Below are 56,469 nucleotides of genomic sequence, written 5' to 3'. Positions count from 1 at the left end.
TGATCTCCACGCTCATGGCCGCCGTACCGGTGGTGGTGATGCTTGCGGCGCTGGCGTTCTTCCACGTCAAGGCGCATCTCGCGGCGCTGCTGGCGCTGGCGTCCGCCCTGCTGATTTCGATTTTTGCCTTCGGCATGCCGGCGAGCATGGCCGGTTCTGCGGCGTTGTTCGGTGCGGCGAATGGCTTGCTGCCAATCGGCTGGATCGTCCTCAACATCATCTTTCTGCACCGTCTGACCACCGAGAACGGCTCGTTCAAAGTGCTGCAGGATTCCCTTGCGCGGATCACCGATGACCGCCGTTTGCAGTTGCTGCTGATCGCCTTCTGCTTCGGTGCATTTTTCGAAGGCGCGGCGGGGTTCGGCACGCCGGTGGCGGTGACCGGGGCGATCCTGATCGGGCTGGGGTTTTCGCCGTTGGCCGCGTCGGGTCTGGCGCTGATCGCCAACACCGCGCCGGTGGCATTCGGCGCACTCGGTACGCCGATCATCACGCTGGCCAAAGTCACCGGCCTGGATGAAATGGAGCTGTCGATGATGGTCGGTCGGCAGTTGCCGTTTTTCTCGGTGCTGGTGCCGTTCTGGTTGATCTGGGCCTTCGCCGGGTGGCGCAAGATGCTGGAGATCTGGCCGGCGATTCTGGTGGCCGGCGTCAGCTTCGCGATCCCGCAATTTCTGGTGTCGAACTACCACGGCCCAATGTTGGTGGACGTGATCGCCGCGCTGATTTCCATGGCCTGTCTGACGCTGTTTTTGAAGGTGTGGAAACCGGCGACCATTCACACCTCGGCAGCGCTGTCAGGGCGCGTCGACAACTCCAAAGTCGAGGAAGAAAAAGTCACTGCCAGCGCCGCGTTCAGCGATCAGGCGCGCCCGGCGGTGATGCGCGCGTGGATGCCGTGGATCATCCTCACCGTGTTCGTGTTTGCCTGGGGCACTCAGGGCTTCAAGAATATGTTCGACACCCGCCCCGCCATTGATCCGGTAACCCACTCGGCCAAGCTCGACCCGCAGGGCAAGCCGCTGCGCGAGGCCAACCCGGTCTTCGCCCCAGCCGTGACTTTTACCACTTTGCACCTGCAAATCGAAAAAGTGCCGCCGGTGGTCGCGGCACCGAAAGCGGAAGAAGCGGTGTACAAATTCACCTGGTTCACCGCCACCGGCAGCGGGATTCTGCTGGCGGCGATTGTCGGTGGTTTGCTGATGGGCTATTCGATCCCGCAACTGATCAAGCAATACCTGCGCACGTTGTGGGTGGTGCGGTTTTCGTTGATCACCATTGCGGCGATGCTGGCGCTCGGGTTTCTCACGCGCTACTCGGGACTCGACGCGACCATGGGCCTGGCGTTTGCCGCGACGGGGATTTTCTATCCGATGTTCGGCACGTTGCTCGGTTGGCTGGGCGTCGCGCTGACCGGTTCCGATACCGCATCGAACGTACTGTTTGGCGGCTTGCAGCGGGTGACGTCGGAACAGCTCGGGATCAGTCCGATCCTGATGGCGGCGGCGAACAGCTCCGGCGGGGTGATGGGCAAAATGGTCGATGCGCAATCGATCGTGGTCGCCTCCACCGCGACCCGCTGGTACGGGCATGAAGGCGAGATTCTGCGCTATGTGTTCTTCCACTCGATTGTGTTGGCAATTCTTGTCGGCGGACTGGTGACGTTGCAGGCGTATGTGGCGCCGTTTACGCATATGGTGGTTGGCTCGCATTAGCCAGGTAGACCCCATTCCCCTGTGGGAGCGAGCTTGCTCGCGAAGGCGTCCGTTCAGTCGATGAAGAGGTTGAATGTGCCGGCCTCTTCGCGAGCAAGCTCGCTCCCACAGGGATTTGTGCCAAGTCAGGCGATTGATGAACCACACGCATAACTCTATAGCGCAAATCCGCAAAAACCTTTTCCTCTCTTCGGCAGTCACTCCTTTACGAGACCGGCGATGACGCTGGCTGCCCGCTTGGGCCATCCACGACCCTGCTGCCCTGATGAAGAGAGAAAAGGAATCGAACCATGACGATTTCCCGACGCGGATTTCTGATCCTCGGCGCCGTGACCGCCACCGCGTTCGCGATGCCGCCGTTTATCAGCCTCAAGGCCTACGCGGCCAATCTGGAGCAACCGGCTATGAGCAAAGTGACGATCAACGTCAACGGCAAGCCGCGTGCGCTTGACGTCGACACCCGTACCACCCTGCTCGATGCCTTGCGCGAGCACTTGCACCTGAGCGGCACCAAAAAAGGCTGCGACCACGGCCAGTGCGGGGCATGCACGGTGATCGCCGATGGTCGACGCATCAACTCTTGCCTGACCCTGGCGGTGATGCACGAAGGCAGCGAGATCACCACCATCGAAGGCCTCGGCATGCCCGACAATCTGCACCCGATGCAGGCCGCATTCATCAAGCACGACGGCTATCAGTGCGGCTATTGCACACCGGGGCAGATCTGCTCGGCGGTGTCAGTGATCAAGGAAATCCGCGACGGCATCCCCAGCCACGTCAGTGAGAGCCTCACCGAGGCGCCGCAGTTGATCGCCAGAGAGTTTCAGGAACGCATGAGCGGCAATATCTGCCGCTGCGGTGCGTACTCGAACATCATCGAAGCCATCACCGAAGTCGCGGAGGTACCGGCATGAGACCGTTCAATTACAGCCGCGCCGACTCCCCCGCCGCTGCCGCTGCGCAAGCCGCACAGGTCGAGGGCGCACGCTTCATCGCTGGCGGCACCAACCTGCTGGATTTGATGAAGCTCGACATCGAAACCCCGCTGCACCTGATCGACGTCAACCACCTCGGCCTGGATCAGATCGAAGCCACGCCCGAGGGCGGCTTGCGCATCGGCGCGCTGGTGCGCAACACCGATCTGGCGGCCGATATGCGCGTGCGGCAAGACTACGCCCTGCTCTCGCGCGCCTTGCTCGCCGGGGCTTCCGGACAGTTGCGCAACATGGCGAGCACCGCCGGCAACCTGCTGCAACGCACGCGCTGCCCGTACTTCTACGACACCCATCAGGCCTGCAACAAACGCAATCCCGGTAGCGGTTGCGCGGCGATTGGCGGGGTCAGTCGGCAACTGGGCATCATCGGCGTCAGCGACGCGTGCATCGCCACGCACCCGAGTGACATGGCAATTGCCATGCGTGCCCTCGATGCGCAGATTGACACGGTGAAACCCGACGGCAGCACCCGCAGCATCGCCATGGCCGACTTTCACCAGTTGCCCGGTACCACGCCGAACATCGAAACCAGCCTGACGCCCGGCGAGTTCATCACCTCGGTGACACTGCCCGCGCCCGTCGGCGGCACCCACATTTATCACAAGGTGCGTGATCGTTCGTCCTACGCGTTTGCGCTGGTCTCGGTTGGTCTGATCCTGCAAAAGGACGGCAGTGGCCGCGTTGCCGTTGGCGGTATCGCGCCGAAACCGTGGCGGGTTGAAGCGGCCGAAGCGCTGCTGCCAAAAGGCGCCAAAGCCGTCAGCGAACGCCTGCTCGACGGCGCCACGCCGACCCACGACAACCAGTTCAAACTGACCCTGGTCGAGCGCACGCTCGGCTCGGTGTTGGCGCAAGCGAGGGATCAAGCATGAAATTCGACACGCCCGCCACCACCAACCCGATCGACCACTTGAAGGTCATCGGCCAACCCACCGAGCGCATCGAAGGCCCGTTGAAAACCAGCGGCCAGGCCACGTATGCCTACGAGCAACATGAAGCGGCCGCCAATCAGGCTTACGGTGTCATGGTCGATGCGGCCATCGCCAAAGGGCGGATCAAAGCCATTCATCTGGACGCGGCGAAAGCCGCGCCGGGCGTGCTGGCGATTGTCACTGCCGCGAATGCCGGCAAGCTCGACAAGGGTCAATACAACGCCGCCCACCTGCTCGCTGGTCCCGAAGTGCAGCATTATCAGCAGGCCGTCGCGCTGGTCGTCGCTGAGACCTTCGAACAGGCCCGCGCCGCCGCGCAACGGGTCAAGGTCGATTACGAAGCCGTCGAAGGCAAGTTCGATCTGGCCAGCGTGAAAGACTTGGGCGTCGAGCCGAAAGACGAGTTGCCCGACGTCAATCATGGTGACTTCGACAAGGCCTTTGCCGCCGCGCCGGTGCAGTTTGATCAGACTTACACCACTCCGGACCAGTCCCACGCGATGATGGAACCCCACGCGACATTGGCAGCGTGGAAAGGCGATCAACTGACCTTGTGGACCTCCAACCAGATGGTCGCGTGGAGTGTCGGCGACATTGCGAAAACCCTCGGCCTACCGAAGGAAAAAGTTCGTTTGGTCTCGCCGTATATCGGTGGCGGTTTCGGCGGCAAGCTGTTCATCCGCGCCGACGCGATTCTTGCCGCCCTCGGTGCGCGCATGGCTGGCCGACCGGTGAAGGTGGCCCTCGCCCGCCCGCAGATGGCCAACAACACCACGCACCGTCCGGCGACAATTCAGCGCATCCGCATGGGCGCCACGGCGGACGGCAAGCTCACCGCCATCGCTCACGAAGGCTGGTCGGGCAACCTCGCCGACGGCAAGGTCGAGCTCGCCGCACAACCGAGCCAGTTGCTGTACGCCGCCGAAAACCGTCGCGTGAGCATGCGCCTCGCGCCGCTCGATTTGCCCGAAGGCAACGCCATGCGTGCGCCGGGTGAAGCACCGGGGTTGATGGTGCTGGAAATCGCCATGGACGAGATGGCCGAGCAACTGAAGATGGACCCGGTGCAATTCCGCATTCTCAACGATACGCAGGTCGATCCGGTGAAGACCGAACGGCCGTTTTCCCAGCGGCAATTGATAAAGTGCCTGCAGACGGGCGCCGAGAAATTCGGCTGGAACCAGCGCAAGGCTCAACCGGGTAGCCGTCGAGAAGGTCGCTGGCTGATCGGCATGGGCGCGGCGGCGGCGTTTCGCAACAACCTGCTGGTCAAGTCCGGCGCCCGCGTGCATTTGGAGCGTGACGGCAAGATTGTTGTGGAAACCGACATGACCGATATCGGCACCGGCAGCTATACGATCATCGCGCAGACTGCCGCCGAGATGATGGGCGTAAGCCTCGACGCGGTGGTGGTGCGGCTGGGTGACTCGAACTTCCCCGTGTCGGCCGGCTCCGGCGGCCAGTTCGGCGGTAACTGCTCGACCTCCGGCGTCTATGCCGCGTGCGTAAAACTGCGTGAAGCGGTGGCGAGCAAACTGGGGCTGGCGGCGGACCAGGCCGAATTCATCGACGGTCAGGTGCGCGTCGGCAGCAAGAGCGTGCCATTGCGCAACGCGGCTGAAGGCGGCGCGCTGGTCGGCGAGGACAGCATCGAGTTCGGTGATCTGGCCGAGAAGTATCAGCAGTCGACCTTCGGGGCACATTTCGTCGAAGTCGCCGTCGACGCGGCCACCGGTGAAGTACGCGTGCGGCGCATGTTGGCGGTATGCGCGGCGGGACGGATTCTCAATCCGACTTCGGCACGCAGTCAGGTGATCGGCGCAATGACCATGGGCGTCGGTGCGGCGTTGATGGAAGAGTTGGCGGTGGACAAGAAACTTGGGTTTTTCGTCAACCATGATCTGGCCGGGTACGAGGTGCCGGTGCATGCCGACATACCGCACCAGGAGGTGATTTTTCTTGATGAGACTGATCCAGTGTCTTCGCCGATGAAGGCCAAGGGTGTCGGTGAGTTGGGGATTTGCGGGGTCAGTGCGGCGGTGGCGAATGCGATCTACAACGCCACCGGAGCGCGGGTGCGGGAGTATCCGATTACCCTCGATAAAATCCTTTCTTCACTGCCGGAGATGATCTAAACGCCTGAAAAGAGCCCCTCACCCTAGCCCTCTCCCAAAGGGAGAGGGGACCGATCCGGGGATATTCGGGAGCTGCGCCGACTTGAACGTCCTGTTGTGAATCCATAATTGACACAGCACTTTCAGATCGATGGATAGCGTTTTCCTGTAAATCCATAATCGACTCGGTCTCTCAGGTCGATGTATGACACAAGACACCTCGGTCGGCCCCCTCTCCCTCCGGGAGAGGGCTGGGGTGAGGGAMAAGCCTCACTCGGTTGACGGATACTGCTCATCACTCACCTGTTCCATCCACTCAACCACCTTGCCGTCCAGCACCTCAGCAATAGCAATATGAGTCATCGCCGTGCCAGGCGCCGCCCCGTGCCAATGCTTGGCCCCCGGTGCAATCCACACCGTATCCCCTGGACGAATCTGACGAACCGGCTGCCCCCACTCCTGCACAAAACCGGAACCGGCCGTGACGATCAAGGTCTGCCCCAACGGATGCGTATGCCAAGCGGTACGCGCGCCCGGCTCAAACGTCACTGTCGCGCCACTGATCCGCGCCGCGTCGGAGCCTTTGAACGGCGCATCCACCCGCACAGTGCCAGTGAACCAATCTGCCGGGCCCTTGGCCGAAGGTTGCGAACCATTCGGTGTGACAGTCACTCGTGGGATTTCATTGGCTTGCACCTCACCCGCCAACAGGGAAAGGGTCAACGCAGAAGCGGCGATCGGGTTCATGGCAATGTCTCCAAATAAACAGTGCCACTACTCTAACGGCACCAACTCTTCAGATAATCGACTAGAATTCGAAAAAACTTATGCAGGACCCTCATCAATGCTGCGTGAAAATGCCACCGACCTGCTCGCCTTCCTCGCCGTCGCCCGCGAGCGCAGTTTCACCAAAGCGGCGGCCAAACTCGGCGTTTCGCAATCGGCGCTCAGTCACACGATTCGCGCGCTTGAAGCGCGTTTAGGCCTGCGCTTGCTGACCCGCACGACTCGCAGCGTCTCGCCCACCGAAGCCGGCGAACACCTCCTGCAAACCATCGGCCCGCGCTTCGAAGAAATCGAACTGGAACTGGCGGCGCTGAGCAACCTGCGCGACACCCCGGCGGGGAAGATCCGCATCAGCGCCACCGATCACTCGCTGAACTGGTTGCTGCGCCCGGTGCTCAAGGATTTTCTGCCGCAGTACCCGGACATATCCATCGAGGTCTGCTGCGATTATGGTTTCGTCGACATCGCCGGCCAGGGTTTCGACGCTGGCGTGCGCCTGGGTGAAGACGTCGCGCAAGGCATGATCGCCACCCGCATCGGCCCCGACATGCGCATGGCGGTGGTCGGTTCACCCGCCTATTTCGCCAAACGGCCCCCGCCGCAAACACCCCGCGACCTGACCGACCACGCCTGCAACAACCTGCGCCTGCCGACCAATGGCGGGCTGTACAGTTGGGAATTCGAGAAGGATGGCGAAAGCCTGAAAGTGCGGGTCTCCGGGCAGATCACCCTGAACGGCGTCTACCCGTTGCTCGACGCTGCGCTGGACGGTTTTGGCCTGAGCTACATCCCGGAGAACATCGTCGCGCCGTATCTGGCCGACGGCCGTTTACTGCAAGTGCTGGACGAGTGGTGCCCGACGTTTGCCGGTTATCACCTCTACTACCCGAGCCGACGTCAGGCGGCGCCGGCGTTTGCATTGTTGCTGGAGGCGTTGCGCTATCGCGGTTAAGCGCCGTCTACGAGATCGATTATCCCGCTGCTAACGCAATCAACTGATGCCGTTGCGCATCGGTGAGCATCGGCCCGAACCCGGCCTTGGCGTTATCGGCCATATAGCGCGGATTGCCCGTGCCCGGGATCACGCAAGTCACCGCCGAATGCGAGAGCAGAAACTTCAACGCCAATTGTGCCCAGCTGTTGACCTGCACATCCGACACCCAGCCCGGCAACGGTTTGCCTTTGAGCCGCGCGAGCAGACCGCCGCCGCCGAACGGTCGATTACAGATCACCGCGACGCCGCGCTCGCGGCACAAAGGCAAAATACGTTTCTCCACGCCTCGGTCATCGAGGGCGTAATTGATTTGCAGAAAGTCCAGTTGTTCGGCCTTCAACACCGATTCGACTTCCTCATAGGCCGAGGGCGTGTAATGGGTGATGCCGATGTAACGGATGCGCCCCTGGGCTTTCCATTCACGCAGGGTCGGCAGGTGGGTTTGCCAGTCGAGCAGGTTGTGGATCTGCATCAGATCGATGCGCTCGGTGCGTAGCAGGCTGAACGACTGTTCCATCTGCGCGATGCCTTCCTTGCGCCCGCGCGTCCACACCTTGGTCGCCAGAAACGCTGGCGAACGCGGTTCGTGGATCGACAGCAGCTCACCGGCAGTCTGTTCGGCGCGGCCATACATCGGTGAACTGTCGATTAGCGTGCCGCCCTTTTTGAACAGCTCATCGAGCACCGCCGGCAATTGCCGATAGGCCGGGTCACCGGGCGCGACGTCAAAGCCGCGATAGGTGCCCAGGCCCACGATGGGCAGCGACTCGGCACTGGACGGGATGGCACGGGTCTGCATGGTTTGGCCTCCGGTGGTCGTGGACGTGGTGGTTGTGGCCAGCGCCCGATCAAAGGTGAAGACCGCCGAAACCCCGGCAGCCAGCGTGAGCAATCGGCGACGGGAGTAACCCTCAGTGTGGCTCATGCTGGTTCCCCTGCTGCGTGGATCTGTTGCCTGTTGTGTGTGCGAGCGGCCCGGTGGCAGGGCTGAACTACACTGCGACAGCGATCCTTCACACACCGTTAAAAGTAGCCGAATGTCCCGAACCCTGATGCCACTCGTCGCATTGATCGTTGCCGTGTACCTGGTGCTGTGCGCGGCGCTGTTCTTTTTTCAGCGCTCGCTGATCTATTTTCCGCAGCCCAATGCCGTCAGCGGCAGCGACTCACAACTGATCCTGTCGATGCCGGACGCGCGGGTTTCAGTGATCACCCGCGAGCGTGTCGGGCCACGGGCGCTGATCTATTTCGGCGGCAATGCCGAGGACGTGTCGCGCAATCTGCCGGAGTTTACCGAGGCGTTTCCCGAATACGCGGTGTATCTGCTGAACTACCGCGGTTTCGGTGGCAGCGGCGGTTCACCGTCGGAGGCGGCGATTGCTGAGGATGCGCTGGCGCTGTTCGATCAGGTCTACGCCAGTCATCCGCAGGTGGCCGTGGTCGGGCGCAGCCTCGGTTCCGGCGTCGCCGTGCGTCTGGCCAGTCAACGGCCGGTGCAACAGCTGATTCTGGTGACGCCTTACAACAGCCTCGAAGAAATCGCGGCGCGCCAGTATCCGTGGGTGCCGGTGCAGTGGTTGCTCAAGGACCGATTTGAATCCGGCAAGTACGCCGCGCATATCCGCGTGCCGACGTTGTTGCTCGCGGCCAGTGATGACGAGGTGATTCCGCGCGCCAGCACCCAGCGTTTGCTGGAGAATTTCCCGCAAGGCGTGGCGGTGCTCCGGGTGGTGCCGGATTCGGGGCATAACTCGATCTCGGATCGTGCGCAGTATTTGCAGTGGATGGGGGACGTTTTGAATCGGTGAACCAAGTCCCGATTCTCCAGTCCTACTCGCGCCGCTTTCTGCGGCTCACTCAACTTTTGCGCTGTCCCTCTTCAGAGCTGCCCGTCTCATGCGCCACGCCGTTCGTTCGTCTCGCTTCGTTTCGCTGTGCCTGCTGATCCTTTCGCCGCTGTTCGCGGAAACCGCCCATGCCGGTGCCGAGCGGCAACTGGTGGCCGCCATCAACGACTATCGCGCCCATCCACAACGTTGTGATCGACGCCCGGCACAACGCCTGGCGCCGTTGGCGCTGAAGTCGAACCTGGCTTTGCCGATCGGGTATCGCTACGCCGGCGGCATGCGTGAAGCGCTGAAGTCGTCCGGTTATTCCGCCATCGCGGTGCGCAGTATTCGCGTGATTGGGGCCGAGGACGCCGAAGAGGCCTTCGACTTGCTGCAAGACGAACACTGCGCCGCGCTGCTGGATGCGAGCTACGCCGACATCGGCATCAGTCGTTCGCGTAATGAATGGCAAGTGGTGTTGGCGCAACCGGTGCTCGACAGCCGCGTTGGCGATAACCGCAGCGTCGGCAAGGCTTTGCTCGCTGAGGTCAATGCCGCGCGCGCCCGGCCACGGATGTGCGGACGCCAGCGCTTCGCCGCCGCCCGGCCGTTGAGCTGGAACGCAGCACTGGGCGCAGCCGCGCAGGGGCACAGCAAAGCCATGGCTTACGGCAACTACTTCGCCCACCGCGATCCGGACGGCGACCTGCCTGCCGATCGCGCCCGTGCAGCCGGCTATCGCGGTCGGCAAATCGGTGAAAACATCGCCGCCGGACAGAGTTCACCGGGCAAAGCCATGGCCGGATGGCTGGCCAGCCCCGGGCACTGCGCCAACCTGATGAACCCGATGTTTACCCAGGTCGGTGCCGGGTTTGCCAGTGAAGCGCGCAGTGATGAAGGGGTTTACTGGACGATGGTGTTTGGTGCGCAGTGACTGCCAGCGTCCAGTGCCAATTTCAACAGTTCCTTGCGCAGCATTGAGGGTGCGCGCACGGCCAATCCGCCATGCCAGTCGAGTGGCAACAAGCGACTGAGCTTTTGCTGGCTGACCTCGGCTGGCGCCAGAAAGCAGCTTTCGCGGTCGCGGATACTGATCACATTCAGCAGCCAGTCATCGCCCTGCTCTGCCATCCAGCAATTGATCATCGGCCGGTGCTTTTGCAGCAAGGTGTCGGCATCCCAAACAGTCATTTGCGCGAAAAAGCATGGCAGGTTGCTCTCGGGTTTCATCCGTTTCGAGTCGGCTGCCAATGCAGCGGCAAGGTTCGACTCGATGTTGGCCTGGCACTCGAGAAAATATTGCCGAGGCCAGTCTGCCGGCAGTTTTGCCCGTGAAGCGAGGTCGGCGTAAGCCTCGATGTCCGCTGGCGTGGTCATCTGCCCGGTGAAATTCTGCGTGTTGTCGAGAATCGCGGTGGCCAGCAAAGCGGCACTTTGCACGCTGATCTGCGGCAGCACACCGGCCGCCTGCCAGCGCTGAAAAACCTGAGTCGCTGCGGCGCCGATCGGGCGGATATCGGCAGCAGATCCAAGCTTCTGCTGCCAATAGTTTTCGTAGCCTGGATGATGGTCGATGACCTCCACCACCCGTTCAAGCACCACCAACGGGTCGAAATGGTGATAGTCCGAGACATCGACCAAGACAAACTCATCGTCCGATGTCGGCTGGTAGTCGTGAAACGCCGCGCCCCAGCCGAGCACGCTTGGCGAAACGCTGGCGTTGGCAGGCGCGCTGCTGACGGCGCGGGCGGGAATGCCTTGCAGGTTGAGCAATTCGGCATAGGCAATGCAGCAGGCGTAGGCGTCAATGTCCAGATAGGACGCGCCGGAGGTGATGATTTTCATGGGCCGGCAACATCGCACAGGTTTGTGACGTTTGGGTGACAGGAAAAGATCGCAGCCTCGTTACACTCGACAGCTGCTGCAAGGCTGCGATCTTTTCATCTTCAAGCCGCCCGCTGCCCTCCCGCGACCATCGCCGAAGCCGCCAGCATCGCCCGCAATAACACCGCACACCCCGCCGCCAGATCATCCGGCGCGGCGTTCTCGATTTCGTTGTGGCTGATGCCGCCTTCGCACGGCACGAAGATCATTCCGGCCGGGCCGAGTTCGGCGAGGAAAATCGCGTCATGTCCGGCGCCACTGACGATGTCCATATTCGACAAACCCAGCCCTTTCGCTGCGCCGCGCACCGCTTCCACGCAGCCCTTTTCGAAGTACAGCGGCGGGAAATCGGCAGTCGGGGTCAGTTCGTAAGTCAGGCCATGTTCTTCGCAAGTGGCGTCGATGACGTGCTTCACTTCGGCAATCATCGAGTCGAGGCGCGCCGGTTCCAGGTGACGGAAATCGAGAGTCATGCGCACTTCGCCGGGAATGACGTTGCGCGAGCCGGGATAGGCTTGCAGGCAACCGACGGTGCCACAGGCATGGGGTTGATGGCCGAGGGCGGCGCGGTTGACCGCACCGACGATCACCGAGGCGCCGACCAGCGCGTCTTTACGCAAGTGCATCGGCGTTGGACCAGCATGGGCTTCGACGCCGCGCAGCTTGAGGTCGAACCACTTCTGCCCCAACGCGCCCAGCACGACGCCGATGGTTTTCTGTTCGTCTTCGAGGATCGGGCCTTGTTCGATGTGCGCCTCGAAATAGGCGCCGACCTTATGCCCGCTGACTTTACGCGCACCGGCATAGCCAATGGCGTTCAGCGCTTCACCGACGGTGACGCCATCGGCATCGACTTTGGCGAGGGTTTCTTCGAGGGTGAATTTCTCGGCGAACACCCCGGAGCCCATCATGCACGGGGCGAAGCGCGAGCCTTCTTCGTTGGTCCAGACCACCACTTCCAGCGGCGCTTCAGTTTCGACGCCGAGGTCGTTGAGCGTGCGCAGGACTTCGACGCCGGCGAGTACGCCGAAGCAGCCGTCGAACTTGCCGCCAGTCGGTTGGGTGTCGATGTGGCTGCCGGTCATCACTGGCGGCAGGTCGGGATTGCGTCCTGGGCGACGGGCGAAAATGTTGCCGACGGCATCGACCGTGACGCTGCATCCGGCGTCCTTGCACCATTGCACAAACAGGTCGCGGGCCTGGCGGTCGAGATCGGTCAGGGCCAGGCGACAGACCCCGCCCTTGACCGTCGCGCCGAGTTTGGCCAGTTCCATGAGCGAGGCCCACAGGCGGTCGCGGTTGATGTGCTGATGGCTCGATTGCAGAACGTCTACGGCTGCGTTCATGGGGATCTCCTCAGGCTGCTTTTCTTATGAGTTTCTTCAGATAAATCTCTGCCGTAAGTCAGGCCGCCTTCGCGAGCAAGCTCGCTCCCACATTTGKAATGCGTTCACATGTGGGAGCGAGCTTGCTCGCGAAGAGGGCTGCATTCACACCGCAGATTTCACTACTGACGGACTAGCACGCATCACGCACAACCCGTAATAAATAATCCCGCCCAGCGCCGAACCGGTGAACCAGCCATAGCTGTAAAACCAGCTGAACGCATCGCTGCCCAGCGACATCACGGTCAACACCACCGGTACGCCAAAGGCAACAAAACCGGCCCAGTTCCACGCTGGATAGACGTCGTCGCGGTACAACCCGGCGAGGTCCAATTGCTGTTTCTTGATCAGGAAATAGTCCACCACCATGATCCCGGCGATCGGTCCGAGCAGGCTCGAATAACCGAGCAGCCAATTGGAATAGACACTTTCCAGACTGACCTCGGAAACGATCCAGCCGAGTTTTTTCAGCAGTTCATGCCCCATCAGCAACAGCCCGACCAACCCGGTCAGCAACACCGCTTTGGTGCGGTTGATCACCTTGGGCGCGATGTTCTGAAAGTCGTTGGTTGGCGAAACGATGTTCGCGGCAGTGTTGGTCGATAGCGTGGCGATGATGATCAGTGCCATCGCCACCGCGACCCATACCGGACTTTGGATATGGCCGATCAGCGTCACCGGATCGGACACCGTCACACCGACCAGTTTCACCGACGCGGCAGTCATCACCACACCCAGCGCAGCGAACAGGAACATGGTCAGCGGCAGGCCGATGATCTGCCCGAGAATCTGATCCTTTTGGCTCTTGGCGTAACGGCTGAAGTCGGGAATGTTCAGCGATAATGTCGCCCAGAAGCCGACCATCGCCGTCAGTCCGGCGGCGAAGTAGCCGTAGACGCTGGCACCTTCGGGGCGTTTGGCCGGGATCGCCATCAACTCTGTCATCGACACATTGGGCATCGCCCACACCAGCAGACCGATGCCGACCGCCACCAGCAACGGCGCCGACAAGGTTTCCAGCCACTTGATCGACTCAGCGCCGCGAATCACCACCCACAGGTTCAGCGCCCAGAACACCATGAAGCCAATCACCTCCCCCGTGCCGCCGAGGGATTTCCAGCCCTCGAACACCGAGCCGAGAAACAGGTGAATCGCCAACCCGCCAAACATCGTTTGAATACCGAACCAGCCACACGCCACCAACGCACGAATCAGACACGGCACGTTGGAACCGAGAATGCCGAACGACGAGCGCAGCAACACCGGAAACGGAATGCCGTATTTGGTGCCGGGGAAAGCGTTAAGTGTCAGCGGAATCAGCACGATGATGTTGGCGAACAGAATCGCCAGCAGCGCTTCACCGACGCTCAAGCCGAAGTACGCCGTGAGCACGCCACCGAGGGTATAAGTCGGCACGCAGATCGACATGCCGACCCACAGCGCGGTGATGTGCCATTTGTTCCAGGTTCGTTCATGCACCTTGGTCGGTGCCATATCGTGGTTGTAACGGGGACTGTCGAGGACGTCGCTGCCGGCTTCGAGCTCAAACAAGCCGTCGCGCTCGGTCACTTGCGATCTGATCTGTTGCATGGCCGCTCCACTGTTCTTCTGATTATTTTTTGCTCATCAGGCGGCTGGCACACGCGGGTGCGAGCCGGACGATGGCCGGAGGAACTGACAACTTTCGTGCACCGGCCAAGGTGTCAGCGGCGGCATCAATAAACGTGCCGGGTGCCCCGCTTACGCATCGGGCCGAGGGTCAAACGCTTTGCAACTTTCTGATATTCATCAGTTTTAATTATTCACCGGGTGAGTTCACGGAAACTTGTCTGGGCGCTCAGGCTAAACACTTGGCAAGTTGTCCGAACAGACAGGACTCAAACTGGTGCACTGCATTTATTTTCATCGTGAGCGAGCAGCCGCAGCTCAACTTCAAGCGGCTGATTTCACATAGGAAATCTTGCTCATATTTCCATCCTGTCAAGTGCGTCAAAATGGTGAACAGCCTCACCATTTTGGTGATTTACGTTTTTTATCGTTATTTTTCATACACTTAAAACAGTCATAAGCTTATAAAAAATAATCTTGCTCTATTGCAAATCTGCGACTAGTTTCTATTCCTGACAGCGCTGACAGGAATACGCCCTGCATCGCCGTACATCAATAAAACATCTAGAACCGGCACAAGTCGGTCAATGCCTGCGAGGAACTCGGAATGTCTCTGTTGATCCGTGGCGCCACCGTTGTTACCCATGATGAAAGTTATCGCGCCGACGTCTATTGCGCCGACGGCGTGATCAAAGCCATCGGTGAAAACCTTGATATTCCCGCCGGCGCCGAAGTGCTCGACGGCAGTGGTCAATACCTGATGCCTGGCGGCATCGATCCGCACACGCACATGCAACTACCGTTCATGGGCACCGTGGCCAGCGAAGATTTCTATAGCGGCACGGCGGCCGGTCTGGCCGGCGGCACCACGTCGATCATCGACTTTGTAATTCCCAATCCGCAGCAGTCGCTGATGGAGGCCTTTCATCAGTGGCGCGGCTGGGCGGAAAAGTCGGCTTCCGACTATGGCTTCCACGTCGCGATCACCTGGTGGAGCGAGCAGGTGCGTGAGGAAATGGCCGAGCTGGTCAGCCATCACGGGATCAACAGTTTCAAGCACTTCATGGCTTACAAGAACGCAATCATGGCCGCCGACGACACGCTGGTGGCGAGTTTCGAGCGCTGCCTGGAACTCGGCGCGGTGCCGACCGTGCACGCGGAAAACGGCGAGCTGGTTTATCACTTGCAACGCAAGTTGATGGCGCAGGGCATCACCGGGCCGGAGGCGCATCCGCTGTCGCGGCCGTCGCAGGTTGAAGGTGAAGCGGCGAGCCGGGCGATTCGTATTGCTGAAACCATCGGCACGCCGTTGTATCTGGTGCACGTTTCGACCAAGGAAGCCCTCGACGAAATCACTTATGCGCGCAGCAAGGGCCAACCGGTGTACGGCGAAGTGCTGGCCGGGCATTTGTTGCTCGACGACAGCGTCTATCAACACCCGGACTGGCAGACCGCTGCGGGTTACGTGATGAGCCCGCCGTTCCGTCCGCGCGGCCATCAAGAGGCGCTGTGGCACGGACTACAAAACGGCAATCTGCACACCACCGCGACTGACCACTGCTGCTTCTGCGCCGAGCAAAAAGCCGCCGGCCGTGATGACTTCAGCAAGATCCCCAACGGTACGGCGGGTATCGAAGATCGCATGGCGGTGCTGTGGGACGAAGGCGTCAACAGTGGTCGTTTGTCGATGCAGGATTTCGTCGCTCTCACCTCCACCAACACCGCAAAGATCTTCAATCTCTATCCGCGCAAAGGTGCGATTCGCGTCGGCGCCGATGCCGATCTGGTGCTGTGGGATCCGCAAGGCAGCCGGACCATTTCCGCCAAGACCCACCATCAGCAGGTGGACTTCAACATCTTCGAAGGCAAGACCGTGCGCGGCGTGCCGAGCCATACCGTCAGCCAGGGCCGGGTGGTCTGGGCCGATGGCGACCTGCGTGCGGAGCGTGGGGCCGGGCGGTATATCGAACGGCCGGCGTATCCGGCGGTGTTTGATTTGCTGAGCAAGCGGGCTGAGCTGCACCGGCCCACTGCTGTGAAACGCTGAAATCCAGGCCTTCGGCCTTCGCGAGCAAGCTCGCTCCCACAGGGGAATGCATTCCAAATGTGGGAGCGAGCTTGCTCGCGAAGAGGCCATCCCGAACGCCACAAAAACCACTGCCCGACAGAGGCAGAGAACCTCAAATAACCGTGAGGCACAAAACCGTGATCGAGACCCTGCACCATCTCCCCCACCCGCACGAAAGCGCGGCCGCCCTCGCCGGGCATTTCACCGATCTGGCGCCGCCGCTCAATGACCGGCAGGCGCATCTGGAAGCCTCGCGCTGTCTGTATTGCTACGACGCGCCGTGCGTCAATGCGTGCCCCAGCGAGATCGACATCCCGTCGTTCATCCGCAACATTCATCAGGACAACGTCCCCGGCGCAGCGCAGAAAATCCTCTCGGCGAACATCCTCGGTGGCAGTTGCGCGCGGGTCTGTCCAACCGAGATCCTTTGCCAACAAGCCTGTGTGCGCAACAACGCTCAGGAATGCGCGCCGGTACTGATCGGCCTGCTGCAACGCTACGCCGTGGACAACGCGCACTTCAGCGAACATCCGTTCCAGCGCGCCGCAGCGACCGGCAAACGCATCGCCGTGGTCGGTGCCGGGCCGGCCGGTTTGTCCTGTGCGCATCGCAGCGCCATGCACGGTCATGACGTGGTGATTTTCGAAGCGCGGGAGAAGGCTGGCGGCCTCAATGAATACGGAATCGCCAAGTACAAACTGGTCGACGACTACGCGCAGAAGGAACTGGATTTCCTTCTGCAGATCGGCGGCATCGAGATTCGTCACGGGCAGAAACTCGGCGAGAATCTGACCCTCAGCGAACTGCATCAGCAGTTCGACGCGGTGTTCCTCGGCCTCGGCCTCAATGCCAGCAAACAACTCGGCCTGCCCCACGAAGATGCGCCGGGCCTGCTCGCTGCCACCGACTACATTCGCGAATTGCGCCAGGCCGATGACCTCACGCAATTGCCATTGGCCGAACGCTGCATCGTCCTTGGCGCCGGTAACACCGCGATCGACATGGCCGTGCAAATGGCTCGCCTCGGGGCTCGCGACGTCAATCTGGTGTATCGCCGGGGCGCTGCCGACATGGGCGCCACCGGCCATGAGCAAGACATCGCCAAAGCCAATCAGGTGCGCCTGCTGACCTGGGCACAACCGGAAGAGGTGCTGCTCGACGCTCAGGGCCAGGTGAGCGGCATGCGTTTCGCCCGCACCGATCTGGTCGACGGTCGATTGCAAACCACCGGCGAGACCTTCGAACTGGCCGCCGACGCGATCTTCAAAGCCATCGGTCAGGCCTTCGACGGCAGCGCCCTCGCCGACCCGTTGGCCCGCGAACTCAAGCGTCAGGGCGAACGCATCTACGTTGATGAAAACCTGCGCACCAGCATCCCCGGCGTGTATGCCGGCGGCGACTGCACCAGCCTCGATCAGGACCTCACCGTGCAAGCCGTGCAGCACGGCAAACGCGCCGCCGAGGCGATCAATGCTCAACTGATGCTTAACGTGGAGGCTGCGTAAATGGCCGATCTGTCGATTGTCTTCGCTGGCATCAAAGCGCCGAATCCGTTCTGGCTGGCCTCTGCGCCACCGACCGACAAAGCTTACAACGTGGTCCGCGCCTTCGAAGCGGGCTGGGGTGGCGTGGTCTGGAAAACCCTCGGAGAGGATCCGGCGGCGGTCAACGTGTCGTCGCGTTACTCGGCGCACTACGGCAATAACCGTGAAGTGCTGGGCATCAACAATATCGAGCTGATCACCGACCGTTCGCTGGAAATCAACCTGCGCGAAATCACTCAGGTGAAGAAGGACTGGCCGGACCGCGCGCTGATCGTTTCGCTGATGGTGCCGTGCGTCGAAGAGTCGTGGAAACACATCCTGCCGCTGGTGGAAGCCACCGGCGCTGACGGTATCGAGCTGAATTTCGGCTGCCCGCACGGCATGCCTGAACGCGGTATGGGTGCGGCGGTCGGTCAGGTGCCGGAATATGTCGAGCAAGTCACGCGCTGGTGCAAAACCTATTGCTCGCTGCCGGTGATCGTCAAACTGACGCCGAACATCACCGACATCCGCGTCGCCGCCCGCGCCGCCCATCGCGGCGGTGCCGATGCAGTGTCGCTGATCAATACGATCAACTCGATCACCAGCGTCGACCTGGAACACATGGTCGCCCTGCCCACCGTCGGCAGCAAAAGCACCCACGGCGGTTATTGCGGCTCGGCGGTGAAGCCGATTGCGCTGAACATGGTCGCCGAAATCGCCCGCGACCCGCAGACCCAGGGCTTGCCGATCTGCGGGATTGGCGGCATCGGCAGTTGGCGCGATGCGGCAGAATTCATGGCGCTGGGCAGCGGCGCGGTGCAGGTGTGCACGGCGGCGATGCTGCATGGGTTCCGCATTGTCGAGGAGATGAAGGATGGGTTGTCGCGGTGGATGGACAGTCAGGGTTACGCCAGCATCGCCGAGTTTTCCGGGCGCGCGGTGGGCAACACCACGGACTGGAAGTACCTCGACATCAACTATCAGGTGATCGCGAAGATTGATCAGGATGCGTGCATTGGGTGCGGGCGTTGCCACATTGCTTGCGAGGACACTTCACACCAGGCGATCAGCAGTCTGAAGCAGGCGGACGGTACGCATAAATATGAAGTGATTGATGAGGAGTGTGTGGGCTGCAATCTGTGTCAGATCACGTGTCCGGTGGCGGACTGTATCGAGATGGTGCCGATGGAGACTGGGAAGCCGTTTCTGGACTGGAATCATGATCCGCGCAATCCGTATCACGTTGCGGTCTAGATCGCCGACTGATCCAACAGCCCCCTCACCCTAACCCTCTCCCAAAGGGAGAGGGGACTGATTGGGGGATGCTTCAGAAATCCACCGACCTGAACGATTTGCTTTGAATCCATAGTCGAAACAGCCACAGGCTCGGACGGCTTTGAATCCACAATCGACGCGGTTTTTCAGGTCGATGTACTTCGAGAGACACCTCGGTCAGCCCCCTCTCCCTCCGGGAGAGGGCTGGGGTGAGGGTTGGCTTTTGCTTTTAGGGTTCCAACCCGATCCCACGCAATATCACACTCGTCACCGTCTGCACCGCCCGTTCAAACTGCATGTCCGACAACGGCTGATGCTCATTCAGAATATTCACCTGATGATCAAAGTCAGCATAGTGCTGCGTCGACGCCCAGATCATGTACAGCAAACTCGACGGCTCCACCGGCAGAATCCGCTTGTCCTCGACCCACTGACGAATCTTCGCTTCCTTCATCTTCGCCCAGTCATACAGGCTGACATCCAGCGCCTCGCCCAACGTTGGCGCGCCGTGGATGATTTCGTTGGCCCAGACTTTCGAGCCGTACGGTCGGCTGCGCGAGTGGTTCATCTTGGCGCGGATGTAGCTGCTCAGCACCACGCGCGGATCGTCGAACATCTCAAAGCACAGCGCATCCTGTTTCCATACTTCCAGCAGATCGAACAGCACCGCGCTGTACAGCTCGCTCTTGGTGCTGAAGTAATAATGCAGATTGGAACGCGGCAGCTGCACCTCAGCCGCGATGTCGGCCATGGCCGTGCCGCCGAAGCCTTTTTCGGCGAAGACTTTTTCCGCCGCGAGGAGAATTTTCTCGACGTTGTTGCGACGAATCTCGATCTTGTGATTGCCCATAAGGGCTCCCTGACAACAGCGTTGCCCAAGACTAGCATCCGCTCTGGTCTGCGGGCGACCGCTGCAAACAAAACTTCGTACTGGTGTGAGCGGATGGCTAAACTGACGCTTCTTCGATCCTGCCTCAGAGGTATCCGCGATGCTGTTCAAGAACGTCCTGACCACCACTGCCCTGCTCGCTTCGCTGTTCGCGGCATCTGCCGTATTTGCCCACGCCCACTTGAAAAGCCAGACCCCGGCGGCCGACAGCACCGTCGCTGCTCCCGCCGATTTGCGCTTGACCTTTTCCGAAGGTGTCGAGGCCAGTTTCACCAAAGTCACCTTGACTCGCGATGGCGCACCGGTCGCGGTCAAACCGCTGAACACCGAGGGCGACAAGAAAACCCTGATCGTTACCCCTGCAGCTCCTTTGAGCGCCGGCGAGTACAAAGTCGAATGGCACGCAGTGTCGGTCGACACGCACAAAAGCGAAGGCGCCTACCAGTTCAAGGTGAGTCAGTAATTCATGGGTGAAGCGCTGGTGCTGTGCCGCTTTGTGCATTTCATCGTGGTGTTGATGCTGTTTGGGGCTTGGTTGTTCAGGCCGTTGCTGCTCAAGGATGAAGCGCCGCAAGTGGATCGGCACCTGGCGCGACTGGCGCGTTGGCTGGCGACTGTGGCACTGCTCAGCGGGATTGCCTGGGCGCTGTTGATCACCGCGAGCATGGCCGGTTCGGCAGCGGCGGCGTTTGACCCGGACACGGTTGCGCTGGTGCTGGGCAATACGTTTTTTGGTCAGGTATGGCGCTGGCATTTGCTGATCAATGCCGCGCTGTTGGCGCTGTTGTTCACGCCTTGGCATTCAAGCATGCCGTTGCGACTGGGCTTGAGCGCCTTGCTGCTGGCGACTCTCGCTCCGGTCGGACACGGCGCCATGCTCGACGGGTTGAGTGGGCAATTGCTGATTCTCAACCAGATCGTGCATCTGACCTGCGTGGCGGCGTGGCTGGGTGGTTTGTTGTTGCTGGTGATGATTCTGCGTCAGCCGACGGAACCGATGCGTGAAGTGTTGCGGCGTTTCAGCGGTGTCGGTTATGCGCTGGTCGCGGGGCTGCTGCTGACGGGATTGATCAATGTGCGCGTGCTGACCGGCCAGTGGTGGCCGACGCCGTTGTTCAGCGGGTTTGCGTTGATTCTGTTGATCAAGGCGCTGATCGTGCTGGGCATGCTTGGCTTGGCGCTGTTCAATCGTTTGCGGATTGATGATTGCGAGCAGCGGATGGGCACGCTCAAGCGCAGTGTGCTGCTGGAGTGGTTGCTCGGCATTGGCGCGGTTGCGGCGGTCTCGCTGCTCGGCACCCTACCCCCGATGATCACAGGATAAACACCGTTCAACTGTGGGAGCGAGCTTGCTCGCGAAAGCGGTGTGTCAGATAAAAAAATGTGACTGATACATCGCTTTCGCGAGCAAGCTCGCTCCCACAGGGTTATGCATTGTGTCAGTGGGGCTGGGTGTCGCCCGCTGCGGTGTCGATGCTGACCACCACCGACATCCCCGGCCGCAACCGCTCCTCTTCCTGCTGATCCGGATCGATGGTGATCCGCACCGGCACCCGCTGAGCAATTTTGACGAAGTTGCCGGTGGCGTTGTCCGCCTGCAACAGGGCAAATTCCGAGCCCGTCCCCGGCGAAATATGCTGCACATGCCCGGTGAATCGGCGGTGATTCAGCGCATCGACGGTGAAGCGCACCGGTTGCCCGACGCGCACGTTATCCATCTGGGTTTCTTTCATGTTGGCGATCACCCATTTCTGGTTTGGCACCAACGCCATCAACTGCGCTCCGGAGTTGACGTAAGCACCGAGGCGCACGCCGATCTGCCCGAGCTGGCCATCACGCGGGGCGACGATGCGCGTATTCGACAGATCGATCCGCGCCAATTGCACCGCCGCTTCGGCGCTGGCCACGGCCGCCTCCAGCGAGCCACGATTGACGATCACTGTTTGCAGATCCTGACGGGCGATTTCCAGATTGGCCTTGGCTTGCGCGACCGCCGCAATGCTTTGCGCATTCGCCGCCAGCGCGACGTCCATCTCGCGCTTGGACACCGAACCGTCGCGTACCAATTCCTGATTCCGCCGCAGATCCGCTTCACTCTTGCGCAACTGCGCTTCGCTGTCGGCCTGCGCCGCCTGACGCAATTTGATCGTCGCCTCGGCGCTGTTGCGTTGCTGCACCACATTGGCCAACGCGGCTTTCTGCACCGCCAGTTGCGCCAGTGACTGGTCGAGTCGCTGCTGATAGATGCGGTCGTCCAGACGCACCAGCAAATCCCCGGCCTTCACGTACTGGAAATCCTGCACCGGCACCWCGTAAACATAACCGGCGAGTTGCGGGCCGATGATCGTCACCTGCCCACGAATCAGGGCGTTTTCGGTGGTTTCGACCGCACTGCTGAACGGCGGCAATTGCCAGGCATACAAAACGATCAACACGCCGACGATGGCAACCGCGGCAAAGCCCAGCGAAGAAATGATCCGCACCCGCAGCGAGCGCGGCTCGGTGTTCGGCGATGACGGCGGCGCCACACCCTCAGGCGTGGCGGCAATGGCGTTGGTGGTTGTGGTGGTCGGTTCGGTCATGAAGAAGTGGCACCGCTCGAAGGTGTGGATGGCGCTGGGGCGACGGCTTTGGTGGTGCTCATCAGCCACAGCGCACGAATGGACAGCCAGATCATGGTCAGCACCGCAATCACGGCGATCAACATGAACACATCGTTGTAGGCCAGCACATTGGCCTCACGGGTGGCGGCGTTGGCCAGGCTGCGAATCCCCGCCAGGTTGCGCAGACTCGGGTCGGCCAGCAACGAGCCATACGCCGAACCGCCGCTCTGCACGCGCGCGGCCACCAAGGGGTCAGACAGCGTCAGGTGTTCAACGATGTGACTGGAATGAAATTTTTCCCGGACGATCTGAAAAGTGCCCAGCAGCGCCGCACCGAGCAGGCCGCCGAGGTTGTTGCAGATCCCGAACAACACGGAAAAACTCACCAGATTGCGCGGATTGGTCAGCACGTTGCGCGTACCGAAAACCATGGTCGGGCCGAGGAAAAACGTACTGCCGAACGCCAGCAGAAACTGGCTGAAGTAGAGGTTTTCCGGACGGGTCAGGTTGTTGGAAAAACTGTCCATCACCGACCCGGTGGCCATCAGTGCCAGCGAGATAATCAGCGGCATCAGCAGGTGTTTGGGGTCGATGGTCAACGCGCTGGTCAACAGCCCCGCGACACTGCCGATCAGCATCACCACGTAGAGGCTGTGCAACTGCTCGTAGCCCATGTTCAGGTTCTGCATGAAACCGACCGCACCGGTGGACTGCTCCGAGGTGACCATGCGAATCAGGGTCACCGCCAGCGCCAGGCGGATCATCGTCCCGCTGCCAAGCCAGCGGGTCATCAGCAGCGGGTTGCTACGGTTATGTTCGATGGCCAGACCGGCGAGGATCAAAGCAATCGAGGCAGCCAGCGCGTAGCCGATCCAGTTGGCCTCCAGCCACCAGTCAATCCGCCCCAGCGACAACACCGCACACAGTAGCGCCACACCAGTGGCGAGAATGGCGAAGGTGAGAAAGTCGAGTTTTTCGAAGGTTTTGAAGCGGTCGCCCGGCGGCAACTTGAGCATCAATACGCAGCCCAGCGACAGCAGTGCCATGCCCAGTTCGAACAAATACAAGCCGCGCCATTCGGCGATCTGCAGCAAGTCTTCGGAAAATAAACGCGCCAATGGCAAGGCCAGTTGCGAGGTGCCGAGACCGAGCACCAGTGCCTTCAACCGCCACTTCGCCGGGAACGCCTGGACCATGTAATACAGGCCCAGCGAACTCAGCGCCGCGCCCACCATGCCGTGGGCCGCGCGCACCGCCACCGCCGAATTCAGATCGTTGACAAACAGATGGCCGAAAGTCACCAGCGCATACAGCACCAGAAACACTTCGGTGAATGCACGCAAACCGAACTGCTGACGAAACTTCACCAGCAACAGGTTCATCGACACGTTGGTCATCACATACGCCGCCGGCAGCCAGGCCATTTCGGCGGTGGTCGCGCCGAGTGCGCCTTGCAGATAAGGCAGGTTAGCCACCACCAGCGAGTTGCCCAAGCCACCGGTCACCGCCACCAGTACGCCGACCAGCGCATAGGCCAGGCGCTTGGGGTTGGAGTGCAACGGCGTCGAGGGGGAACCGGGCAGACTGGGCTTTTCGTGGGGCTGCCAGTTGCGCGGGGCGTAGTGATCCATGGAAAGGCCTTGTGCGGAAGGTGGGTGAAGTTTGCCGCAAATTCATTGCTAAAACACTTTTCCCCCTGTGGGAGCGAGCTTGCTCGCGAAAGCGGTGTGTCAGTCGACAACATCGGCGGATGAAAGTCCGCATTCGCGAGCAGGCTCGCTCCCACAAGGGTTCTGTGTGAGGGCCGGGAGTCATCGTATAACTTGCTGTTGACATTCCCGTAAAACCTAGGAAATATCCGCAACCATGTTGTACGACGACGTATGACAAATAATAAAAACAACAAACGCAACAGGGAGCGTCACAGTGAGCACACTCGCCCGTAATTTCGTCCGCCCTTCCCGCTTTGCCACGCTGCGCCCGCACACCACCCTTGGCCTGATCGGTTGCAGCAGCCTGGCCTTGGCCTTGCCGATGAGCGCCAATGCCGAAGGCTTTCTTGAAGACAGCAAAGCCACGCTGAATCTGCGCAACGCCTACTTCAACCGCAACTTCGTCAACCCTGCCTACCCACAAGGCAAGGCTGAGGAATGGACGCAGAACTTCATCCTCGACGCCAAATCCGGCTTCACTCAGGGCACCGTCGGCTTCGGCCTCGATGTGCTGGGGATGTATTCGCAGAAGCTCGATGGCGGCAAAGGTACGGGCGGTACGCAACTGTTGCCGATCCACGATGACGGGCGTCCGGCCGACAATTTCGGACGGCTCGGCGTGGCGTTGAAGGCCAAAGTCTCGAAGACTGAATTGAAGGTCGGCGAATGGATGCCGGTGCTGCCGATCCTGCGCTCTGACGATGGCCGCTCGCTGCCGCAAACCTTTCGCGGCGGGCAGATCACGTCCACCGAGATCAACGGCCTGACCGTTTACGGTGGCCAGTTCCGTGGCAACAGCCCGCGCAACGATGCGAGCATGGAAGACATGTCAATGAACGGCCGTGGCGCGTTCACTTCCGACCGCTTCAACTTCGGCGGCGGCGAATATACCTTCAACGACAAGCGCACCCTGGTCGGCGTGTGGTACGCCGAACTCAGCGACATCTACCAGCAGCAGTATTTCAACCTCAGCCACAGCCAGCCGTTGGGCGACTGGACCCTGGGCGCCAACCTCGGTTTCTTCACCGGCAAGGAGGACGGCAGCGCCCAGGCCGGCGACCTCGACAACAAAACCGCGTTCGCCCTGCTTTCGGCCAAATACGGTGGCAACACCTTCTACGTCGGCCTGCAAAAACTCAGCGGCGACGACGCGTGGATGCGGGTCAACGGCACCAGCGGCGGCACCCTCGCCAACGATAGTTACAACGCCAGTTATGACAACGCCAAGGAACGTTCCTGGCAGTTGCGCCACGACTACAACTTCGTCGCCCTCGGCATCCCCGGCCTGACCCTGATGAACCGCTACATCAGCGGCGACAACGTGCACACCGCCAGCACCAATGACGGCAAGGAATGGGGGCGCGAGTCGGAACTGGCCTACACGGTGTCAGCCGCCTCTTCCTCAACCGACACACCGCTRTCGCGAGCAGGCTCACTCCTACAGGGGATTGCATTGCAAGGAGGGAATTGTGCTGAAGGGAAAGGAACCGGGCCTTCCGTCATTTACACCAAAAGTCGCGTTGACAAGTTCCGGAAACCCTACCGATACTTCAGCGCAGTCATACGACAACCTACAACAAACCTAATAACAACGTGTAAGGGCTTGCCATGACGTCTACCTCTACTCCCCACGCCCCGTTCAACCGTTTGCTGCTGACCGGCGCTGCCGGGGGCCTGGGCAAAGTTCTGCGCGAACGTATGCGCCCTTATGCCAATGTCCTGCGCCTGTCGGACATTGCCGCCATTGCCCCGGCCGTCGATGATCGCGAAGAAATCGTCCCTTGCGATCTGGCCGACAAACACGCCGTGCATCAACTGGTCGAAGGCGTCGATGCGATCCTGCATTTCGGCGGCGTCTCCGTCGAGCGGCCCTTCGAAGAAATCCTCGGCGCCAACATCTGCGGCGTGTTTCACATCTACGAAGCAGCGCGCCGGCATGGCGTGAAGCGGGTGATCTTCGCCAGCTCCAACCACGTCATCGGCTTCTACAAACAGGACGAGCCGCTCGACGCCAGCTCCGCGCGCCGTCCCGATGGCTACTACGGACTGTCCAAGTCCTACGGCGAAGACATGGCCAGTTTCTACTTCGATCGCTACGGCATCGAGACCGTCAGCATCCGCATCGGCTCCTCGTTCCCCGAGCCGCAGAACCGCCGAATGATGCACACCTGGCTGAGTTTCGACGACCTCACGCAATTGCTCGAACGCGCGCTGTACACGCCGAACGTTGGCCACACCGTGGTCTACGGCATGTCCGCCAACAAGGACGTCTGGTGGGACAACAAATTCGCCAGTCACCTCGGTTTTGAAGCAAGGGACAGCTCCGAAGTGTTCCGCGAAAAAGTCGAGGCGCAGCCCATGCCGGCTGCCGATGACCCGGCACGGATCTATCAGGGCGGCGCGTTTGTTGCCGCAGGTCCGTTCGGCGACTGATCACCCTGACAACGACGCGAAGGAATGAGTATGCAAGCCGAATTGATCGTCGATGCCCGCAACGCCGTGGGCGAAAGCCCGGTCTGGGTGCCGCAGGAAAACGCGCTGTATTGGGTGGATATTGCCAACGGCGGGCTGCAGCGCTGGAGCGCCGATACCGGCCACGTGCATGCCTGGAAAACCCCGGAAATGCTCGCCTGCATCGCCCGTCACAGCAATGGCGGCTGGGTTGCCGGTATGGAGAGCGGCTTTTTTCATCTGCACCCGCACAGCGACGGCAGCCTCGACAGCGAACGGCTGGCCAGCGTCGAGCACCGCCGCGAAGACATGCGCCTCAACGATGGTCGCTGCGACCGACAGGGCCGTTTCTGGGCCGGCAGCATGGTGCTGGACATGAGCCTGAGTGCGCCTGAAGGCCGGCTCTATCGTTACAGCGCCGGGCAGTCTGGCGTGATCGCAGCGCAGCTCGACGGTTTCATCGTGCCCAACGGCCTCGGTTTCAGCCCTGACGGCACGACGATGTACCTGTCCGATTCGCACCCCGACGTGCAACTGATCTGGGCGTTCGATTACGACACCGATACCGGCACGCCATCGAACCGTCGTGTGTTCGTCGACATGAACCACTTTCCCGGGCGGCCCGATGGCGCTGCCGTGGATGCTGAAGGTTTTTACTGGATCTGCGCCAACGACGCCGCCCTGATTCACCGCTTCGCCCCGGACGGTCGACTCGACTTCTCGTTGGCCGTGCCGGTGAAAAAACCGACCATGTGTGCCTTCGGCGGCAGCCGCATGGACACTTTGTTCGTCACCTCGATTCGTCCCGGCGACGACCACGATCCGCACTCTCTGGCCGGTGGCGTATTCGCCCTGAACCCCAACGTCAAAGGCCTTGCGGAACCCTTGTTCAACGATTTGCTTTAAACCCCTCTGCTGCACCGCTGCGCCTTGAACACAACAATAACAAGACTGGAGACTCACCCCCATGAACTTCAAACGCACCTTGCTGGCCGCTGCACTCCCGCTGATGTTTACCTTCACTGGCGCCGCTCAGGCCCTGCAACTCAAATTCGCTGACATTCATCCCGCCGGTTATCCAACCGTGGTGGCCGAAGAAAACATGGGCAAGACCCTGACCAAGGAAACCAACGGCGAACTGACCTTTCAGTACTTCCCGGGCGGTGTGCTGGGTTCCGAAAAGGAAGTCATCGAGCAGATGCAGGTCGGCGCAGTACAGCTGTCTCGCGTCAGCCTGGGTATCGTCGGCCCGGTGGTACCGGACGTGAACGTGTTCAACATGCCGTTCATCTTCCGCGACCATCAACACATGCGTAACGTCATCGACGGCCCGGTGGGCGACGAAATCCTCGACAAAATCACCAACTCCGAATTCGGCTTGGTGGCCCTGGCCTGGATGGACGGCGGCACGCGCAACATCTACACCAAGAAACCGGTGCGCAAGCTCGAAGACCTCAAGGGCATGAAAATCCGCGTGCAAGGCAACCCGATGTTCATCGACATGATGAACGCCATGGGCGGTAACGGCATCGCCATGGACACTGGCGAGATCTTCAGCGCCTTGCAGACCGGCGTCATCGACGGCGCGGAAAACAACCCGCCAACCCTGCTCGAACATAACCACTTCCAGAACGCGAAGTACTACAGCCTCACCGGACACCTGATCCTGCCAGAGCCGATCGTGATGTCGAAAATCACTTGGGAAAAACTGACCCCGGATCAGCAGACGCTGGTCAAGACCGCCGCCAAGGCTGCCCAGGCCGAAGAGCGCGTGCTGTGGGACAAGAAGTCCGCTGCCAGTGAAGAAAAACTCAAGGCCGCCGGCGTCGAGTTCATCGAGGTCGACAAGAAACCCTTCTACGACGCCACCGCACCGGTGCGGGAAAAGTACGGCGCGAAGTACGCCGACCTGATCAAGAAAATCGAAGCCGTTCAGTAACGTCTCCCGCTCCGTCCTCATGAACAAGGCCCGGTGCGCCCGATGACTGCGGCGCGCCGGGTTACGGTGGAACCCGATGAAGAATCTACTGCTGCGTATCAACGACAAGATCTACATGACGTGCATCTGGGTCGCCGGCCTTTCCGTTCTGGCGATCTCCCTGATGATTCCCTGGGGCGTGTTCGCCCGCTACGTGCTGGGCACCGGCTCGAGCTGGCCCGAGCCTACGGCGATTCTGTTGATGATGGTGTTTACCTTCATCGGCGCTGCCGCCAGTTACCGCGCCGGTGCGCACATGGCCGTGGCCATGCTCACCGACCGCATGCCGCCGCAGTTGAGAAACGCGGCGTCGATTTTTTCCCAACTGCTCATGGCGTCGATCTGCATTTTCATGACGATCTGGGGCGCCAAGCTGTGCATGTCCACCTGGAACCAGTTCATGGCAGCCCTGCCCGATCTGCGGGTTGGCGTGACCTACTTGCCCATTCCCGTGGGCGGCTTGCTGACGCTGGTTTTCGTGCTGGAAAAACTCTTGCTCGGTGATCAGAGCAAACGGCGGGTCGTGCAGTTCGACCTGGTGGAAGAAAGTGAAGGTGCCGCTTAATGGACGCTTTGATACTGCTGGGCAGTTTTATCGTATTGATCCTGATCGGCATGCCCGTCGCCTACGCGCTGGGCGCCGCCGCGCTGATCGGTGCATGGTGGATCGACATCCCGTTCCAGGCGGTGATGATCCAGGTCGCGTCAGGAGTGAACAAATTCTCGCTACTGGCCATTCCTTTCTTCGTGCTGGCCGGTGCGATCATGGCCGAGGGCGGCATGTCTCGCCGGTTGGTGGCGTGTGCCGGGGTACTGGTGGGTTTTGTCCGCGGTGGCCTGTCACTGGTCAACATTGTCGCCTCGACCTTTTTCGGCGCGATCTCCGGGTCGTCAGTGGCCGACACCGCGTCGGTGGGTTCGGTGCTGATTCCGGAAATGGAACGCAAGGGCTATCCACGGGATTTCTCCACTGCCGTGACCGTCAGCGGCTCGGTGCAAGCCCTGCTGACTCCGCCAAGCCATAACTCGGTGCTCTACTCCCTGGCCGCCGGCGGTACTGTTTCGATTGCCTCGCTGTTCATGGCCGGCATCGTGCCGGGCTTGATGATGAGCGCCTGCCTGATGGTGCTGTGCCTGATCTTCGCGAAAAAGCGCAACTACCCCAAAGGTGAAGTCATCCCGATGCGCCAGGCGTTGAAAATCGTCGGCGAGGCCCTCTGGGGCATGATGGCGATGGTGATCATCCTCGGCGGCATCCTCTCGGGGATCTTCACCGCGACCGAATCGGCGGCGATTGCCGTGCTGTGGTCATTCTTCGTCACCATGTTCATTTACCGCGACTACAAATGGAGTGAACTGCCGAAACTGATGCACCGCACCGTGCGGACGATTTCGATCGTGATGATCCTGATCGGTTTCGCTGCGAGCTTCGGCTACATCATGACCCTGATGCAGATCCCGGCGAAGATCACCACGCTGTTCCTGACCCTGTCGGACAACCGCTACGTGATCCTGATGTGCATCAACGTCATGCTGCTGTTGCTCGGCACGGTGATGGACATGGCGCCGCTGATCCTGATCCTGACGCCGATCCTGATGCCGGTGATTCTCGGTATCGGTGTGGATCCGGTGCAGTTCGGCATGATCATGCTGGTCAACCTCGGGATCGGGCTGATAACACCGCCGGTGGGCGCGGTGTTGTTTGTCGGTTCGGCGGTGGGCAAGGTCAGTATCGAGAGCACTGTGAAAGCGCTGCTGCCGTTTTATGCGGTGCTGTTCCTGGTGTTGCTTCTGGTGACCTACGTGCCGGCGATTTCGCTGTGGTTGCCGCATCTGGTGTTGTAAGCGGTTAATGGATCGCAGCCCTCACGGGCTGCGATTTTTTGCTTTAAGCCCGCAACAACATATACCCCGCCACCACCAGACAGACACTGGCAAATCCCACCTGCAACGCCCGCGCCGGCACCCGCGCACAGAGCTTACGGCCGATGATCATGCCGATGATGCTGGCAACGATAAATGCCGCACCCTGCCCGTCAATCCGTACACCGGCGTGAAACGAGCCGATCACCCCGATCGCCGAGATCAGACTGATCACCATCAACGACGTCGCGACAATCCCGCGCATCTGCACGTCAGTCAGTTGCTTGAACGCCGGCACGATCAAGAAGCCGCCACCGACCCCAAGCAAACCGGACACCACCCCGGTAATCGCGCCCAACGCCGCCAATGTTGCGGTGCATTTGGCGGTCCAGTCGAAGCGCCCGGTTTCGGCATTGAGCATGCAATTCTTCTGGCCCCAACTGGCGTGACCATGATCACTCGGCCCTTCCTGCTGATGCTCGCGGCGCAGCATGCGCCAGGCGACCATGACCATCAGCAGACTGAACAGGATCATCAGGATTTTCTCCGGCAACTGGTGCGCGAAGTAGATCCCCAACGGCGAAAACACTGCGCCGAGCGCGGCAATCAACAACGCCGCACGATAGCGCACCAGGCCATGACGCAAACCGTCGATAGCCCCGACCGCCGCCGCACTGCCCACCGCAAACAACGCCACCGGCGCTGCCTGGGTCATCGTCCAACCGAGGCCGAGGACCAGCGCCGGAACAGCGAGAATCCCACCGCCAGCCCCGGTCAAACCGAGCACCAACCCCATCACCACACCAAACAGGCTCGCCAGCAACATAGGATGTTCTCTCAGTCGACTTTGGACAGGCCGGTCAGCCACTCGCGCCCCTTGAGCATGCCGTTCCAGTAGAACCACGGCAGCAGCGTCGCCTTGAGCAACCACGCCGAGCGCCGCGCCACGGTCGGGTCCATCGGGAAGGTCGGCAGCAACTTACCGGCATAACCGAACTCGGCAAGAATCACCTTGCCCTTCTCCACCGTCAGCGGGCAGGAACCGTAACCGTCGTACCTCAGCGGCAGCGGTTGATGCTTGCGCTGGGCGAGCAGGTTTTCCGCGACCACCACCACTTGTTTACGCACTGCTGCGGCGGTTTTCGCATTGCTAGTGCCGCAGATGTCACCGAGTGCAAACACCTCGGGATAACGCGGGTGCTGCAGGCTGTGCGGATTGACTTCACACCAGCCGGCCGCGTCGGCCAAAGGACTTTGCGCGATGAAATCCGGCGACACCTGCGGCGGTACCACGTGCAACAGATCGAAGGATTTCGCTACGCGGCTGACGTTGCCGTCGGCGTCCTTGATCTCGAACCAGGCGGTTTTCGCCGGACCATCGACCTTGACCAGATTCGAGTTAAAGGCCAATTGCGCGTTGTATTTCTCGATGTACTTCATCAACGGCGGCACAAACGTCGCCACGCCGAACAGCGCCGCACCCGCAAGATTGAATTCGACATGGATGTTGTTCAACACGGCGGTTTTGCGCCAGTGATCGCAGGACAGGTACAGCGCTTTTTGCGGCGCTCCGGCGCATTTGATCGGCATCGCCGGCTGGGTGAACAGCGCTTTGCCGCCGCGCAGTTTCTGCACCTGATCCCAGGTGTACTGCGCGTGCTGATAGCTGTAATTGGAGGTGACGCCGTGCTGGCCGAGGCTCTCTTGCAAGCCTTCGATCTTCTCCCAGGCCAGGCGCAGGCCGGGGCAGACGATCAGGTTCTGATAGCGGACCGTGCGTTGATCGTTGAGGGTGAGTTGGCGTTGGTCCGGGTCGATTGCGGTGACCGCCGCTTGCAGCCAGTTCGCTTGCCGGGGCATGACCTTGTTCATCGGCCGGACGGTGTCTTTGACGTCGTAGGCGCCACCGCCGACCAGCGTCCACGCCGGTTGGTAGTAATGCTGGGCGCTCGGTTCGATCACGGTAATTTTCAGCGCAGGGTCACGCTTGAGCAGGCTGGCGACAAAACCGATACCGGCCGTACCGCCGCCGATGACCACGATGTCTGCACTGATGGATGGGCCCCAGTGTTGATCGTTCATTGCTTGTTCCTTTTGCTGCACGCAAGGAGTTTTCTAGCCAACACAAATCCCAATGTGGGAGCGAGCCTGCTCGCGAAGGCGGCGTGTCAGTCGATGCAAGTATTGCCTGACCTAACGCTTTCGCGAGCAGGCTCGCTCCCACATTGAACCAGTGTCATGGCTGGCATTTATTGGTGGCCCAGGCTTTTCAGCACGGCCCCGCAATACAACCCGGAGAGGGTCTTCATGACCTGAATGACTTCCGGACTGGCGAGGCCGTAGAAAATGTACTTGCCTTCACGCCGAGTCGCGACCAGGCCTTCATCCCGCAGGATGCCCAGTTGCTGGGACAGCGTTGGCTGGCGTACGCCGGTCATCTTTTCCAGTTCGCCAACGTTGCGCTCGCCCTGGGTCAGTTGACAGAGGATCAACAGGCGATCCTCATTGGCCATGGCCTTGAGCAAGGCGCAGGCCTTGGAGGCCGAGGCGCGCAGTTGGGCGACTTCACATTCGGTCAGACTGGATTGCATTTGCACGATGCCTTCAAGGTCACTTAAGCTGCGAACATTATGTTTTTAGATAAAGTGTTGCAACCCATTTTCCTTGTTCAGGTTGGTGTCCATGCCCGCGCAGATTGAAGCTTTCCTCGACCCCGCCTCTTCGACCTACAGCTACGTGGTCTATGAAACCGACGGCGGGCAATGTGCGATCGTCGACCCGGTGCTCGATTACGACGGCGCCGCCGGGCGCACATGCACCGCCCAGGCCGATAAAATCATCGCCTTCGTCCGCGCGCACAATCTGCAAGTGCAGTGGCTGCTGGAAACCCATGCCCACGCCGATCACCTGTCCGCCGCGCCTTATCTGCGCCGGGAGCTGGGCGGGAAAATCGCCATTGGTGAATCGATCAGCAAAGTGCAAAACGTGTTCAAGGCGCTGTTCAATCTGGAGCCGGAGTTCTGCGTCGATGGCTCGCAGTTCGATCACCTGTTTGCGCCGAACGAGTCATTCAGGATCGGCAATCTCAAAGCCACTGCCCTGCATGTGCCTGGGCATACCCCGGCGGACATGGCCTACTTGATCGACGGCGAACAGATTCTGGTGGGCGACACGCTGTTCATGCCCGACGTCGGCACCGCGCGCTGCGACTTTCCCGGCGGCAACGCCCATCAGTTGTTCAACTCGATTCACAAACTGCTGGCCTTCCCGGCCAGCGTGAAACTCTACGTCTGTCACGATTACCCGCCCGAGGGCCGCGCCGCGCAGTGCCAGACCACGGTCGGTGAGCAGCGCAAAAGCAACATTCATGTGCATGACGGGATTGATGAGGCGGCATTTGTCGAGATGCGCACCCAGCGTGATGCCGGGCTGGGCATGCCGACGCTGTTGCTGCCGGCGATTCAGGTCAATGTGCGGGCGGGGAATCTGCCGGCGGCGGAAGACAACGGCGTGGTTTATCTGAAGATCCCGATCAATAAGCTTTAACAGCACAAGATCGCAGCCTGCGGCAGCTCCTACATCGATCGTTCCCCACGCTCTGCGTGGGAATGCTGCCGGGGACGCTCCGCGTTTCGCTTCGGGTCAGGTGCCTAACGTCAAGCCATTTGCCGGCAGCGGCAACGCGGTTTTGTAGCGCACCTGCTTGAGCGCAAAGCTTGACCGGATATTTGCCACACCCGGCACTTTGGTCAGGAAGTCCATCATGAACCGCTCCAGTGACTGAATCGTCGGCACCAACACCCGAATCAGATAATCCGGATCGCCAGCCATCAGATAACACTCCATCACCTCGGGGCGATCAGAAATCGCCTCTTCGAAATGCTGAAGCGCCTCCTCCACCTGTTTCTCCAGGCTGACATGGATGAACACGTTCACATGCAGCCCCAGCAGGTCGGCATCCAGCAACGTGACCTGCTCGCGAATCAGCCCTAATTCCTCCATCGCTTTCACCCGATTGAAACAAGGCGTCGGCGACAGATTGACCGAGCGTGCGAGGTCGGCGTTGGTGATGCGCGCATTCTCCTGAAGGCTGTTGAGAATGCCGATGTCGGTACGGTCCAGTTTGCGCATGAGACAAAACCACCTGTTTTTTATGTTTATGCAGAATTTCTATCTGCAAATCATCTCCAGCGCAACGAAACAGAGATAAATATTCTTCTTGCCCGAGCCTATGATTGTTGTAGGACAAGATTTCTTCTACCGAAGAATGACTGCCAGCTCACTACAAGAAATTCACAAGATCGAGCGTAGAAGCCATGACCCAAGCGTATGAACCGCTGCGTCTGCACGTCCCTGAACCCTCGGGCCGTCCAGGCTGCAAAACCGATTTTTCCTACCTGCATCTGACCGATGCCGGTACGGTGCGCAAACCTTCCATTGATGTCGAACCTGCCGACACCGCCGATCTGGCGCGTGGCCTGATCCGTGTGCTCGACGATCAGGGCAACGCCCTCGGCCCCTGGGCCGAAAACGTCCCGGTCGAGATCCTTCGCAAGGGCATGCGCGCCATGCTCAAGACGCGGATCTACGACAACCGCATGGTGGTCGCCCAGCGTCAGAAAAAGATGTCGTTCTACATGCAGAGCCTTGGCGAAGAAGCCATCGGCAGTGCTCAGGCTCTGGCCTTGAACATCGACGACATGTGCTTCCCGACTTATCGCCAGCAAAGCATTCTGATGGCCCGCGAAGTGCCGCTGGTCGACCTGATCTGCCAACTGCTGTCCAACGAGCGCGATCCGCTCAAGGGCCGTCAGTTGCCGATCATGTACTCGGTCAAGGACGCTGGCTTCTTCACCATCTCCGGCAACCTCGCCACCCAGTTCATTCAGGCCGTCGGCTGGGGCATGGCTTCAGCGATCAAGGGCGACACCAAAATTGCCTCGGCATGGATCGGCGACGGCGCCACCGCCGAATCGGACTTCCACACCGCCCTCACCTTCGCCCACGTTTATCGCGCGCCAGTGATCCTCAACGTCGTGAATAACCAGTGGGCGATCTCGACCTTCCAGGCCATCGCCGGTGGTGAAGCCACCACCTTCGCCGGACGCGGCGTCGGTTGCGGCATCGCTTCGCTGCGCGTGGATGGCAACGACTTCTACGCGGTGTATGCGGCATCTGCCTGGGCTGCCGAACGCGCCCGCCGCAACCTCGGCCCGACCATGATCGAGTGGGTCACCTACCGCGCGGGCCCGCACTCGACTTCCGACGATCCATCCAAATACCGCCCGGCCGATGACTGGAGCCACTTCCCGCTCGGCGACCCGATCGCCCGTCTCAAACAGCACCTGATCAAGGTCGGCCACTGGTCAGACGAAGAGCACGCCGCCGTCAGCGCCGAGCTTGAAGCCGAAGTGATTGCCGCGCAGAAACAGGCCGAACAGTACGGCACCCTTGCCGGCGGCCAGATTCCAAGCGCCGCGACCATGTTCGAAGACGTTTACAAAGAGATGCCGGAGCACTTGAAGCGCCAGCGTCAGCAGTTGGGGATCTGACATGAACGATCACAACAACAATATTCAGTTGGAAACCGCCATGACCACGACCACCATGACCATGATCCAGGCCCTGCGCTCGGCCATGGATGTGATGCTTGAGCGTGACGACAATGTGGTGGTGTTCGGTCAAGACGTCGGCTACTTCGGCGGCGTGTTCCGTTGCACCGAAGGCCTGCAGACCAAGTACGGCACCTCGCGCGTATTCGACGCCCCGATCTCCGAAAGCGGCATCGTCGGCGTGGCCGTGGGCATGGGCGCTTACGGTCTGCGTCCGGTCGCCGAGATTCAGTTCGCCGACTACGTCTACCCCGCCTCCGACCAAATCATTTCCGAAGCGGCGCGCCTGCGTTATCGCTCGGCCGGCGAGTTCACCGCGCCGATGACCCTGCGCATGCCTTGCGGCGGCGGCATCTACGGCGGCCAGACCCACAGCCAGAGCATCGAGGCGATGTTCACTCAGGTTTGCGGTCTGCGCACGGTCATGCCATCCAACCCGTATGACGCCAAAGGCTTGCTGATCGCCTCCATCGAAAACGATGACCCGGTGATCTTCCTTGAGCCGAAACGTCTGTACAACGGCCCGTTCGACGGCCACCACGATCGCCCGGTAACGCCGTGGTCGAAACACCCGCAAGCCCAGGTGCCGGACGGTTACTACACCGTGCCGCTGGACGTCGCGGCGATCACCCGTCCGGGCAAGGACGTGACCGTGCTGACCTACGGCACCACCGTCTACGTTTCGCAAGTCGCGGCCGAAGAATCCGGCGTTGATGCCGAAGTCATCGACCTGCGCAGCCTGTGGCCGCTGGACCTGGAAACCATCGTCAAGTCGGTGAAGAAGACCGGCCGTTGCGTGGTGGTTCACGAAGCCACCCGCACTTGCGGTTTCGGCGCCGAACTGGTGTCGCTGGTGCAAGAGCATTGCTTCCATCACCTGGAAGCGCCGATCGAACGCGTCACCGGTTGGGACACCCCCTACCCGCACGCGCAAGAGTGGGCGTATTTCCCAGGGCCGTCCCGAGTGGGCGCAGCGCTGAAACGGGTTATGGAGGTCTGAATGGGCACGCACGTTATCAAGATGCCGGACATCGGCGAAGGCATCGCAGAAGTAGAACTGTCGCAGTGGCACGTCAAGGTTGGCGATCTGGTGGTTGAAGACCAGGTGCTGGCGGACGTGATGACCGACAAGGCGATGGTCGATATTCCATCGCCGGTACACGGGAAAGTGATTGCGCTCGGTGGTCAGCCGGGTGAAGTGATGGCGGTTGGCAGTGTGTTGATCAGCATTGAGGTGGAAGGGGCCGGCAATCTGAAAGAATCGGCCGCGCCTGCTCCCGTCAAAGAAGCACCTGCTGCACCGAAAGCTGAAACCGTGGTGGAAAGCAAACCTGCTGCCGCACCACGTCCAGCTGCAGTTTGCCAAGGCCCGATGGTTGCCCGCGAAGCGGATGAGCGCCCACTGGCCTCGCCGGCCGTGCGCAAACATGCACTGGATCTGGGGATTCAATTGCGTCTGGTACGCGGTTCCGGCCCGGCCGGTCGTGTGTTGCACGAAGACCTCGAGGCCTATCTGGCGCAGGGTCAGTCAAATGCTTCGGCGCCGGTTGCCGCTGCTTACGCACAGCGTAACGACGAAGAACAGATTCAAGTCATCGGCATGCGCCGCAAGATCGCCCAACGCATGCAGGACGCCACTCAGCGTGCCGCGCATTTCAGCTACGTCGAAGAAATCGACGTCACCGCGATTGAAGAACTGCGCGCGCATCTCAATGAAAAACACGGCGCCAGCCGTGGCAAGTTGACCTTGCTGCCGTTCCTCGTCCGCGCTCTGGTTGTGGCCCTGCGCGACTTCCCGCAGATGAATGCCCGTTACGACGACGAAGCCCAGGTCATCACTCGCCTCGGCGCGGTGCATGTCGGCGTCGCCACGCAAAGCGATGTCGGCCTGATGGTGCCGGTGGTGCGTCACGCCGAGGCGCGCAGCCTGTGGGACAGTGCTACAGAAATCTCGCGTTTGGCCAACGCCGCGCGTAATGGCAAGGCCAGCCGTGATGAACTGTCCGGCTCGACCATCACCCTGACCAGCCTCGGTGCACTGGGCGGCATCGTCAGCACGCCGGTGCTGAATCTGCCGGAAGTAGCGATCGTCGGCGTCAACAAAATCGTCGAACGGCCTATGGTCGTCAAAGGCCAGGTGGTGATCCGCAAGATGATGAACCTCTCCAGCTCCTTCGATCACCGCGTGGTCGACGGCATGGACGCGGCGCTCTTCATCCAGGCCATTCGTGGCTTGATCGAACAACCTGCCACTTTGTTTGTGGAGTAAGGCGCGCATGCAATCTCTGAACACTACGCTGCTGATCATTGGCGGTGGCCCCGGCGGCTATGTAACGGCGATTCGCGCCGGGCAACTGGGCATCCCGACGATTCTGGTCGAAGGCCAATCGCTGGGCGGCACCTGCCTGAACATCGGCTGCATCCCGTCGAAAGCGCTGATTCATGTGGCTGAGCAGTTTCACCAGACCCGGCATCACAGCCAGCATTCGGCGCTGGGCATCAGCGTTGCCGCACCGAGCCTCGACATCACGAAAAGCGTCGAGTGGAAGGACGGCATCGTTGATCGCCTGACCACTGGCGTCGCTGCCTTGCTGAAAAAGAACAAGGTTCAGGTCATCAATGGCTGGGCCAAAGTCATCGACGGCAAGACTGTTGAAGTCGGCGACACGCGCATCCACTGCGAACATTTGGTGCTGGCCACCGGTTCGACCAGCGTCAATCTGCCGATCCTGCCGATTGGCGGGCCGATCATCTCCTCCACCGAAGCGCTGGCGCCGAAATCCGTGCCTAAGCGTCTGGTGGTGGTTGGCGGTGGTTACATTGGTCTGGAACTGGGCATTGCTTATCGCAAGCTTGGCGCTGACGTCAGTGTGGTCGAGGCGCAGGATCGTATCTTGCCGGCCTACGATGCGGAGCTGACGCAACCGGTGCATGAAGCGTTGAAGCAACTGGGCGTTAAGCTGTATCTGAAACACAGCGTGCTGGGTTTCGATGGCACGTTGCAGGTGCGCGATCCGGAAGGCGAAACCCTGAACCTGGAAACCGATCAGGTGTTGGTCGCTGTCGGCCGCAAACCGAATACCCAGGGCTGGAACCTCGAAGCGCTGAATCTGGATATGAACGGCTCGGCGATCAAGATCGACAGCCGCTGCCAGACCAGCATGCGCAACGTTTACGCCATCGGCGACTTGAGCGGCGAGCCGATGCTGGCCCACCGCGCCATGGCTCAGGGCGAGATGGTTGYCGAGTTGATCAGCGGCAAAACCCGTGAATTCAACCCGACTGCGATTGCTGCCGTGTGCTTCACCGACCCGGAACTGGTGGTGGTCGGCAAGACCCCGGACGAGGCCAAGGCTGCAGGTGTGGACTGCATTGTTTCCAGTTTCCCGTTCGCCGCCAACGGCCGGGCGATGACGCTGGAGTCAAAAAGCGGCTTCGTGCGGGTGGTCGCTCGTCGGGATAACCATGTGATTGTTGGCTGGCAGGCTGTGGGCGTCGGGGTTTCCGAATTGTCGACAGCGTTTGCGCAAAGCCTGGAAATGGGCGCGCGGCTGGAAGACATCGGCGGCACCATTCACGCGCATCCGACCCTGGGTGAAGCGGTGCAGGAAGCGGCGTTGCGTGCTTTGGGGCATGCGTTGCACCTGTGATGATGGGTGGCTGTGATGGCCCCTTCGCGAGCAGGCTCGCTCCCACAATGGGAATGCATTTCAAATGTGGGAGCGAGCCTGCTCGCGAATTCTCAGGGGCAACACGATTTATCTGTCTGTCATCCGATAGTCCGGGCTGCGAAACCGCTCAAGAATGAAGTATTGTTGTGCCCATCCAAAAAACGTCAGAAGCCTTGAACCGTTTCGGCGGTTGTTCAGTGATAGAGGGTGTCATGGGTAACGAAAGCATCAATTGGGACAAGCTGGGTTTTGATTACATCAAGACCGACAAACGCTATCTGTCGTACTTTCGCGATGGCGAGTGGGACAAAGGCACCCTGACCGAAGATAACGTGCTGCACATCAGCGAAGGCTCGACGGCCCTTCACTATGGCCAGCAGTGCTTCGAAGGCATGAAGGCCTATCGTTGCAAGGACGGCTCGATCAACCTGTTCCGCCCGGACCAGAACGCCCTGCGCATGCAACGCAGCTGCGCGCGTCTGCTGATGCCGACGGTCGACACCGAGCAGTTCATCGAAGCCTGCAAAGCCGTGGTTCGCGCCAACGAGCGCTTCATTCCGCCCTACGGCACCGGCGGCGCGCTGTACCTGCGTCCGTTCGTGATCGGCGTCGGTGACAACATCGGCGTGCGCACTGCGCCCGAGTTCATCTTTTCGATCTTCTGCATCCCGGTCGGCGCCTACTTCAAGGGCGGCCTGACCCCGCACAACTTCCAGATCTCCAGCTACGACCGCGCCGCCCCACAAGGCACCGGCGCAGCCAAGGTCGGCGGCAACTACGCGGCCAGCCTGATGCCGGGCTCGAAAGCGAAGAAAGCCAACTTCGCCGACGCGATCTATCTGGATCCGATGACCCACACCAAGATCGAAGAAGTCGGTTCGGCCAACTTCTTCGGGATCACCCACGACAACAAGTTCATCACCCCGAACTCGCCGTCGGTTCTGCCAGGCATCACCCGCCTGTCGTTGATCGAACTGGCCAAGACCCGTCTGGGCCTGGAAGTGGTGGAAGGTGATGTGCTGATCGACAAACTGTCGGACTTCAAAGAAGCCGGCGCTTGCGGTACTGCTGCGGTGATCACCCCGATCGGTGGCATCAGCTACAACGACCATCTGCATGTGTTCCATAGCGAGACCGAAGTGGGTCCTGTGACCCAGAAGCTCTACAAAGAGCTGACTGGCGTGCAGACCGGCGACATCGAAGCGCCAGCGGGCTGGATCGTCAAGGTTTGATTTGACGGGTGTTGATGTAGAAAAGCCCTCCACCGAGTGATTGGTGGGGGGCTTTTTTATGGCGTTTGGCGCAGTATTTGTGGCGTGCTGGAGATCTTTTCCCCCTCACCCCAGCCCTCTCCCCCAAGGGGGCGAGGGGGAAAGGGGGCCGATCTATGTGGTATTCAAAATCTGAGTTCGACGCGGACTTTCAGGTCGATGGATCAAGTCCAAACACCTCTGTCAGTCCCCTCTCCCTCCGGGAGAGGGTTAGGGTGAGGGGCTTTTCAGCGTTATCCGTTTACCAAGCCGATCAGCAATCCCACTCGCCTGCCCATTCTGCTGCTTACCCATCCGCGCCTGCGTAATCAACCCGGGAATCAACTCCCCCTCCGGCAGATTCTTCCAGAACCGCGCCGGCAAATGCCCCTGCATAACCTTCTCGTTCAACCGCGCTGGATTAAAGATGTGGCTGTAATAGGTCAGCCAAAGATCACCATGAGGATCGTCGACGTTCTGCGCCAACTGCTGCCATTCCAGCGGGCATTGCCGTTGATGGATCAGTTGCTCGCCATCGTAATAGACCCCGTCACGCGGGGTGGCGATCAACCAGCGATGGCGGCCCATTCGCCCGATGAAATGCTCACTGGCGCTGTGCAGAATGTCGTGGGCCGGCTCATGCCAAGCCACATATTGCGGACCCGCGCTGGATGAAGGCCGCTCGATGAAACGCACAAACGCATGCAGATGATGAGCTTCCCGATGCACTTGTTTGATCCGTCGCTGCAACTCGCTGCCGAGTTTGTCCCCGGCCATCATCGCGGTACGGTCGCCGTGGCTGACGCGCCACAGCACTTCATACAGCAAACTCCAGCGTTGATCACCGCGATAACGCGAGGCCTGTTCCAGAGTGTCGAGCAGCGCTCGCGGAATACGTGCCTGAAATGGCCCCTGCCCTTCAGGCACCGGCTCATCACTGGCAAACAGATCACCCACACCTTGCGAGGCCCAGCTCACCAGACTCGGATCGACTTCATGGCTTAGCAGCCAGCGCGCCTGCTGGCGCCAGGTGTCGAACAGGTCGTCGCAATCGAGATTGATCATCCCCACAACCCCATCTGCTGCGGCATCGGCCGGTCACGCAATTGCTGATAGAGCAAATGGCTGGTGACCTCGGCCTGCTGCGGGTGATAGTCGCTGGTGATGATGAACGGCTTGGCCTTGGCCAGCACGCAGCGCATACGCGCGACGTCTTCGTAACGGATGCGCCGCTGGCGGCGCAGCTCGACCAGTCGTTCGGTGGTGCGCAAGCCGATACCGGGAATACGCGCAATCAGGGACGCTTCGGCACGGTTCAGATCGAGCGGAAACACTTCGCGGTTCTGCAACGCCCAGGCCAGTTTCGGGTCGATGTCCAGCGCAAGATTACCCGGCCCCTTGAGCAATTCATCAGCACTGTAGCCGTAGCTGCGCAGGAGAAAATCGGCCTGATATAAACGGTGTTCGCGCATCAGCGGCGGCGCGGCCAGTGGCACGCTTTTCGGGCTGTCGGGAATCGGGCTGAAGGCCGAATAGTAGACCCGGCGCAAACGGAAATTGCCGTACAAGGCCTGGGCGCTGTGGAGGATGGTGCTGTCATCGGTGTCATCGGCGCCGACAATCAGTTGCGTGCTCTGCCCGGCCGGGGCGAATTTCGCCGAGCGCGGTTCGTTCAACACGGTCTGCACGCCGGTGTAGATGGTGTTCATCGCCTGCTTGATCGAAGTGATGTCCTTCTCCGGCGCCAGCACTTGCAGGCTGGCATCGGTCGGCAGCTCGATGTTGACGCTCAGGCGATCGGCGTAGCGCCCTGCTTCTTCGATCAATGCCGGATCGGCTTCGGGAATGGTCTTGAGATGGATGTACCCGCGAAACTCATGCTCTTCACGCAGCAGCTTCGCCACCCGCACCAGTTGCTCCATGGTGTAGTCCGCCGAGCGAATGATGCCGGAACTGAGAAACAGCCCGCTGACGCAGTTACGCCGGTAGAAATCCATGGTCAGCGCCACGACTTCCTCGGGGGTGAAACGAGCGCGCGGAACATCGCTGGAGCGTCGATTGACACAATATTGGCAATCGTAAAGGCAGAAGTTGGTCAGCAGAATCTTCAACAACGACACGCAGCGCCCGTCCGGCGTGTAGCTATGGCAGATGCCCATGCCATCAGTCGAGCCCAGCCCGCTCTTGCCCTCGGAGCTGCGCTTGGGCGCGCCGCTGCTCGCGCAGGAGGCGTCGTACTTGGCGGCGTCGGCGAGGATGCTGAGCTTGTCGATGATTTGCATGGCGCGGGCTCTATACTGTTTTTATATACAGTATAGGGTCGGCAGCGGTGATACAAGGTGGCAGATGCGCCCCTCGTCGGTCAGAAGCTGAAAATCAAAAGATCGCAGCCTTCGGCAGCTCCTACAGGAGTCGCGTACACCCAATAAATCTCAGCCCTACCCAATCCATGTAGGAGCTGCCGAAGGCTGCGATCCTTTGATCTTGTGGTTTTCAATCGGCAACTCAACACCAAACCGCGCGCTGATCTCCTTACGCCCCAGCGCCGTCAACGCCAGCGCCCGACTGTCCAGATCCTGGGTCACCCACTTGCGCTTCAACGCGGTCTGCAACAGCGCCGCCCCCAGCGAACCACCGAGATGCGGCCGGCGCATGCTCCAGTCCAGGCACGGACAGGCAAACTTGCGGCGCAGGCTGGTCAAATCCTGCACGTCTATTCCCAAACCAAGAAACAACGCCTCGCCGGTGCCACTCAAGCGATATGCCTGCTCGTCGGTTGCCACCAACCAACCGCCCTCGAGCAAACGGTCGTGCAGCAACACCGCCAGCGTCCCGGCCATGTGGTCATAGCAGGTGCGCGCAAATTGCAGGCGATCCGGGGTGTGCGCCTTGAACGTTGGCGCGGCGTTCTGGCCAATCACCATCAACGCTTCCAGCGCCTGCGCCACGCGCTGATCGGCGAGGCTGTAATACCGATGACGGCCCTGCACGTGCAGGCGCACCAGGGCCAGGTCCTTGAGTTTCGCCAGGTGCACGCTGGCGGTCGAGGCGCTGACTTCGGCGATCGTCGCCAATTCAGTGCTGGTGCGGGCGTGGCCGTCCATCAGCGAACAGAGGATTTTCGTTCGCGCCGGCTCGGCGATGGCGGCGGCCACTTGGGAAACGCCGATGTCTTGATGCTCTGCGTGCATAGTTCGCTCCCGGACGAATCATCGTCGTTGCGCAGTGGAGATAGTAGCAACACTTTCCCCGCCGACAAGGATGCAAACCATGAACCCGATCAGCGCCGCAACGCACGTCGATCCTTATCCCTACTACGCCGAACTGCGCGCAGAAGGTGGACTGACGTTTCATCCAGAGCTGAAACTGTGGGTCGCCAGCAGTGCCCGGGCGGTGTATGCGGTGTTGGCCCACGCCGATTGCCGCGTGCGTCCGGCGCAGGAGCCAGTGCCCAAAGCGATTGCAAAAGGCATGGCCGGCAAAGTCTTCGGCCAACTGATGCGCATGAATGACGGTGAACGCCAGCGCTGCCCGCGCGCTGCCATTGAGCCTGAGTTGGCCTCGCTCGACCTTGAGGCCGTCGACAGACTGGTCGCCGCGCGGCTGATCACGGCGGACGCCGACGGGGTGTACAAGGCAATGCTTCGTGGCCCGGTGTGCGTGGTCGCGGCGCTGCTGGGGTTCACCCCGGCGCAAGCGCGGGCGATCAGTGAATTGACGGCGGATTTCGTTGCCTGCCTGTCGCCCTTGAGCAATGACCTGCAACTGGCCGCAGCAGAGGCGGCGGCTGAACAACTGCGCGGTGACTTCATCGAATTGCTCGCCGAGCCGGCCAACCCGTTGCTCAGTGCAATCCAGCAGCGCTTCACCGGCGATGAGGAAACCTTGATCGCCAACCTGATCGGCCTCTGTTCACAGACGTTCGAAGCCTGCGCCGGCCTGATCGGCAATACGCTGCTGGCGCTACGTCGGCAGCCAGCGTTGCGCGGCGAATCCATCGAAGCATTGCTTAGCGAAGTCCAGCGCTTCGACCCGCCCGTGCAGAACACCCGGCGCTTTGTCGCCGCGTCCTGTGAGATTGCCGGTGTGCGTGTCGAAGCGGGCGATGTGATTCTAGTGCTGCTGGCCTCGGCCAATCGAGATCCGGCGCTCAACGAACAGCCGGAGCAGTTTCTGCCACAGCGCGCCAACCGCCGCAGTTTCAGTTTTGGCAGTGGTCGGCACGAGTGTCCGGGGCAAGCGCTGGCGATGAGTATTGCCTGCGCAACGGTGAGGGAAATAATCAGGCATGACATCGACCTGAATCGCTTGAACTGGCACTACAAGCCTTCACTCAATGGGCGCATTCCAGTGTTCAGCGATGCTCAACCCTAAGCACTGTGCAACTCGATGGTCAGGTGTGACAGTTCATGCACCGGTGCCAGCCGTTCACGGACAACCTCGGCGGTGACGCCCGCTGCGGCCACGACGCTGACAATCGCTGCCCGCGACTGCGGGCCGACCTGCCAGACGTGCAAATCACTGATGCGCACATCGTCCGAGGTTTCCAGCAACTCGCGGATTTCAGCGGCCACGGGTTCGTCGGTGGCGTCGAGCAATACCGCCGCGCTGTCACGCATCAGGTTATAGGCCCACTTGGCAATGACCACCGCGCCGACAATCCCCATCACCGGGTCCAGCCAGACCCAACCCAGATAGCGGCCGGCCAGCAAAGCGGCAATCGCCAGCACCGACGTCAAGGCATCGGCCAGCACGTGGACATAGGCCGAACGCAGGTTGTTGTCGTGATGGTGGTGATGATCGTGCGAGTGATCATGATGATGACCATGGTCATGGCCGTGATGCCCCATCAGCAGAAAGGCGCTGACCAGGTTCACCGCCAGCCCGACGATGGCAATCACCGTGGCCTCACCGAACGCCACCGTGGTTGGCTGGAACAGGCGCAGGATCGATTCGCCGGCAATTCCCAGCGACACCAGTCCGAGCAACATGGCCGAAGCGAACCCGGCCAGATCACCGACCTTGCCGGTGCCGAAACTGTAACGGCTATTGTGCGCATGGCGCCGGGCGAAACTGTAGGCCGCCGCGGCAATCCCCAATGCGCCGGCATGGGTTGCCATGTGAAAGCCGTCCGCCAGCAATGCCATGGAACCGGTCATGTAACCGGCCACGATCTCGCCGATCATCATCACGAAGGTCAGCGCCACCACCCACAAGGTGCGGCGTGCGTTTTCGTTATGGGAAGCACCGAGAAACTGGTGGTCGTGGCGCAGGTGCTCAGCCTTGGGCGTCAGGGACATGATGCTTTCACTCATTTGGAATAACGGCGGATGGCTTGCAGCAAATCTTCGGCACCCTGAGCGCGCGCTTCGTCACTGAGATCAGGGTGCGCCACGTGTTCGCGCGTGTGGGCTTCGATGAACTGCTCCATCAAGCCATTGACCGCCCCGCGAATCGCCGCAACGAGGTGCAGGGTCTTGGCGCAATCGGCATCGCTTTCCAAGGCTTTTTCCACCGCTTGCACCTGCCCGGCAATGCGCCGAACGCGGTTGAGCAACTCGTCTTTGTGTTCATGAATGTGCGATATACCTATACCCCCTACCCCTATATGGCGCGCATGGTCGCAGATCACCCAGGAGCGAACAAGGTTGGCGGACAGAAAAGAGACAAAAGGCGAGTGACAGGGCGTTGCGGCAATGATTGCTCGCGCCGCCCCTTCAAGAGAGATCAGGCTGTCAGTGGCTCAAGCCGCCCACTGCAAAATCAGCCAGCTGTTAGCGCCGCTGATCACCACAAACAACCCCCAGGCCAGTACCCTGGTTGGCCAGCGGTTCACAAACGGCCCCATCAGTTGTTTGTCGTTAGTCATTCGAATGAGTGGGTACAAGGCAAACGGCAACTGCAGACTCAGCACCACCTGACTCAACACCAGCAATTTGCCGATCGCGTTATCGCCCATCAGCCACACGCCGACGAATGCCGGAATCAACGCCAGTCCGCGAGTAATCAAGCGCCGCTGCCAGCACGGGATCCGCAGGTTCAGATAACCCTCCATGATCACCTGCCCGGCGATGGTGCCGGTGAAGGTCGAACTCTGCCCCGACGCCAGCAACGCGACGCCGAACAACACGCTGGCCAATGCACCACCGACAAGCGGATCGAGCAAGTGGTAAGCGTCCTGAATGTCCACCACGTCGGTATGCCCGGACTGGTGGAACGCTGCCGCCGCGAGAATCAGAATCGCCGCGTTGACCAGTAACGCCAGGGCCAGCGAACCGATGGTGTCGATGCGCGCCAGTTTCACCGCGTCCTGCTTGCTGGCGAGGTCCTTGCCGATCATCCGCGTCTGCACGATCGAGGTGTGCAGGTAGAGGTTATGCGGCATCACCGTCGCGCCGAGAATACCGATGGCCAGGTACAACGGCGCCGCTTCGCCAATCGCTGCCAGCGACGGTTTGAAACCTTGGGCGACGTCCGGCCAGTAGGGTTTGATCAGCAGCAGTTMAACGAAGAAACACACGCCGATGGTCGCGACCAATACCAGCATGATTGCTTCCAGACGGCGAAAACCGCGATTTTGCAGGGCCAGCACCAGCAAGGTGTCGAACGCGGTCAGGGCGATGCCGAAGGTCAGCGAACAGCCGAGCAACAAATGAAACGCCAGCGCACAACCCAGCACTTCAGCCAGATCGGTGGCGATGATCGAGATTTCCGCCAACACCCACTGCAGCCGTGCGGTCGGTGTGCTGTAGCGCTCGCGGGACAGTTGCGCCAGATCGCGGCCGGTGGCGATGCCCAGCCGCGAGCACAGGCACTGCACGACCATGCCGGCCAGACTCGCCAGCAACACCACAAACAACAGGCTGTAGCCAAAGCGTGAACCGGCCTCGATGGCCGTGGCCCAGTTGCCCGGGTCCATGTAGCCGATCGACACCAGCAAGCCGGGGCCGGCGAAACGCAGCACGCGTTTGAAGAACGAGGCGTTGGGATCCACCGCAACACTGCCAGCCACTTCCGGCGGACAAAACGGCGCGGTGGCGATTTTGGGCAAACTGAATTTCACGCACACATCCAGAAACAAGTCGGAAAGACGCAGCTTAGAGGTTTCCGCCTGAGCCTTGAAGCGCAAAAAAATCTATCGACTCACCCCCAACAACTGTTCGCGCAGCTCCGGACTGCGCGTGCGCGGATCCAGCCAGATATCAAAAAATGCCCGGGCAAACAGCGGATCATCGATCTCATGCTGCAACTGCTGACCGACAAAAAACCGCGCGCCCTGCCCCGGCAGATACACCCCGGTAATCCGCGTGCCAGCCTGCACATCGACAAACGATTGCTGCATCTGTACCTGCCACCCGGCCAATTGCGCCGGGCTGACGCGGGCACCGGCCAGCCGTTTGATTTCGTCGACGCTGGCCTTGACCAGATCATCGCGGGAGATGTTGCGGCGGTAGATCAACTCCAGCGCAAATGGCTGGCCGTCGACCAAGGGCCGCGCGGCACTCCACAATCGCGCGTTGTAGACATCGAAACCGAACACGCTGTAATCGCCGGTGCCAATGATCTGCGCGCCGGGCACGGCGTCCTGCCAATTGGCCCAGGTCGGCGTCAGCAACAACGCCCACAAGCCGATGCCGCAGCATCCTCGCACCAGCTTCGGTGTTCTTCTCATCGCGGCATCGACTCCGGTAAACCCTGATACACACAGCATAGCCGGGTATCGCCCTCGATACTTTGTATACAAAAACTGCGCACATAGGCAGCAATCGCCGATCGACAATGCTACCGTGGCCTACCCTCAACGGACGGAGACACCTGCGTGCTGATCCTCAAACTGCTGCTGATTCCCGGTTTTCTGCTGCTGATATCCCTGGCGGGCAAACGCTGGGGGCCGAGTGTGGCCGGGTGGCTGTCGGGATTGCCGGTGGTGGTCGGGCCGATTCTGTTTTTTCTCGCCATCGAGCAGGGGCCGGCGTTCGCCGCGCAATCAGCGGTGGCGGCGTTATCGGCGATGTTCGCGATGATTGCGTTCTGCATCACCTATGCGCAGGTGGCGCAACGGGCGAACTGGCCAGTGGCACTGACGGCGTCGCTATCGGTGTGGGCCGTCATCGCGGGGGTGTTGTCACTGATCCCGGCGTCGCTGCCGTTTTCCGTGGCAGCGGCGGCGGTTGCATTGTTGGCATCGCCGTATCTGTTTCCTGCGGTACAACCGGTGCTCAACGGTCCGGCGCCGAAGTCGGACAAACTGATCTGGCGAATGATCGCCGGTGCCGCGTTGACGCTGCTGGTGACGATGCTGGCCAGCACCGTCGGCGAGCGCTGGAGCGGTTTGCTCGCGGTGTTCCCGGTGCTCGGCAGTGTAATGGCGGTGTTCTCGCAACAGACGCGCGGCCCGGCATTTACCGCCGCATTGTTAAGGGCGACGGCCACCGGCATGTATTCGTTTTCGGCGTTTTGTCTGGTCTCGGCACTGACCTTGCCGAGCATGGGGCTGAGTGGATTCGCCGTCGGTGTCGCGGTGTCGGTGGCGATGCTCGGCGTGACCAAACGCCTGTTGGCCCGTCCGCTGGCGAAAGCGCAGGCGCAGTAACCGGTCAGACGATTCGCGCTGGAACGCCCGCCCCCCTCCGTGGGATGATCGCCCGCCTCGCGCGACCACCCACCGGAGATTCACATGTCATTGTTGAGCAAAAAAGCCGTCGTCCTGCTGATGGCGGCCCTCGCCGGTTTCGGCGCCCTCCACGCGCAAGCGGCCAAGAAAAATGCCGGCACCGAGAAAGTCTCGATGCTCGAGGGCAAGTTCACCTTTGTGTTGCCTAAAGGTTTCGTCGCCGACCCGCTGCCGACCAGCCCGAGCGGAACCAAAGGCACGATGTACACCAATGAAGCGACGAAGACCGTGGTCATTACCGCTGAAAACCAGATTCCCGAAGGCCAGCACATCAAGGATAACGACGGGCAGTTCCTCGACAGCACCGTCTCGAGCTTCATCGACGACCAGCGCAAGGCCCTGCCGGACTTCAACAAACTCAGCGAAAAAAGCCTGACCCAGAAAGGCACCGGCCTTGGCCTGCGTCAGGTCGACAGCACCGCGACCCAGGGCGGTGGCCAGACCCTCAACACCACGCTGATGGCCGGCTCCGGGACGAAAATGGCGCTGGTGCAGGTGATCTCCCGCGCCAGCGACAAGAAAGGTCACGATGCTTTGGTGAAAACCATCCTCAAGGATTGAGCTGCTGCAGCCAGCCATTCAAGTCGCGCAGCTCGGCCGCACTGATACTGTGGCCGACGCCGGGATAGGCATGGAACTGCGGCTTGTAGCCCAGCTTCTGTAGCTGCGCATTAGCCTCGGTGCCGTCGTGGTAGGGCACCCGATCATCGGCGGTGCCGTGGCCGATAAAGATACTCAGCGGCAACGGCTGCTGCTCGCCTTTGAGTTCAGCTTTCAACACTGGCAATAAACGCCCGCTCAACGCAGCGATCCCGCCGACAGCGACTGGCGGCCGCAGCCCCACCTCGTAGGTCATCATCGCGCCCTGGCTGAAGCCGATCAGGTACACCTTGTTCGGGATGGTGTGATATTTCTGCGCCGCTTGCGCGATAAAGTCGCACAGCTTCTGGCCACTGACCTTCAGATCATCAGTCTCGCCGTTGTAGGCACCTTCGCCTTTCTTGCGAAACCACTGGAAACGTCCTTCACCCAACGACAACGGCGCCTGCACCGACAGGTAGTTGTATTGCGCCGGCAGTTGGAATTTCATGCCGATCAGATCGGCTTCGTTACTGCCGTAGCCGTGAAGAAAAATCACCAACGGACGCGGCTCGGCGTCGGCGTGCACCTGCTCGATGTACTTGAGCGGCAGATCGGATTGCAGCGTGGTTTGCGCCTGCACGGCGCTGGACGCCAGCAGGGTCAAGAGAGCAAAGACCTTCAACATAGAGCCTTCCTTCACGGAGTGTCGGGTTCGGGGGGGAGCCTAACATCCTGCGGCGAGGATCCAAATTCGGTGGTGTTGCTGATGCCGCCATCGCGAGCAGGCTCACTCCTACATTTGGAATGCGTTCCCCCTGTAGGAGTGAGCCTGCTCGCGATGAGGCCATTAGCCCCAACGAAGATCCTTCAGTCGTTAGTCAGTTTCCCGGTACGAAACGCCACCCGCCCCGCCACTTTTGCCTGCCAGATCCCCGGCTCGGTATAACGCCCACGATCCAGCGCAAACAGCACGCCACTGGTGCCGGCGCGCACGGTGGTCACGCGATCCTGCAACGGATCGACCACCTCGAATAGCGCATCGCCCTGCTCCACCCACTCGCCGGCATTGCGCAGGAAACTCACCACGCCATGGTGCGGCGCAAACAGGTATTCGGTGCCCTCGAACGGCAGGCCTTCGCAGCACTCGCTCGGTGCCGCCGGCCACTCGCCGCTGATGAAACCCTGCTYCGCGAGGAATCCGAGGATCGCCTCACAATTGGCCTGCGCCTGATCGACCCGGGTGTCGCCCATGCTGCCCAGTTCCAGCGTGGTCGCCAGGTTCGCCGCCGGAATCGCGGCATTCGGGAATGCCCGCGCCAGACGCAGCCAAGGCGTCGAGCAGGATTCATCGAACGAGCTGCCACCGGAATCTTCACACAGCAGCGCCACGCCGGCCTTCAAGCGCGCCGCCAGCGATCGCCACTGTGGCCAGTGCTGCGGCAGCGCGTACAAGTGAATCGCCGCGTCGAAATCACAATGCAAATCGAGGGTGATGTCGGCATCGCAGGCATGGCGCAGCAACAGGCGATGCAAGGCTTCCAGTTGCGAGGCCGGCGCCGGCAGTTCATCGAATACCTGGCCCATGGTTTGGCGGATCAGCGCAACGTTGGCCTCGGCATCAGCGCCCAGACGTTCACCGATCAACGCCGCGACCGGGGCACTGAGTTCGACGAAAGCGCGGTTGAAATTCTTGCCGCTGCCCAGTTCGAAGCGGCCCATGTGCGCGCCTTGCACGTGTTGATCGAGGCCGATCGGGTTGGCCACCGGCACCAGCTCGATCACGCCCTGCAAACGGCCTTGCTGTTCCAGTTCATTGAGGCGTTGCTTGAGTTCCCACGCGGTGCGCATGCCCGGCAGTTCATCGGCGTGCAGGCTGGCCTGGATGTAGACCTTGCGGGTGCCGGCGCCATAGCGGAACACACTGAGCGAGCGCTCGCTGCCCAAGTGGCTCCAGGGCAGAACATGGTCGATGCGTTGCATGGGAAGACTCCTGCAGTCTGGTAGATCTGGATCAATGAGATCCCTGTGGGAGCGAGCTTGCTCGCGAATGCAATTTGACAGTCAATAAAGATGTTGAATGTTAAACCGTATTCGCGAGCAAGCTCGCTCCCACAGGGATCTCCATCTGTAGAAAGAAAGCATAAAAAAAGTGGCCACCGCGCAAACGGGGCCACTTTTTTCTACGGCTTATTAATGGCCGTACACGTCAAAGTCGAAGTACTTGTCCTGGACTTTCTTGTACTCGCCATTGGCGCGGATTTCGGTGATGGCTTTGTTGAATTGATCGGCCAGCGCGGTATCGCCCTTGCGCACTGCAATGCCGGCACCGCCGCCGAAGTACTTGGCGTCTTCGTAGGTCGGGCCAACGAATTCAAAACCTTTGCCGGCGTCGGTTTTCAGGAAACCGTCGCTCAGGTTGACCGAGTCAGCCAGCATCGCGTCGATACGCCCGGAAACCATGTCGAGGTTGGCTTCCTGCTGCGAGCCGTAACGCACCAGGTCGATCCCGGCCGGCACCAGCACTTCGGTGGCGTAACGGTCGTGGGTACTGGCACGCAGCACGCCGACTTTCTTGCCCTTGAGCTCGGTCAGCGGGTCTTTGACACCGGAGCCTTCCTTCATCACGAAGCGCGCCGGGGTGTGGTAGTACTTGATGGTGAAATCGACGTTTTTCTTGCGGTCATCGGTGATGGTCATCGACGACAGAATCGCGTCGATCTTCTTCACTTTCAGCGCCGGGATCAGGCCATCGAATTCCTGCTCGACCCAGGTGCATTTGACTTTCATCTGCGCGCACAACGCATCGCCGATATCGACGTCGAAACCGGCGAGTTTGCCGTCAGGGGTTTTCATCGAGAATGGCGGGTAACCGGCTTCGATACCGATGCGGATCGGCTTGGCGTCTTCGGCCACGGCGGTCAGGGACAACATCGACAGTGCCAGGGCACCGAACATCACTAGCTTCTTCATTTATAACTCCTGTGTGCGGAGGCTTTTATTGGCAGCTTTCGATTCAGCGTTCGGTCATGGCCAATTGGCTACAAACACCGAAGTGGCCGGCAGTCTATGGCGGCGCGCACAGGGTAAATTGTGTTTAAGCGACAAATACTTATGAAAGATCGGCGCACCGATTGACCGGGGTCAACGGGTGCGCCGTCGTGGTGCAAAGGCTGTAGGACAAGCGCTTTTTTTGCTCAGGATTTCTCTTAAAAGAACGTCAGCATTCGCAGCCGATGGCGGTTTTGCCGACTGGCTCAACGCTGAGTTGAAAGCCTTCATCCAGCCATCCGCTAACCCCGCCGATCATCTCCTTGACCGGATACCCCAGCGCTGCCAGTTTCACCGCTGCCTTGTTCGCGCCATTGCAGTGCGGGCCGGCGCAATAGACCACAAACAGAGTGGTTTTCGGGTAGATCGCCAGCTCCGCCGCCGTCAGTAACCGGTTCGGGATATTGATCGCGCCCGGCACATGCCCGCGCTCAAAGGCCAGCGGACTACGGACATCGACCAGGACAAAATCGATCTCGCCAGCCTCCTGGCTACTGAAGACGTCGGAACAATCGGTTTCGAAAGTCAGACGATTGCTGAAGTGCATCAGGGCGATCGCCGACGGCGCCGCAGGAATGTCGCGAACCAGGCTGACCATGGGTGTTGCTCCTTTATCTGGACGGGTGTGAACAGACTTTATCGAGCGGTCGCTTGCGGCTACAGTGGCGCACAAGACACTCACCGGGAATTTTCCGCCAAATGCCGACATCACCAGGTCTGGTTGCGATTCTGGCCTACGACGGCCTCTGCACATTCGAGTTTGGCATCGCCGTGGAGGTCTTCGGCCTGACCCGGCCGGAGTTCGATTTCCCGTGGTACACCCACGCCATTGCGGCGGTCGATCAAGGCCCGATGCGCGCCTTGGGCGGTATTCAGGTGCTGGCCGATGGCGGTCTGGAATTGTTGGCCGAGGCGCGCACCATCATCATTCCCGGCTGGCGCGACCGTAACGCGGCGGTGCCTCCAGCATTGATCGACGCGTTGCGTCAGGCCCATGCCCGGGGCGCGCGGTTGCTATCGATCTGCTCCGGTGTATTTGTGCTGGCGGCCACCGGTTTGCTCGACGGCCACGGCGCCACCACGCATTGGCGTTACACGGCGGAACTGGCGCAGCGCTTCCCGGCGATTGCTGTCGATGCCAATGTGCTTTACGTCGACTCCGGGCAGTTGATCACCTCGGCGGGCAGCGCGGCCGGGATCGATGCCTGCCTGCATCTGGTGGCGCGGGACTTCGGCACGCAAGTCGCCAACTCGGTGGCGCGGCGACTGGTGATGTCGCCACAGCGTACTGGCGGCCAGGCGCAGTTCATTCCGACCCCGGTCAGCCCTACACCGCGCAATGATCTGTCGCGGGTGATGCAATGGGCGCGCGAGCGCTTGCATGAACCGCTGGAGGTGCGTGATCTGGCCAGTGAAGCGGCGATGAGTGAGCGCACGTTTCTGCGGCGTTTTACCGAGGCCAGTGGGCAGTCGCCGAAGGCGTGGTTGCAGCATGAACGGTTGGCGCGGGCGCGGGAGTTGCTGGAGAGTACGCCGCATAACACCGAGCAGATTGCCGAGCGTTGCGGTTATCGGTCGGTGGAGAGTTTTCGTGTGGCGTTTCGTGGTGTGGTGGGGGTGCCGCCGTCGGTGTATCGGGAGCGGTTTGGGCGGGGCGTGAGGGTTRAATCCTGAGGTGATTTTGCAGGCGCCTTCGCGAGCAAGCTCGCTCCCACAGTTTGGAATGCGGTGTTTGGAATGCGTTCCCCTGTGGGAGCGAGCTTGCTCGCGAAGGCGCCCAGTCAAACGCAGCATCATTTAGACATCAGCCACAAGGCTACAGCGCCTTGCGCCTTTGCCTACAACTACGCCAGAATCCGCCGGCTTGTGCGGCTTGGAGGTCACCGGTAACTTGGTTCGCGTCACTGAATGTTCAGTGATCGGGTTTAGTCGCTCGGTGTTTTCTCAAGTTCGCGAGCTGTTATTCAGTCTGGCATTTCCATGCCTGCACTCAATGGCGGCTATGCGCAGGGCGCTTTCGAGCGCGCCGGTAATGCTTGGGATGCCGGTCGACTAACCTGCGTATAGCTGCCACCCAATGTTTAGTCGCAAACGGTGTCAGCCTCATTGAGGTTCCCAACATATGTTCAAAATCACTCCGAATCCGCCCGAAACAGACGCGGAAATCGATCCAAATCCAACGTCCCCCTATTCCACACCAGGCTCCAGAAAACTCCACGAAGCCGCCGAACGCGCCCTCGACCACTACCTGAAACCCACACCGCCTTCACCACCGCGCAGACCCAGCACCATGTTCCTCGTCGACCCGAACACCGGCGCCGAAGACCTCATGGCCCACGCCTGCGAATCCATGGCCTCGGCCAGCATCATGCTCAGCGACTTCGCCGCCCTGCTCGACTCGCCCTACCGCAACACCGTGCTCGGCATCCAGCAAGTGGTCATGCTCGGCGAACTCGCGGTCAACCGCGCCCTCGACAAAATCGAACCCGCCCTGAGGCAATAAACATGTCCAACAAAACCGATGCACAAGTCGTCGCGGCACTGGTGGCGATGGGTTTCAACGAGCGGGACGGACGCTGGGCGCAGAACGCCTGCCTGGTGCTGTTCGAAAGCGAACGCGAAACCATCGTCGCCTCCGCCGTCACCGTCCTTCCCCAACTCGATGAACTGGAAATCGACGCCGTGCTACCCGCACTGCGCCGCGTAACCCGCCGGTTCCCCTCACTGCAAAAAACCGTGGCCGACACACTGGCCGAAATGGCCCACGCAGCCTGATTGACCGCGTGATCGTTCTTCGCGAGCAGGCTCGCTCCCACACTAGATCTGCGGCGCACTCAAATCCCATGAGCATCCGCGATCAACTGTAGGAGTGAGCCTGCTCGCGATGGCTTTCTTTCTGCTAACAAATATCTGAAAACCAGACCATAGGAAGGCCCGAGCGAGTTGGCGTACCTGCCGATGTACCCATCCTGATTTTTTACACTTGTAACAACTGTCGCAATTTCGGACCTGTCCTACATCCATC

The 56,469-nt window shown here is 60.7% G+C and carries 53 protein-coding genes (1 of these 53 only partly in view); 30 read left to right on the top strand and 23 right to left on the bottom strand.

Translation table 11 applies throughout. From position 1 onward, the window contains the following. From AC1DVF_RS03375 to paoC, 4 genes are all read left to right on the top strand, one after another. On the top strand, positions 1-1,715 hold the 3' portion of the coding sequence (locus AC1DVF_RS03375) for an L-lactate permease (protein ID WP_257355441.1). 40 nt of this gene lie to the left of the window's left edge; 1,715 of the gene's 1,755 nt are visible here — the last part of the coding sequence; its start codon lies beyond the left edge, outside the window; its stop codon occupies positions 1,713-1,715. A gap of 290 nt (positions 1,716-2,005) precedes the next feature. Next, positions 2,006-2,629 carry an aldehyde dehydrogenase iron-sulfur subunit PaoA gene (gene paoA, locus AC1DVF_RS03370; RefSeq protein WP_093440843.1) on the top strand — a complete coding sequence of 208 codons (624 nt, stop codon included), beginning with the start codon at positions 2,006-2,008 and terminating at the stop codon, positions 2,627-2,629. Beyond that, positions 2,626-3,582, top strand: a complete 957-nt coding sequence (locus AC1DVF_RS03365; RefSeq protein WP_477782002.1) for an FAD binding domain-containing protein — start codon at positions 2,626-2,628, stop codon at positions 3,580-3,582. The genes paoA and AC1DVF_RS03365 overlap by 4 nt, the downstream gene beginning before the upstream one ends. Then, the gene (gene paoC, locus AC1DVF_RS03360) at positions 3,579-5,777 is read left to right on the top strand and encodes an aldehyde oxidoreductase molybdenum-binding subunit PaoC (RefSeq protein WP_477782001.1); all 2,199 of its coding nucleotides are present in this window, start codon (positions 3,579-3,581) and stop codon (positions 5,775-5,777) included. Before AC1DVF_RS03365 ends, paoC begins: the two co-directional genes overlap by 4 nt. Positions 5,778-6,026: 249 nt before the next feature. On the opposite strand, the gene AC1DVF_RS03355 is transcribed toward paoC, so the two are convergent. Beyond that, positions 6,027-6,503 carry a (R)-mandelonitrile lyase gene (locus AC1DVF_RS03355; RefSeq protein ID WP_460129179.1) on the bottom strand — a complete coding sequence of 159 codons (477 nt, stop codon included), beginning with the start codon at positions 6,501-6,503 and terminating at the stop codon, positions 6,027-6,029. Between the two features lie 97 nt (positions 6,504-6,600). Here AC1DVF_RS03355 and AC1DVF_RS03350 point away from each other — a divergent pair, with 97 nt between their 5' ends. After that, on the top strand, positions 6,601-7,494 hold the full coding sequence (locus AC1DVF_RS03350) for a LysR family transcriptional regulator (protein ID WP_460091317.1): 894 nt from the start codon (positions 6,601-6,603) through the stop codon (positions 7,492-7,494). A 19-nt stretch (positions 7,495-7,513) separates the two neighbouring features. Here AC1DVF_RS03350 and AC1DVF_RS03345 read toward each other — a convergent pair whose 3' ends face one another. Then, positions 7,514-8,461 (bottom strand): aldo/keto reductase, encoded by a 948-nt coding sequence (locus tag AC1DVF_RS03345; protein WP_177413081.1) that lies wholly within the window; start codon positions 8,459-8,461, stop codon positions 7,514-7,516. Between the two features lie 112 nt (positions 8,462-8,573). On the opposite strand from AC1DVF_RS03345, the gene AC1DVF_RS03340 reads away from it, so the two are divergent. Together AC1DVF_RS03340 and AC1DVF_RS03335 are read left to right on the top strand one after the other, a co-directional pair. Next, positions 8,574-9,344, top strand: coding sequence for an alpha/beta hydrolase (locus tag AC1DVF_RS03340; RefSeq protein ID WP_460129181.1), 771 nt, complete (start codon positions 8,574-8,576; stop codon positions 9,342-9,344). An 88-nt stretch (positions 9,345-9,432) separates the two neighbouring features. Then, positions 9,433-10,299 (top strand): CAP domain-containing protein, encoded by an 867-nt coding sequence (locus AC1DVF_RS03335; RefSeq protein ID WP_186624590.1) that lies wholly within the window; start codon positions 9,433-9,435, stop codon positions 10,297-10,299. On the opposite strand, the gene AC1DVF_RS03330 is transcribed toward AC1DVF_RS03335, so the two are convergent. The 3 genes from AC1DVF_RS03330 to AC1DVF_RS03320 form a co-directional block, all read right to left on the bottom strand. Continuing rightward, the gene (locus AC1DVF_RS03330; RefSeq protein ID WP_477782000.1) at positions 10,269-11,210 is read right to left on the bottom strand and encodes a DHH family phosphoesterase; all 942 of its coding nucleotides are present in this window, start codon (positions 11,208-11,210) and stop codon (positions 10,269-10,271) included. The two genes, AC1DVF_RS03335 and AC1DVF_RS03330, sit on opposite strands and share 31 nt — an antisense overlap. A gap of 101 nt (positions 11,211-11,311) precedes the next feature. Continuing rightward, the gene (locus tag AC1DVF_RS03325; protein WP_477781999.1) at positions 11,312-12,595 is read right to left on the bottom strand and encodes a Zn-dependent hydrolase; all 1,284 of its coding nucleotides are present in this window, start codon (positions 12,593-12,595) and stop codon (positions 11,312-11,314) included. 144 nt (positions 12,596-12,739) lie between these two features. Continuing rightward, complete coding sequence (locus AC1DVF_RS03320; RefSeq protein ID WP_175553932.1) at positions 12,740-14,224, bottom strand: NCS1 family nucleobase:cation symporter-1; 1,485 nt, start codon at positions 14,222-14,224, stop codon at positions 12,740-12,742. A 625-nt stretch (positions 14,225-14,849) separates the two neighbouring features. Here AC1DVF_RS03320 and hydA point away from each other — a divergent pair. The 3 genes from hydA to preA all read left to right on the top strand — a co-directional run bounded on the left by hydA (position 14,850) and on the right by preA (position 19,090). After that, on the top strand, positions 14,850-16,289 hold the full coding sequence (hydA, locus tag AC1DVF_RS03315) for a dihydropyrimidinase (protein ID WP_477781998.1): 1,440 nt from the start codon (positions 14,850-14,852) through the stop codon (positions 16,287-16,289). A 158-nt stretch (positions 16,290-16,447) separates the two neighbouring features. After that, positions 16,448-17,815: an NAD(P)-dependent oxidoreductase gene (locus tag AC1DVF_RS03310; protein ID WP_477781997.1), complete on the top strand. Its 1,368-nt coding sequence runs from the start codon at positions 16,448-16,450 to the stop codon at positions 17,813-17,815. Next, a complete protein-coding gene (gene preA, locus AC1DVF_RS03305) occupies positions 17,816-19,090 on the top strand; it encodes an NAD-dependent dihydropyrimidine dehydrogenase subunit PreA (RefSeq protein ID WP_093440896.1) in 1,275 nt (424 codons plus the stop codon). Positions 19,091-19,340: 250 nt separating this feature from the next. Here preA and AC1DVF_RS03300 read toward each other — a convergent pair whose 3' ends face one another. After that, entirely contained in the window at positions 19,341-19,961 is a 621-nt protein-coding gene (locus tag AC1DVF_RS03300) for a TetR/AcrR family transcriptional regulator (protein ID WP_007919317.1), read from the bottom strand. Positions 19,962-20,100: 139 nt separating this feature from the next. Between AC1DVF_RS03300 and copC the strand changes: the two genes are divergently transcribed. Together copC and copD are read left to right on the top strand one after the other, a co-directional pair. Further along, positions 20,101-20,463, top strand: coding sequence for a copper homeostasis periplasmic binding protein CopC (copC, locus tag AC1DVF_RS03295; protein WP_477781996.1), 363 nt, complete (start codon positions 20,101-20,103; stop codon positions 20,461-20,463). 3 nt (positions 20,464-20,466) lie between these two features. Beyond that, the gene (gene copD, locus AC1DVF_RS03290; RefSeq protein WP_460091328.1) at positions 20,467-21,324 is read left to right on the top strand and encodes a copper homeostasis membrane protein CopD; all 858 of its coding nucleotides are present in this window, start codon (positions 20,467-20,469) and stop codon (positions 21,322-21,324) included. A 115-nt stretch (positions 21,325-21,439) separates the two neighbouring features. Here the strand turns inward: copD and AC1DVF_RS03285 are convergent, their stop codons facing one another. Then, positions 21,440-22,582: an HlyD family secretion protein gene (locus AC1DVF_RS03285; protein ID WP_477781995.1), complete on the bottom strand. Its 1,143-nt coding sequence runs from the start codon at positions 22,580-22,582 to the stop codon at positions 21,440-21,442. Beyond that, on the bottom strand, positions 22,579-24,234 hold the full coding sequence (locus AC1DVF_RS03280) for an MFS transporter (RefSeq protein ID WP_093440914.1): 1,656 nt from the start codon (positions 24,232-24,234) through the stop codon (positions 22,579-22,581). The genes AC1DVF_RS03285 and AC1DVF_RS03280 overlap by 4 nt, the downstream gene beginning before the upstream one ends. Positions 24,235-24,529: 295 nt before the next feature. Here AC1DVF_RS03280 and AC1DVF_RS03275 point away from each other — a divergent pair, with 295 nt between their 5' ends. The 6 genes from AC1DVF_RS03275 to AC1DVF_RS03250 all read left to right on the top strand — a co-directional run bounded on the left by AC1DVF_RS03275 (position 24,530) and on the right by AC1DVF_RS03250 (position 30,589). Beyond that, positions 24,530-25,927 carry an OprD family porin gene (locus AC1DVF_RS03275; protein ID WP_477781994.1) on the top strand — a complete coding sequence of 466 codons (1,398 nt, stop codon included), beginning with the start codon at positions 24,530-24,532 and terminating at the stop codon, positions 25,925-25,927. After that, positions 25,924-26,748, top strand: coding sequence for an NAD-dependent epimerase/dehydratase family protein (locus AC1DVF_RS03270; RefSeq protein ID WP_460129192.1), 825 nt, complete (start codon positions 25,924-25,926; stop codon positions 26,746-26,748). Before AC1DVF_RS03275 ends, AC1DVF_RS03270 begins: the two co-directional genes overlap by 4 nt. Before the next feature lie 30 nt (positions 26,749-26,778). After that, entirely contained in the window at positions 26,779-27,672 is an 894-nt protein-coding gene (locus tag AC1DVF_RS03265) for an SMP-30/gluconolactonase/LRE family protein (protein ID WP_477781993.1), read from the top strand. Between the two features lie 61 nt (positions 27,673-27,733). Then, positions 27,734-28,705: a TRAP transporter substrate-binding protein gene (locus tag AC1DVF_RS03260; protein WP_460129196.1), complete on the top strand. Its 972-nt coding sequence runs from the start codon at positions 27,734-27,736 to the stop codon at positions 28,703-28,705. A 76-nt stretch (positions 28,706-28,781) separates the two neighbouring features. Beyond that, a complete protein-coding gene (locus tag AC1DVF_RS03255; protein ID WP_093440938.1) occupies positions 28,782-29,309 on the top strand; it encodes a TRAP transporter small permease in 528 nt (175 codons plus the stop codon). Beyond that, complete coding sequence (locus tag AC1DVF_RS03250; protein WP_016986826.1) at positions 29,309-30,589, top strand: TRAP transporter large permease; 1,281 nt, start codon at positions 29,309-29,311, stop codon at positions 30,587-30,589. Before AC1DVF_RS03255 ends, AC1DVF_RS03250 begins: the two co-directional genes overlap by 1 nt. Before the next feature lie 43 nt (positions 30,590-30,632). On the opposite strand, the gene AC1DVF_RS03245 is transcribed toward AC1DVF_RS03250, so the two are convergent. From AC1DVF_RS03245 to AC1DVF_RS03235, 3 genes are all read right to left on the bottom strand, one after another. After that, on the bottom strand, positions 30,633-31,433 hold the full coding sequence (locus AC1DVF_RS03245; protein WP_477781992.1) for a sulfite exporter TauE/SafE family protein: 801 nt from the start codon (positions 31,431-31,433) through the stop codon (positions 30,633-30,635). An 11-nt stretch (positions 31,434-31,444) separates the two neighbouring features. Next, positions 31,445-32,689 carry an NAD(P)/FAD-dependent oxidoreductase gene (locus AC1DVF_RS03240; protein WP_477781991.1) on the bottom strand — a complete coding sequence of 415 codons (1,245 nt, stop codon included), beginning with the start codon at positions 32,687-32,689 and terminating at the stop codon, positions 31,445-31,447. 167 nt (positions 32,690-32,856) lie between these two features. Further along, complete coding sequence (locus tag AC1DVF_RS03235) at positions 32,857-33,198, bottom strand: ArsR/SmtB family transcription factor (RefSeq protein ID WP_007915092.1); 342 nt, start codon at positions 33,196-33,198, stop codon at positions 32,857-32,859. Positions 33,199-33,289: 91 nt separating this feature from the next. Between AC1DVF_RS03235 and AC1DVF_RS03230 the strand changes: the two genes are divergently transcribed. Beyond that, entirely contained in the window at positions 33,290-34,153 is an 864-nt protein-coding gene (locus AC1DVF_RS03230; protein WP_186624574.1) for an MBL fold metallo-hydrolase, read from the top strand. A gap of 96 nt (positions 34,154-34,249) precedes the next feature. Here AC1DVF_RS03230 and bkdR read toward each other — a convergent pair whose 3' ends face one another. Then, positions 34,250-34,738, bottom strand: coding sequence for a Bkd operon transcriptional regulator BkdR (gene bkdR / locus AC1DVF_RS03225; RefSeq protein ID WP_008059350.1), 489 nt, complete (start codon positions 34,736-34,738; stop codon positions 34,250-34,252). 185 nt (positions 34,739-34,923) lie between these two features. On the opposite strand from bkdR, the gene AC1DVF_RS03220 reads away from it, so the two are divergent. The 5 genes from AC1DVF_RS03220 (at position 34,924) to AC1DVF_RS03200 (ending at position 41,122) form a co-directional block, all read left to right on the top strand. Then, on the top strand, positions 34,924-36,159 hold the full coding sequence (locus AC1DVF_RS03220) for a 3-methyl-2-oxobutanoate dehydrogenase (2-methylpropanoyl-transferring) subunit alpha (protein ID WP_016985244.1): 1,236 nt from the start codon (positions 34,924-34,926) through the stop codon (positions 36,157-36,159). 1 nt (position 36,160) lies between these two features. Beyond that, positions 36,161-37,219, top strand: a complete 1,059-nt coding sequence (locus AC1DVF_RS03215; protein WP_003224000.1) for an alpha-ketoacid dehydrogenase subunit beta — start codon at positions 36,161-36,163, stop codon at positions 37,217-37,219. After that, on the top strand, positions 37,220-38,488 hold the full coding sequence (locus AC1DVF_RS03210) for a dihydrolipoamide acetyltransferase family protein (RefSeq protein WP_099756581.1): 1,269 nt from the start codon (positions 37,220-37,222) through the stop codon (positions 38,486-38,488). A gap of 7 nt (positions 38,489-38,495) precedes the next feature. Further along, entirely contained in the window at positions 38,496-39,869 is a 1,374-nt protein-coding gene (gene lpdA, locus AC1DVF_RS03205) for a dihydrolipoyl dehydrogenase (protein ID WP_477781990.1), read from the top strand. Between the two features lie 233 nt (positions 39,870-40,102). After that, the gene (locus tag AC1DVF_RS03200; protein WP_007915073.1) at positions 40,103-41,122 is read left to right on the top strand and encodes a branched-chain amino acid aminotransferase; all 1,020 of its coding nucleotides are present in this window, start codon (positions 40,103-40,105) and stop codon (positions 41,120-41,122) included. A gap of 249 nt (positions 41,123-41,371) precedes the next feature. Here the strand turns inward: AC1DVF_RS03200 and AC1DVF_RS03195 are convergent, their stop codons facing one another. The 3 genes from AC1DVF_RS03195 to AC1DVF_RS03185 form a co-directional block, all read right to left on the bottom strand. After that, a complete protein-coding gene (locus tag AC1DVF_RS03195) occupies positions 41,372-42,205 on the bottom strand; it encodes a TIGR03915 family putative DNA repair protein (protein ID WP_093440970.1) in 834 nt (277 codons plus the stop codon). Then, entirely contained in the window at positions 42,202-43,422 is a 1,221-nt protein-coding gene (locus AC1DVF_RS03190) for a putative DNA modification/repair radical SAM protein (RefSeq protein WP_160040869.1), read from the bottom strand. Before AC1DVF_RS03190 ends, AC1DVF_RS03195 begins: the two co-directional genes overlap by 4 nt. Positions 43,423-43,578: 156 nt before the next feature. Further along, a complete protein-coding gene (locus tag AC1DVF_RS03185; RefSeq protein ID WP_477781989.1) occupies positions 43,579-44,331 on the bottom strand; it encodes an ArsR/SmtB family transcription factor in 753 nt (250 codons plus the stop codon). Positions 44,332-44,410: 79 nt separating this feature from the next. On the opposite strand from AC1DVF_RS03185, the gene AC1DVF_RS03180 reads away from it, so the two are divergent. Further along, entirely contained in the window at positions 44,411-45,514 is a 1,104-nt protein-coding gene (locus tag AC1DVF_RS03180; RefSeq protein WP_477781988.1) for a cytochrome P450, read from the top strand. Here AC1DVF_RS03180 and dmeF read toward each other — a convergent pair. The 4 genes from dmeF to AC1DVF_RS03160 all read right to left on the bottom strand — a co-directional run bounded on the left by dmeF (position 45,511) and on the right by AC1DVF_RS03160 (position 48,812). Beyond that, a complete protein-coding gene (gene dmeF / locus AC1DVF_RS03175; protein ID WP_477781987.1) occupies positions 45,511-46,440 on the bottom strand; it encodes a CDF family Co(II)/Ni(II) efflux transporter DmeF in 930 nt (309 codons plus the stop codon). The two genes, AC1DVF_RS03180 and dmeF, sit on opposite strands and share 4 nt — an antisense overlap. Before the next feature lie 11 nt (positions 46,441-46,451). Then, positions 46,452-46,727 (bottom strand): metal/formaldehyde-sensitive transcriptional repressor, encoded by a 276-nt coding sequence (locus AC1DVF_RS03170; RefSeq protein ID WP_186624568.1) that lies wholly within the window; start codon positions 46,725-46,727, stop codon positions 46,452-46,454. Positions 46,728-46,883: 156 nt separating this feature from the next. Next, positions 46,884-48,203 (bottom strand): Nramp family divalent metal transporter, encoded by a 1,320-nt coding sequence (locus AC1DVF_RS03165; RefSeq protein ID WP_477781986.1) that lies wholly within the window; start codon positions 48,201-48,203, stop codon positions 46,884-46,886. 72 nt (positions 48,204-48,275) lie between these two features. Beyond that, complete coding sequence (locus tag AC1DVF_RS03160; RefSeq protein WP_099756586.1) at positions 48,276-48,812, bottom strand: chalcone isomerase family protein; 537 nt, start codon at positions 48,810-48,812, stop codon at positions 48,276-48,278. A gap of 147 nt (positions 48,813-48,959) precedes the next feature. Here AC1DVF_RS03160 and AC1DVF_RS03155 point away from each other — a divergent pair, with 147 nt between their 5' ends. Both AC1DVF_RS03155 and AC1DVF_RS03150 read left to right on the top strand, forming a co-directional pair. After that, the gene (locus tag AC1DVF_RS03155; protein ID WP_477781985.1) at positions 48,960-49,733 is read left to right on the top strand and encodes a hypothetical protein; all 774 of its coding nucleotides are present in this window, start codon (positions 48,960-48,962) and stop codon (positions 49,731-49,733) included. An 84-nt stretch (positions 49,734-49,817) separates the two neighbouring features. Next, complete coding sequence (locus AC1DVF_RS03150) at positions 49,818-50,375, top strand: DcrB/PsbP domain-containing protein (RefSeq protein WP_477781984.1); 558 nt, start codon at positions 49,818-49,820, stop codon at positions 50,373-50,375. On the opposite strand, the gene AC1DVF_RS03145 is transcribed toward AC1DVF_RS03150, so the two are convergent. The 4 genes from AC1DVF_RS03145 to AC1DVF_RS03130 form a co-directional block, all read right to left on the bottom strand. Beyond that, positions 50,365-51,081, bottom strand: a complete 717-nt coding sequence (locus AC1DVF_RS03145) for an alpha/beta hydrolase (RefSeq protein ID WP_477781983.1) — start codon at positions 51,079-51,081, stop codon at positions 50,365-50,367. The two genes, AC1DVF_RS03150 and AC1DVF_RS03145, sit on opposite strands and share 11 nt — an antisense overlap. A 182-nt stretch (positions 51,082-51,263) precedes the next feature. Further along, positions 51,264-52,376 (bottom strand): M14 family metallopeptidase, encoded by a 1,113-nt coding sequence (locus AC1DVF_RS03140; protein ID WP_477781982.1) that lies wholly within the window; start codon positions 52,374-52,376, stop codon positions 51,264-51,266. A gap of 210 nt (positions 52,377-52,586) precedes the next feature. Then, a complete protein-coding gene (locus AC1DVF_RS03135; protein ID WP_477781981.1) occupies positions 52,587-53,366 on the bottom strand; it encodes an ABC transporter substrate-binding protein in 780 nt (259 codons plus the stop codon). Between the two features lie 247 nt (positions 53,367-53,613). Beyond that, a complete protein-coding gene (locus tag AC1DVF_RS03130) occupies positions 53,614-54,042 on the bottom strand; it encodes a rhodanese-like domain-containing protein (protein WP_477781980.1) in 429 nt (142 codons plus the stop codon). Positions 54,043-54,143: 101 nt separating this feature from the next. On the opposite strand from AC1DVF_RS03130, the gene ftrA reads away from it, so the two are divergent. From ftrA to AC1DVF_RS03115, 3 genes are all read left to right on the top strand, one after another. Next, positions 54,144-55,118, top strand: coding sequence for a transcriptional regulator FtrA (gene ftrA / locus AC1DVF_RS03125; RefSeq protein ID WP_477781979.1), 975 nt, complete (start codon positions 54,144-54,146; stop codon positions 55,116-55,118). Positions 55,119-55,566: 448 nt separating this feature from the next. Further along, complete coding sequence (locus AC1DVF_RS03120) at positions 55,567-55,947, top strand: DUF6124 family protein (RefSeq protein ID WP_122843457.1); 381 nt, start codon at positions 55,567-55,569, stop codon at positions 55,945-55,947. A 2-nt stretch (positions 55,948-55,949) separates the two neighbouring features. Then, entirely contained in the window at positions 55,950-56,219 is a 270-nt protein-coding gene (locus AC1DVF_RS03115) for a hypothetical protein (protein WP_007915053.1), read from the top strand. Positions 56,220-56,469: the final 250 nt, after the last annotated feature.

The sequence above is a fragment of the Pseudomonas sp. P4_D7 genome, from assembly GCF_056401755.1.
This window is presented reverse-complemented; position numbering and strand designations above follow the sequence as displayed.

Coding starts and splice junctions, on each gene's coding strand:
- paoA (WP_093440843.1), top strand. CDS start 2,006: ATGACGATTTCCCGACGCGGATTTCTGATCCTCGGCGCCGTGACCGCC.
- AC1DVF_RS03365 (WP_477782002.1), top strand. CDS start 2,626: ATGAGACCGTTCAATTACAGCCGCGCCGACTCCCCCGCCGCTGCCGCT.
- paoC (WP_477782001.1), top strand. CDS start 3,579: ATGAAATTCGACACGCCCGCCACCACCAACCCGATCGACCACTTGAAG.
- AC1DVF_RS03355 (WP_460129179.1), bottom strand. CDS start 6,503: ATGAACCCGATCGCCGCTTCTGCGTTGACCCTTTCCCTGTTGGCGGGT.
- AC1DVF_RS03350 (WP_460091317.1), top strand. CDS start 6,601: ATGCTGCGTGAAAATGCCACCGACCTGCTCGCCTTCCTCGCCGTCGCC.
- AC1DVF_RS03345 (WP_177413081.1), bottom strand. CDS start 8,461: ATGAGCCACACTGAGGGTTACTCCCGTCGCCGATTGCTCACGCTGGCT.
- AC1DVF_RS03340 (WP_460129181.1), top strand. CDS start 8,574: ATGTCCCGAACCCTGATGCCACTCGTCGCATTGATCGTTGCCGTGTAC.
- AC1DVF_RS03335 (WP_186624590.1), top strand. CDS start 9,433: ATGCGCCACGCCGTTCGTTCGTCTCGCTTCGTTTCGCTGTGCCTGCTG.
- AC1DVF_RS03330 (WP_477782000.1), bottom strand. CDS start 11,210: ATGAAAATCATCACCTCCGGCGCGTCCTATCTGGACATTGACGCCTAC.
- AC1DVF_RS03325 (WP_477781999.1), bottom strand. CDS start 12,595: ATGAACGCAGCCGTAGACGTTCTGCAATCGAGCCATCAGCACATCAAC.
- AC1DVF_RS03320 (WP_175553932.1), bottom strand. CDS start 14,224: ATGCAACAGATCAGATCGCAAGTGACCGAGCGCGACGGCTTGTTTGAG.
- hydA (WP_477781998.1), top strand. CDS start 14,850: ATGTCTCTGTTGATCCGTGGCGCCACCGTTGTTACCCATGATGAAAGT.
- preA (WP_093440896.1), top strand. CDS start 17,816: ATGGCCGATCTGTCGATTGTCTTCGCTGGCATCAAAGCGCCGAATCCG.
- AC1DVF_RS03300 (WP_007919317.1), bottom strand. CDS start 19,961: ATGGGCAATCACAAGATCGAGATTCGTCGCAACAACGTCGAGAAAATT.
- copC (WP_477781996.1), top strand. CDS start 20,101: ATGCTGTTCAAGAACGTCCTGACCACCACTGCCCTGCTCGCTTCGCTG.
- copD (WP_460091328.1), top strand. CDS start 20,467: ATGGGTGAAGCGCTGGTGCTGTGCCGCTTTGTGCATTTCATCGTGGTG.
- AC1DVF_RS03280 (WP_093440914.1), bottom strand. CDS start 24,234: ATGGATCACTACGCCCCGCGCAACTGGCAGCCCCACGAAAAGCCCAGT.
- AC1DVF_RS03270 (WP_460129192.1), top strand. CDS start 25,924: ATGACGTCTACCTCTACTCCCCACGCCCCGTTCAACCGTTTGCTGCTG.
- AC1DVF_RS03265 (WP_477781993.1), top strand. CDS start 26,779: ATGCAAGCCGAATTGATCGTCGATGCCCGCAACGCCGTGGGCGAAAGC.
- AC1DVF_RS03260 (WP_460129196.1), top strand. CDS start 27,734: ATGAACTTCAAACGCACCTTGCTGGCCGCTGCACTCCCGCTGATGTTT.
- AC1DVF_RS03255 (WP_093440938.1), top strand. CDS start 28,782: ATGAAGAATCTACTGCTGCGTATCAACGACAAGATCTACATGACGTGC.
- AC1DVF_RS03250 (WP_016986826.1), top strand. CDS start 29,309: ATGGACGCTTTGATACTGCTGGGCAGTTTTATCGTATTGATCCTGATC.
- AC1DVF_RS03245 (WP_477781992.1), bottom strand. CDS start 31,433: ATGTTGCTGGCGAGCCTGTTTGGTGTGGTGATGGGGTTGGTGCTCGGT.
- AC1DVF_RS03240 (WP_477781991.1), bottom strand. CDS start 32,689: ATGAACGATCAACACTGGGGCCCATCCATCAGTGCAGACATCGTGGTC.
- AC1DVF_RS03235 (WP_007915092.1), bottom strand. CDS start 33,198: ATGCAATCCAGTCTGACCGAATGTGAAGTCGCCCAACTGCGCGCCTCG.
- AC1DVF_RS03230 (WP_186624574.1), top strand. CDS start 33,290: ATGCCCGCGCAGATTGAAGCTTTCCTCGACCCCGCCTCTTCGACCTAC.
- bkdR (WP_008059350.1), bottom strand. CDS start 34,738: ATGCGCAAACTGGACCGTACCGACATCGGCATTCTCAACAGCCTTCAG.
- AC1DVF_RS03220 (WP_016985244.1), top strand. CDS start 34,924: ATGACCCAAGCGTATGAACCGCTGCGTCTGCACGTCCCTGAACCCTCG.
- AC1DVF_RS03215 (WP_003224000.1), top strand. CDS start 36,161: ATGAACGATCACAACAACAATATTCAGTTGGAAACCGCCATGACCACG.
- AC1DVF_RS03210 (WP_099756581.1), top strand. CDS start 37,220: ATGGGCACGCACGTTATCAAGATGCCGGACATCGGCGAAGGCATCGCA.
- AC1DVF_RS03200 (WP_007915073.1), top strand. CDS start 40,103: ATGGGTAACGAAAGCATCAATTGGGACAAGCTGGGTTTTGATTACATC.
- AC1DVF_RS03195 (WP_093440970.1), bottom strand. CDS start 42,205: ATGATCAATCTCGATTGCGACGACCTGTTCGACACCTGGCGCCAGCAG.
- AC1DVF_RS03190 (WP_160040869.1), bottom strand. CDS start 43,422: ATGCAAATCATCGACAAGCTCAGCATCCTCGCCGACGCCGCCAAGTAC.
- AC1DVF_RS03185 (WP_477781989.1), bottom strand. CDS start 44,331: ATGCACGCAGAGCATCAAGACATCGGCGTTTCCCAAGTGGCCGCCGCC.
- AC1DVF_RS03180 (WP_477781988.1), top strand. CDS start 44,411: ATGAACCCGATCAGCGCCGCAACGCACGTCGATCCTTATCCCTACTAC.
- dmeF (WP_477781987.1), bottom strand. CDS start 46,440: ATGTCCCTGACGCCCAAGGCTGAGCACCTGCGCCACGACCACCAGTTT.
- AC1DVF_RS03160 (WP_099756586.1), bottom strand. CDS start 48,812: ATGAGAAGAACACCGAAGCTGGTGCGAGGATGCTGCGGCATCGGCTTG.
- AC1DVF_RS03150 (WP_477781984.1), top strand. CDS start 49,818: ATGTCATTGTTGAGCAAAAAAGCCGTCGTCCTGCTGATGGCGGCCCTC.
- AC1DVF_RS03145 (WP_477781983.1), bottom strand. CDS start 51,081: ATGTTGAAGGTCTTTGCTCTCTTGACCCTGCTGGCGTCCAGCGCCGTG.
- AC1DVF_RS03135 (WP_477781981.1), bottom strand. CDS start 53,366: ATGAAGAAGCTAGTGATGTTCGGTGCCCTGGCACTGTCGATGTTGTCC.
- AC1DVF_RS03130 (WP_477781980.1), bottom strand. CDS start 54,042: ATGGTCAGCCTGGTTCGCGACATTCCTGCGGCGCCGTCGGCGATCGCC.
- AC1DVF_RS03120 (WP_122843457.1), top strand. CDS start 55,567: ATGTTCAAAATCACTCCGAATCCGCCCGAAACAGACGCGGAAATCGAT.
- AC1DVF_RS03115 (WP_007915053.1), top strand. CDS start 55,950: ATGTCCAACAAAACCGATGCACAAGTCGTCGCGGCACTGGTGGCGATG.